This window comes from Flavobacterium reichenbachii, from assembly GCF_002217435.1.
Taxonomy (GTDB): domain Bacteria; phylum Bacteroidota; class Bacteroidia; order Flavobacteriales; family Flavobacteriaceae; genus Flavobacterium; species Flavobacterium reichenbachii.
Window position 1 is genome coordinate 1 of sequence record NZ_MUHF01000024.1, and the last position, 57,671, is coordinate 57,671.

Annotated in this window: 53 protein-coding genes and 1 tRNA gene (1 of these 54 running past the window's edge); 24 read left to right on the top strand and 30 right to left on the bottom strand. The window is 32.2% G+C overall.

Features of this window, described 5'->3' with window-relative positions:
• Positions 1-77: 77 nt before the first annotated feature.
• Positions 78-365, bottom strand: coding sequence for a GIY-YIG nuclease family protein (locus tag B0A68_RS19765; RefSeq protein WP_089069767.1), 288 nt, complete (start codon positions 363-365; stop codon positions 78-80).
• 45 nt (positions 366-410) lie between these two features.
• Positions 411-486, bottom strand: a tRNA-Phe gene (locus tag B0A68_RS19770).
• 99 nt (positions 487-585) lie between these two features.
• Between B0A68_RS19770 and B0A68_RS19775 the strand changes: the two genes are divergently transcribed.
• From B0A68_RS19775 to B0A68_RS19805, 7 genes are all read left to right on the top strand, one after another.
• A complete protein-coding gene (locus B0A68_RS19775; RefSeq protein WP_035688303.1) occupies positions 586-1,320 on the top strand; it encodes a type III pantothenate kinase in 735 nt (244 codons plus the stop codon).
• The gene (locus B0A68_RS19780; protein WP_035686256.1) at positions 1,313-2,548 is read left to right on the top strand and encodes a membrane protein; all 1,236 of its coding nucleotides are present in this window, start codon (positions 1,313-1,315) and stop codon (positions 2,546-2,548) included. The genes B0A68_RS19775 and B0A68_RS19780 overlap by 8 nt, the downstream gene beginning before the upstream one ends.
• A gap of 51 nt (positions 2,549-2,599) precedes the next feature.
• Complete coding sequence (gene lptC / locus B0A68_RS19785; protein WP_035686253.1) at positions 2,600-3,151, top strand: LPS export ABC transporter periplasmic protein LptC; 552 nt, start codon at positions 2,600-2,602, stop codon at positions 3,149-3,151.
• Between the two features lie 20 nt (positions 3,152-3,171).
• Positions 3,172-3,366, top strand: coding sequence for a hypothetical protein (locus tag B0A68_RS19790; RefSeq protein WP_035686250.1), 195 nt, complete (start codon positions 3,172-3,174; stop codon positions 3,364-3,366).
• Between the two features lie 2 nt (positions 3,367-3,368).
• Complete coding sequence (locus tag B0A68_RS19795) at positions 3,369-4,628, top strand: hemolysin family protein (RefSeq protein ID WP_035686248.1); 1,260 nt, start codon at positions 3,369-3,371, stop codon at positions 4,626-4,628.
• Between the two features lie 108 nt (positions 4,629-4,736).
• Positions 4,737-6,836, top strand: coding sequence for a peptidylprolyl isomerase (locus tag B0A68_RS19800; protein ID WP_035686246.1), 2,100 nt, complete (start codon positions 4,737-4,739; stop codon positions 6,834-6,836).
• A 280-nt stretch (positions 6,837-7,116) separates the two neighbouring features.
• Entirely contained in the window at positions 7,117-7,572 is a 456-nt protein-coding gene (locus B0A68_RS19805; RefSeq protein WP_035686243.1) for a hypothetical protein, read from the top strand.
• Positions 7,573-7,595: 23 nt separating this feature from the next.
• On the opposite strand, the gene B0A68_RS19810 is transcribed toward B0A68_RS19805, so the two are convergent.
• Positions 7,596-8,504, bottom strand: a complete 909-nt coding sequence (locus B0A68_RS19810; RefSeq protein WP_035686241.1) for a GYDIA family GHMP kinase — start codon at positions 8,502-8,504, stop codon at positions 7,596-7,598.
• A gap of 77 nt (positions 8,505-8,581) precedes the next feature.
• Positions 8,582-9,895 carry a hydroxymethylglutaryl-CoA reductase, degradative gene (locus B0A68_RS19815; protein ID WP_035686238.1) on the bottom strand — a complete coding sequence of 438 codons (1,314 nt, stop codon included), beginning with the start codon at positions 9,893-9,895 and terminating at the stop codon, positions 8,582-8,584.
• A gap of 182 nt (positions 9,896-10,077) precedes the next feature.
• Between B0A68_RS19815 and B0A68_RS19820 the strand changes: the two genes are divergently transcribed.
• The 6 genes from B0A68_RS19820 (at position 10,078) to B0A68_RS19845 (ending at position 17,368) form a co-directional block, all read left to right on the top strand.
• On the top strand, positions 10,078-12,249 hold the full coding sequence (locus tag B0A68_RS19820; RefSeq protein ID WP_035686236.1) for a S9 family peptidase: 2,172 nt from the start codon (positions 10,078-10,080) through the stop codon (positions 12,247-12,249).
• Between the two features lie 36 nt (positions 12,250-12,285).
• Positions 12,286-13,962 (top strand): peptide MFS transporter, encoded by a 1,677-nt coding sequence (locus tag B0A68_RS19825; RefSeq protein WP_035688299.1) that lies wholly within the window; start codon positions 12,286-12,288, stop codon positions 13,960-13,962.
• Positions 13,962-15,446 carry a peptide MFS transporter gene (locus B0A68_RS19830; protein ID WP_035686234.1) on the top strand — a complete coding sequence of 495 codons (1,485 nt, stop codon included), beginning with the start codon at positions 13,962-13,964 and terminating at the stop codon, positions 15,444-15,446. The genes B0A68_RS19825 and B0A68_RS19830 overlap by 1 nt, the downstream gene beginning before the upstream one ends.
• Before the next feature lie 52 nt (positions 15,447-15,498).
• Positions 15,499-15,966, top strand: a complete 468-nt coding sequence (locus B0A68_RS19835; RefSeq protein WP_035686232.1) for a thioredoxin family protein — start codon at positions 15,499-15,501, stop codon at positions 15,964-15,966.
• Positions 15,967-16,191: 225 nt separating this feature from the next.
• Complete coding sequence (locus B0A68_RS19840; protein ID WP_035686230.1) at positions 16,192-16,650, top strand: thioredoxin domain-containing protein; 459 nt, start codon at positions 16,192-16,194, stop codon at positions 16,648-16,650.
• Positions 16,651-16,918: 268 nt separating this feature from the next.
• Entirely contained in the window at positions 16,919-17,368 is a 450-nt protein-coding gene (locus tag B0A68_RS19845) for a thioredoxin domain-containing protein (RefSeq protein ID WP_035686228.1), read from the top strand.
• Positions 17,369-17,375: 7 nt separating this feature from the next.
• On the opposite strand, the gene B0A68_RS19850 is transcribed toward B0A68_RS19845, so the two are convergent.
• The 5 genes from B0A68_RS19850 to surE all read right to left on the bottom strand — a co-directional run bounded on the left by B0A68_RS19850 (position 17,376) and on the right by surE (position 22,182).
• Positions 17,376-19,406, bottom strand: coding sequence for a ComEC/Rec2 family competence protein (locus B0A68_RS19850; protein ID WP_035686226.1), 2,031 nt, complete (start codon positions 19,404-19,406; stop codon positions 17,376-17,378).
• A gap of 50 nt (positions 19,407-19,456) precedes the next feature.
• On the bottom strand, positions 19,457-19,942 hold the full coding sequence (locus tag B0A68_RS19855) for a C40 family peptidase (protein WP_035686223.1): 486 nt from the start codon (positions 19,940-19,942) through the stop codon (positions 19,457-19,459).
• A gap of 8 nt (positions 19,943-19,950) precedes the next feature.
• Positions 19,951-21,072, bottom strand: coding sequence for a lipid-A-disaccharide synthase (gene lpxB, locus B0A68_RS19860; protein ID WP_035686220.1), 1,122 nt, complete (start codon positions 21,070-21,072; stop codon positions 19,951-19,953).
• A gap of 65 nt (positions 21,073-21,137) precedes the next feature.
• Positions 21,138-21,410 (bottom strand): hypothetical protein, encoded by a 273-nt coding sequence (locus B0A68_RS19865; protein WP_035686217.1) that lies wholly within the window; start codon positions 21,408-21,410, stop codon positions 21,138-21,140.
• Positions 21,403-22,182: a 5'/3'-nucleotidase SurE gene (surE, locus tag B0A68_RS19870; protein ID WP_035686214.1), complete on the bottom strand. Its 780-nt coding sequence runs from the start codon at positions 22,180-22,182 to the stop codon at positions 21,403-21,405. Before surE ends, B0A68_RS19865 begins: the two co-directional genes overlap by 8 nt.
• A gap of 203 nt (positions 22,183-22,385) precedes the next feature.
• On the opposite strand from surE, the gene B0A68_RS19875 reads away from it, so the two are divergent.
• Positions 22,386-24,569: a carboxy terminal-processing peptidase gene (locus tag B0A68_RS19875; RefSeq protein ID WP_035686211.1), complete on the top strand. Its 2,184-nt coding sequence runs from the start codon at positions 22,386-22,388 to the stop codon at positions 24,567-24,569.
• A 94-nt stretch (positions 24,570-24,663) separates the two neighbouring features.
• Entirely contained in the window at positions 24,664-25,449 is a 786-nt protein-coding gene (locus tag B0A68_RS19880; RefSeq protein ID WP_035686208.1) for a DNA/RNA non-specific endonuclease, read from the top strand.
• On the opposite strand, the gene rpe is transcribed toward B0A68_RS19880, so the two are convergent.
• The 7 genes from rpe to B0A68_RS19915 all read right to left on the bottom strand — a co-directional run bounded on the left by rpe (position 25,426) and on the right by B0A68_RS19915 (position 34,958).
• Positions 25,426-26,088 carry a ribulose-phosphate 3-epimerase gene (gene rpe, locus B0A68_RS19885; RefSeq protein WP_035686205.1) on the bottom strand — a complete coding sequence of 221 codons (663 nt, stop codon included), beginning with the start codon at positions 26,086-26,088 and terminating at the stop codon, positions 25,426-25,428. The genes B0A68_RS19880 and rpe overlap by 24 nt on opposite strands.
• A 365-nt stretch (positions 26,089-26,453) precedes the next feature.
• On the bottom strand, positions 26,454-27,317 hold the full coding sequence (locus B0A68_RS19890; RefSeq protein WP_007804760.1) for a sigma-70 family RNA polymerase sigma factor: 864 nt from the start codon (positions 27,315-27,317) through the stop codon (positions 26,454-26,456).
• Positions 27,318-27,460: 143 nt separating this feature from the next.
• Positions 27,461-29,188, bottom strand: coding sequence for a hypothetical protein (locus B0A68_RS19895; protein WP_035686203.1), 1,728 nt, complete (start codon positions 29,186-29,188; stop codon positions 27,461-27,463).
• Positions 29,176-30,354, bottom strand: coding sequence for a DUF4249 domain-containing protein (locus B0A68_RS19900; protein ID WP_035686201.1), 1,179 nt, complete (start codon positions 30,352-30,354; stop codon positions 29,176-29,178). The genes B0A68_RS19895 and B0A68_RS19900 overlap by 13 nt, the downstream gene beginning before the upstream one ends.
• 5 nt (positions 30,355-30,359) lie before the next feature.
• Positions 30,360-33,059, bottom strand: coding sequence for a TonB-dependent receptor (locus tag B0A68_RS19905; RefSeq protein ID WP_240475261.1), 2,700 nt, complete (start codon positions 33,057-33,059; stop codon positions 30,360-30,362).
• Between the two features lie 58 nt (positions 33,060-33,117).
• Positions 33,118-33,843 carry a hypothetical protein gene (locus tag B0A68_RS19910; RefSeq protein ID WP_035688295.1) on the bottom strand — a complete coding sequence of 242 codons (726 nt, stop codon included), beginning with the start codon at positions 33,841-33,843 and terminating at the stop codon, positions 33,118-33,120.
• A gap of 152 nt (positions 33,844-33,995) precedes the next feature.
• Positions 33,996-34,958 carry a hypothetical protein gene (locus B0A68_RS19915; RefSeq protein WP_035686195.1) on the bottom strand — a complete coding sequence of 321 codons (963 nt, stop codon included), beginning with the start codon at positions 34,956-34,958 and terminating at the stop codon, positions 33,996-33,998.
• A 121-nt stretch (positions 34,959-35,079) separates the two neighbouring features.
• Between B0A68_RS19915 and B0A68_RS19920 the strand changes: the two genes are divergently transcribed.
• Positions 35,080-36,150, top strand: a complete 1,071-nt coding sequence (locus B0A68_RS19920) for a fatty acid desaturase family protein (protein ID WP_035686193.1) — start codon at positions 35,080-35,082, stop codon at positions 36,148-36,150.
• Between the two features lie 91 nt (positions 36,151-36,241).
• Complete coding sequence (locus B0A68_RS19925; protein ID WP_035688292.1) at positions 36,242-36,844, top strand: CDP-alcohol phosphatidyltransferase family protein; 603 nt, start codon at positions 36,242-36,244, stop codon at positions 36,842-36,844.
• A 115-nt stretch (positions 36,845-36,959) separates the two neighbouring features.
• On the opposite strand, the gene B0A68_RS19930 is transcribed toward B0A68_RS19925, so the two are convergent.
• From B0A68_RS19930 to B0A68_RS19945, 4 genes are all read right to left on the bottom strand, one after another.
• On the bottom strand, positions 36,960-39,095 hold the full coding sequence (locus B0A68_RS19930; RefSeq protein WP_035686190.1) for a polyribonucleotide nucleotidyltransferase: 2,136 nt from the start codon (positions 39,093-39,095) through the stop codon (positions 36,960-36,962).
• Positions 39,096-39,337: 242 nt separating this feature from the next.
• Complete coding sequence (gene rpsO / locus B0A68_RS19935) at positions 39,338-39,604, bottom strand: 30S ribosomal protein S15 (protein WP_029271792.1); 267 nt, start codon at positions 39,602-39,604, stop codon at positions 39,338-39,340.
• 179 nt (positions 39,605-39,783) lie between these two features.
• Positions 39,784-40,479 carry a toxin-antitoxin system YwqK family antitoxin gene (locus B0A68_RS19940; protein ID WP_035686187.1) on the bottom strand — a complete coding sequence of 232 codons (696 nt, stop codon included), beginning with the start codon at positions 40,477-40,479 and terminating at the stop codon, positions 39,784-39,786.
• Between the two features lie 17 nt (positions 40,480-40,496).
• Complete coding sequence (locus B0A68_RS19945) at positions 40,497-40,952, bottom strand: GAF domain-containing protein (RefSeq protein WP_035686182.1); 456 nt, start codon at positions 40,950-40,952, stop codon at positions 40,497-40,499.
• 71 nt (positions 40,953-41,023) lie between these two features.
• On the opposite strand from B0A68_RS19945, the gene xrtF reads away from it, so the two are divergent.
• The 6 genes from xrtF to B0A68_RS19975 all read left to right on the top strand — a co-directional run bounded on the left by xrtF (position 41,024) and on the right by B0A68_RS19975 (position 45,733).
• Entirely contained in the window at positions 41,024-41,560 is a 537-nt protein-coding gene (xrtF, locus tag B0A68_RS19950) for an exosortase family protein XrtF (RefSeq protein ID WP_035686180.1), read from the top strand.
• Positions 41,550-41,996 carry an exosortase F system-associated membrane protein gene (locus B0A68_RS19955; protein ID WP_035688289.1) on the top strand — a complete coding sequence of 149 codons (447 nt, stop codon included), beginning with the start codon at positions 41,550-41,552 and terminating at the stop codon, positions 41,994-41,996. The genes xrtF and B0A68_RS19955 overlap by 11 nt, the downstream gene beginning before the upstream one ends.
• A 47-nt stretch (positions 41,997-42,043) precedes the next feature.
• Positions 42,044-42,442 (top strand): HYC_CC_PP family protein, encoded by a 399-nt coding sequence (locus B0A68_RS19960; protein WP_035686178.1) that lies wholly within the window; start codon positions 42,044-42,046, stop codon positions 42,440-42,442.
• Between the two features lie 104 nt (positions 42,443-42,546).
• Entirely contained in the window at positions 42,547-44,553 is a 2,007-nt protein-coding gene (locus B0A68_RS19965) for a TonB-dependent receptor plug domain-containing protein (protein ID WP_035686176.1), read from the top strand.
• A 31-nt stretch (positions 44,554-44,584) separates the two neighbouring features.
• Entirely contained in the window at positions 44,585-44,926 is a 342-nt protein-coding gene (locus tag B0A68_RS19970) for a heavy-metal-associated domain-containing protein (protein WP_035686174.1), read from the top strand.
• Positions 44,927-45,052: 126 nt separating this feature from the next.
• Entirely contained in the window at positions 45,053-45,733 is a 681-nt protein-coding gene (locus B0A68_RS19975; RefSeq protein WP_035686172.1) for a DedA family protein, read from the top strand.
• A 221-nt stretch (positions 45,734-45,954) separates the two neighbouring features.
• Here the strand turns inward: B0A68_RS19975 and rodA are convergent, their stop codons facing one another.
• The 6 genes from rodA to purH form a co-directional block, all read right to left on the bottom strand.
• Positions 45,955-47,190 carry a rod shape-determining protein RodA gene (gene rodA, locus B0A68_RS19980; protein ID WP_035686169.1) on the bottom strand — a complete coding sequence of 412 codons (1,236 nt, stop codon included), beginning with the start codon at positions 47,188-47,190 and terminating at the stop codon, positions 45,955-45,957.
• Positions 47,191-47,205: 15 nt separating this feature from the next.
• On the bottom strand, positions 47,206-49,170 hold the full coding sequence (gene mrdA / locus B0A68_RS19985) for a penicillin-binding protein 2 (protein ID WP_035686166.1): 1,965 nt from the start codon (positions 49,168-49,170) through the stop codon (positions 47,206-47,208).
• The gene (locus B0A68_RS24740; RefSeq protein WP_035686163.1) at positions 49,167-49,673 is read right to left on the bottom strand and encodes a hypothetical protein; all 507 of its coding nucleotides are present in this window, start codon (positions 49,671-49,673) and stop codon (positions 49,167-49,169) included. The genes mrdA and B0A68_RS24740 overlap by 4 nt, the downstream gene beginning before the upstream one ends.
• The gene (gene mreC, locus B0A68_RS19995) at positions 49,666-50,490 is read right to left on the bottom strand and encodes a rod shape-determining protein MreC (RefSeq protein ID WP_035686160.1); all 825 of its coding nucleotides are present in this window, start codon (positions 50,488-50,490) and stop codon (positions 49,666-49,668) included. Before mreC ends, B0A68_RS24740 begins: the two co-directional genes overlap by 8 nt.
• A 112-nt stretch (positions 50,491-50,602) precedes the next feature.
• A complete protein-coding gene (locus B0A68_RS20000; RefSeq protein WP_007804822.1) occupies positions 50,603-51,631 on the bottom strand; it encodes a rod shape-determining protein in 1,029 nt (342 codons plus the stop codon).
• Positions 51,632-51,687: 56 nt separating this feature from the next.
• Positions 51,688-53,214, bottom strand: a complete 1,527-nt coding sequence (gene purH / locus B0A68_RS20005; protein WP_035686157.1) for a bifunctional phosphoribosylaminoimidazolecarboxamide formyltransferase/IMP cyclohydrolase — start codon at positions 53,212-53,214, stop codon at positions 51,688-51,690.
• 164 nt (positions 53,215-53,378) lie between these two features.
• On the opposite strand from purH, the gene B0A68_RS20010 reads away from it, so the two are divergent.
• A complete protein-coding gene (locus B0A68_RS20010) occupies positions 53,379-54,626 on the top strand; it encodes an ABC transporter permease (RefSeq protein WP_035686154.1) in 1,248 nt (415 codons plus the stop codon).
• A gap of 99 nt (positions 54,627-54,725) precedes the next feature.
• Here the strand turns inward: B0A68_RS20010 and B0A68_RS20015 are convergent, their stop codons facing one another.
• From B0A68_RS20015 to tamL, 4 genes are all read right to left on the bottom strand, one after another.
• Entirely contained in the window at positions 54,726-55,340 is a 615-nt protein-coding gene (locus B0A68_RS20015; RefSeq protein WP_035686151.1) for a hypothetical protein, read from the bottom strand.
• Positions 55,341-55,422: 82 nt separating this feature from the next.
• Entirely contained in the window at positions 55,423-56,277 is an 855-nt protein-coding gene (gene accD, locus B0A68_RS20020) for an acetyl-CoA carboxylase, carboxyltransferase subunit beta (protein WP_035686148.1), read from the bottom strand.
• Between the two features lie 67 nt (positions 56,278-56,344).
• Positions 56,345-57,412, bottom strand: a complete 1,068-nt coding sequence (gene fbaA / locus B0A68_RS20025) for a class II fructose-bisphosphate aldolase (protein WP_035686145.1) — start codon at positions 57,410-57,412, stop codon at positions 56,345-56,347.
• Positions 57,413-57,472: 60 nt separating this feature from the next.
• Positions 57,473-57,671, bottom strand: the final stretch of a protein-coding gene (gene tamL, locus B0A68_RS20030) for a translocation and assembly module lipoprotein TamL (protein WP_051892685.1). It continues 2,360 nt past the right edge of the window; the window shows 199 of its 2,559 coding nt (coding positions 2,361-2,559); the start codon falls outside the window, past its right edge; its stop codon occupies positions 57,473-57,475.

The window sequence follows — 57,671 nt, forward strand, 5'->3', positions numbered from 1 at the left end:
TTAAAAACAAAAAACCCACTCAGTTGAGTGGGTTTTGGTGGTGCCTCCAGTCCCGAGGCTTCGGGAGAACCAGGTTATTAGGATTTTCTCTTAGATAGAATATCCTTTAAAATAGAATGGTCTTCAATTATTTTATTATTGAAAGTTTTGCTTTTCATTCTTTTGATAAATCTTTCTAAATATAGAGCTTCATCTTTATTATTACAAATGAAAGATAATACTACTTTCCAATCGTTAGCAGTCTTTGTGAAAGAATTAGAGTAAAAATGAGCTTGATGTTTTAAAATTCTTTGGTCTATATTGTTTGTTTCTCCAATGTAGAATTTTTTGGTAGAATCTGAATAAAGAATGTATAAGTAATGCATATCAAAGGTGTTAAAAACAAAAAACCCACTCAGTTGAGTGGGTTTTGGTGGTGCCTCCAGGGATCGAACCAGGGACACATGGATTTTCAGTCCATTGCTCTACCATCTGAGCTAAGGCACCATGCTGATTGCGGGTGCAAAGATAGAATCATTTTTCGTTTATCCAAAACATTTTTTTAAAAAAATCAATTTGTATCTTCGCATTCATAAAAAAGCAAACATGATTTTAACGGTTGATGTTGGAAATACCCGAATTAAAGCAGCTGTATTTGAGGGAAATACTGCTCTGGAAAATTTTGTTTTTGAGAAAAATAAACTCGAAAAAAAAATTGAAAAAATTTTAAAAAAATTTCAAAACTGTACTGATTTGGTCGTTGCATCAGTAGGAAAAGTAGAAAAAGAGGCTTTTTTGAATTTTGAAAACCAGATTAAAATTCATTTTTTAACAAATGATGATATTTTTCCTTTTATAAATAAATATGCAACTCCCAAAACGCTGGGAATCGATCGTATGGTTTTGGCGGCGGGAGCAACATTACAATTTCCTAAACAAAACAGGTTAGTAATAGATGCAGGAACTTGTATTACCTACGATTTTATCGACGAAAACGATCATTATCTGGGCGGAGCAATTTCTCCAGGTCTTAGATTGAGATATGAATCCTTGCATCAATTCACGGCGAAGCTGCCTTTGCTGACATTAGAGATGCCCGAAGGTTATATAGGAAACTCGACTATACAGGCTATTCATTCTGGAGTTGTTAACAGTTTGGTCTATGAGATTGACGGTTTTATCGATGAATATCGTGCAAACTTTTTAAATTTTATAATAATTTTAACGGGAGGCGATGCAGATTTTTTGGCTAAACGATTAAAAAATACCATATTTGCCAATTCAAATTTCCTGTTGGAGAGTTTGAACCAAACATATCAATATAAAATCGACAATGATTAAAAAAATTATAATAAGTGCTTGTTTACTTATATCGTTCGTTTCATTCGCTCAGGAAGGTACTGCTTCGCCATATTCTTTTTACGGAATAGGTGAAAATAGATTCAAAGGAACTATTGAATATAGATCTATGGGGGGAGTTGCAATAGAACAAGACAGTATTCACTTGAATATTGAAAATCCTTCAAGTTATGCTAATTTGAAACAGACTGTTTTTACAGTTGGAGGTACTTTTGCCTCTACTACTTTAAAAAGCAGCGATGCATCTGAAAAAGCACAGCGATCTACTTTTGATTATTTAGCAGTTGGAATTCCGATGGGAAAATTTGGAGCTGCTTTTGGTTTGGTTCCTTTATCTTCAGTTGGATATAAGATTCAAGAAAATAATACTGCGACAGAAGGCGCAACAAGCACGCAGCTTAACGGAAAAGGCGGTGTAAATAAAGTGTTTTTTGGTTTAGGATATAAAATTAAACCAAACTGGAGTATTGGTGCAGATCTTCAATATAATTTTGGTAAAATTACCACAACAAGCATAGAAGGTGTTACAGGTGTTCAGAACGAAACTGCAGAGGTTAATACTTCAGAATTGTCTGGAGTTAACTTTAACATTGGTAGTATGTACCAAAGAAAGATTACTAAAAAAATGAGTTTGTTTACTAGTTTGAATTACACTTTTGCCAGCAGCTTAAATTCTAATAGTACAAGAGTGATTTCTGTAAACGGAGATCCGGAGCCATTTGAATATCCTGCACAGGAGACAAATTTAAAACTGCCAAATAAGGTGACTATTGGTGCAGGTGTAGGTGAAGCTAGAAAATGGTTAGTAGGTACAACACTTGCTTTTCAAGGAAACGGACGTTTAGCAAACTATTACAATACAATGGATAATGTGCAATATGAGAAATATGCAAAATATGCCATTGGAGGTTATTATATTCCAAATTATGCTTCTTTTAATAGTTATTTCAGCAGAATCACCTATAGAGCTGGTTTGAAATACGAAAAATTAGGTATTGTCGTGAATAACGAATCAATAAATGATGTAGGAATGAGCTTAGGAGCTGGAATTCCAATTTTAGGATCTGGATCTTTTTCTAATGTCAATGTTGGAATCGAGTTTGGAAAAAGAGGAACTGTAACTTCAGGATTAATTCAGGAAAATTATTTCAATTTTAACCTGAGTTTCTCTTTCAATGACAGATGGTTTGTAAAAAGTAAATTCAACTAGACTTAAGCGTAATGTTTTTTTAAGCTCATTACAATTTATTACATTTGGCGAATGAATTTACCAAAGAAAAATATAATAACAGTTGTCACAGTTTTTACTGTGGCATTGTTTTTTGGATGCGAAAGTAATTTTAAAGAAGTTCAGAAAATTAACTTTTCAGAATTTGTTCCGGGAAGTGATGCCGATACTGTTGATATAAAATATACTGATTCTGGACGCATATCCGGCGTTCTGATTAGTCCAAAAATGCTGGACTACTCCAATCTTGACTTTCCTTTTACAGAATTCCCTAAAGGAATTGATCTTACTATTTACGATAAAAAACAAAAACGTACTTTTATAAAATCAAATTATGCAGTTTCTTATAAAAATACAGGAATAATTGATCTGCAGGGAAAAGTAAAAATTACGTCTGAGGAAGGGCAGGTTATGGAAACAGAACAACTCTATTTTGATCAGAAAAATGAGTGGTTTTATACCGAAAGAAAATTTAAGCTTACAGATGCAAAAGGAGTATCTAATGGTCAGGGAGTTGATTTTAGTAAAGATTTTAAAGTTATTAATTCGCAGAGAGTAAGCGGCGATATTGAATCTGAAGAATAAAAATAAAGAATTATAAGATTATGGGTTATTTAAAATATACACAATACGTTTACATTTTGTTTGCAGCTTATTTTGTCTATGACGGATTTACAAAGCTGAGCGAAGGAAATGATACTTCAACTCTAAGTTTTATAATTGCCGGAATGGCAGTTTTTATGTTTTTCTTCAGGAGAAGATTTGTCAAAAAATTTGATGAGCGTAATAAAAAACAATAAAAATGGAAATTAGTATTATAATATCTTGTTTAATACTAGCAGCCTTTTTCTCGGGAATGGAAATTGCTTTTGTTTCCTCGAATAAAATTTATCTTGAAATCGAAAAAAAACAAGATAATTTTCTGTCCCGAATCCTGACTAAGCTTACCGAAAATCCATCAAAGTTTATTGCCGCAATGCTTATTGGAAACAATGTTGCAATGGTAGTTTATGGTTTTTTTATGGGTGACCTAATTCTAAAATGGATCACCAATTTATCCTTTCACTTTTCAATAGTTACTAATTTACTTCTTCAAACTCTAATTGCTGCAGTTGTCCTGCTTATAACATCGGAGTTTTTTCCTAAAGTTTTTTTTCAAATCTATGCCAATTCTTTAATTAAGATTTTGGCCGTTCCTGCATACTTGTTTTACAGATTGTTCTATTATATCTCTACTTTTTTTATTTGGATTGCAGATTTAGTTTTAATTAGATTCCTCAAAACTGAAGGAGACCCCGTTCATATGTATTTTAGTAAAATAGAACTCGGGAATTACATAACCGAACAGATGAATTCTGTAGAGGATGATGAAGAAGTAGATTCTGAGATACAAATTTTTCAGAATGCCTTAGAGTTTTCGGGTGTTAAAGCACGCGATATTATGACACCTCGAACAGAAATTGTTGCAATAGATTTATTCGACAGCATTGAAGATTTAAAAGCATTGTTTATCGAGACCGGATATTCTAAAATTGTTGTCAGTCAAAATTCATTAGATGATATAGTAGGTTATGTGCACTCTTTTGATTTGTTTAAAAAGCCAAAAACGATAAAATCAGTTCTTATGACTGTAGAGTTCGTTCCTCAAACTATATTAATAAAAGACGCTTTGAATCTTTTAATAAAAAAGCGAAAAAATGTTGCTGTTGTTTTAGATGAATATGGAGGAACTTCTGGAATTGTTACTATAGAAGATATTGTAGAAGAACTTTTTGGAGAAATCGAAGACGAACACGATTTGGACGAAGAATTAATCGAACAGGAATTGAGTGAAGGAAAGTATATTTTTTCTACTCGTTTAGATGTTGAATATCTTAATGAGACTTATAAGCTAATGATTCCCGAAGAAGATTCTTATGGAACTTTGGGTGGTTTTATTGTAAATACCACAAAAGAAATTCCCCAAAAAGGAGATAAAATCGAGATCGGTCAATTTCATTTTGTAATAGAAGAGGCGACAGATAAGAAAATTGAATTAGTCAAAATGACAATAAAAGACTGATTTTTTAAATTAATAAAAAAAAATGTGTAAAATAAAACTCTAGTTGTATTGTTATTAACTAGATAATTGTATTTTCGCAAACTGAATATAAAATTAACGATAATAAAAATGGCAGTTTTAGCAAAAATTAGACAGCGTTCCGCTTTATTGATAGGAGTTATTGCACTTGCATTATTTGCATTTATAATACAAGATCTAATCGGTAAAGGAACATTTAGTCAAAGTTCAAAAGATGTAGGAAGCATCGACGGGAAAGATATTTCATTTGAAGACTTTAGAGTTAAAGTTAGTAATGTTGAAAAAAGTGGGCAAGGAATTACTTCCACTGAAGCTGCAAACAGAGTTTGGGATGAAGAAGTTTCAATCGCATTATTATCAGCTCAATTTGATAAATTAGGATTGAGAGTTGGAGAAAAGCACTTAATTGAGGTTTTAAAATCTGATCCAAATATTGGAAAAAATCCTATGTTCTTAAATGCTGCAGGTATTTTTGACATTGCAAAATTTAAAGATTATTTTAAAACTAATCCTGAAGCAAAACAATATATTGCTGAAAAGGAAAAAGGTGCTGAATTAAACGCAAAATTTCAAATCTACAGTACATTAATAAAAGCTGGACTTTATACAACTGCTAGTGAAGGAAAGCTGAAGTATGAAATGGAAGCTAATAAAGTAAACTTTGCTTATGCTGCTGCATTATATTCTTCTATTAAAGATAGTGATGTGAAAATTTCTGATTCAGATATCGTAGATTATATGAAGAAAAACGAGAAGAAATTTAAAGCAGATGCAACTCGCGAAATTCAATACGTTTTAGTAGAAGATAAAGCTTCTAAAGAAGACGAAGCTGAAATTAGAACGAAACTGACTGGGCTTTTAAAAGGAAGTACAGTTTATAATAATGAAACAAAACAAACGGATTCTATTCCAGGTTTTAGAAATGCAAAAAACATTGCTGAATTTGTAAACTCAAACTCAGACGTTCCTTACGACTCTACTTACGTACCTAAAAACAGCCTTCCAGCTGTAGATGCTGATAAATTATTCAGTCTTCCAGCAGGTGCTATTTATGGACCTTATGTTTACGGAAAATACTTGTGTATATCTAAATCTTTAGGATTTAAAGCTGGTGTTAATGCAAAAGCAAGTCATATTTTAATTGGTTATGAAGGATCTCAGACTCCAAACCAAAAAGAAAAAAGAACTAAAGAAGAAGCTAAAGCTAAAGCTGAAGATATCTTAGCTCAGGTTCAGGCAAATCCAGATAGTTTTATGATGCTGGCTTTTACAAGTTCTGATGATTCATCTGCACAACAAGGTGGTGATTTAGGATATTTTGGTCAAAACCAAATGGTAAAACCATTTAATGATTTCGTGTTTTCTAACGGAATTGGAAAAGTTGGTCTTGTTGAAACTCCTTTCGGATTTCACATTATTAAAATTACAGATAAACAAGATGGAATTCGTTTAGCTACGATCGCTCAAAAAATTGAGCCTTCTGAAACTACTTCTGATAAAGTATTTACATTGGCAACTAAATTTGAAATGAATGCAGCTGACAAAGATTTTAATGCTGCAGCAAAAGAATTAGGGTTAAAAGTTGCTCCTGCTATTAGCGCAAAAGCTATGGATGAAGCTTTTGGTCCTTTAGGAAACCAACGTAGCATTGTTAGATGGGCATTTGATAAGGAAACTAACAAAGGAGATGTAAAACGTTTTGAAATAGCAAATATCGGTCACGTAATTGCACAATACAAAAGCGAAAACAAGTCAGGTTTAGTAGCAGTTAGTTTAGCTAGGCCTTATGTTGAATCAATCTTGAAAAACAAGAAAAAAGCAGAAATGCTAAAAGCTAAAATGACTGGTTCTACTATAGAAGCTATTGCTAAAAGTGCAGGTGTAACTGTACAGCAAGCAGCTGATGTTACTATGGAAAACCCAGTTTTACCTGGTGGTGTAGGACAAGAGCCTAAAGTTGTTGGTAATGCATTTGCTCTAACGCCAAATAAACTTTCTGCTCCAATTGAAGGAAATACAGGTGTATATGTTGTTAAAAACATCAGCACTATCAAAGCTCCTGCAATTGCTAATCATGCACCATATGTTGAAAAGTTAAAAGCTCAAAGTGCATCTGATGCAGGAAGAGTTTTACCAGCCTTAAAAAACAATGCTGATATTAAAGATAATAGATTACAGTTTAACTACTAATTTTAGTATTTAATAATCATAAAGAAGCCGAAATGTTCTAAAGAATATTTCGGCTTCTTCTTTTAATTAGTATTCGTTATTTTGCACATTGTAATACTTATCGTTCAAAAATTATGATGTTATATGGGAATAATAGAAATATAACGCTAAAAATTAGGGATATTAAAAATATTGCTGTTATTTTGGCAAAATTTTATTTTAACAATAAGTTTAATTCTTAAATTTTGTACAAAATAAAGCGAACGTATGGTGTATAACTACTTTAATATTCAAGAACTTAATGTTTTCAGTGTTTAAGTTCTTTAGAAAGAAGCCTAAAGTTTATTCTAAAATAGAAAATCATATTTTTGGAATAATTACTGAGTTGCTAAAAGTGAGCAGTACAGACATCAATTGTGATGAGCTGGGAGGTAAATACTATTTAAGTAATGAAGAACAGCACTTTAAAGTTACCATCTTGGGTAATGATAATGTGATTAGATTAACGAATACTCGTGATTCTGTTGCCGAAAAATACGATAAAATATTCGTAGAAGACGTTTTAAGAGCTGTTAAAGAAGAAAAACACCGCCGTATGGAACTCGTGTATGATTCTATTACGAATAGCATTGAGAAAATGGCAGAACGCCTGCACAATACTCTTATTGAATCTAATGAACAGAGTGAGCAGGAAAACCAAGTCGTAAGACGTCTTGAAACAAAAGAAATTAAAAATAAAAAAGTAAATTTAAACTAACTGCTGCGGTAGTTAATTTGAATTTATAAAATCATTTCATTGTAGCTAAGAATTGTTTCATATCCTTTAGAAGCAAAATAATCTTTAGGATTTTCTTTAGATACGGCCATAACAAAATCTCCACCCCAGGCACCAAGACTTTTTACAACACCAGTAAAATCTGGAAATGCTATTTCTTTAATAGTTTGCAGTTCGAGAATGTTACTAAGATGCACTTCGTGTTTTTCCAGTGCCAATGCAAATTCTTTGAGCGTTTTTGCATTTATTAAATCTTGAGTTATTCGATTGTTTTCGGAAATACTTTTTGTTAAATTTTGATTCTTATTATTGTTGTAAGCTTTTATTGCAGCTTTACTGCTTTGTTTTTTATTTAGATATACAAAATATATATTTTTGGTAAACTCAGGGTTAAAAACAACGGGCACTGCAGTGTTGTCCTCTATCTTGTATACTATAGGTGTGTTGTGTTGAGCGCAGGCAATATCATAACCGCTGCCTCCAAAACTATTTTTTAGTAAAGTAAAAGCATTAATATTTGCCCAGCTCGCAATATTATTAAGTAAAGTAGAAGATGTGCCAAGACCCCATTTTCTGGGAAACGTAAGATGTGTGCTTACAACATAACCTTCTGCCTGATCTATAAAATCTGAATTCAATAAATAAGACTCGTGCAAAATATTAATCAAAGTTGTTTTTACAGTTTCTACATCAGATTGTATATTATTTATAATTTCAGAAAACAAAATAACATCCTCAAACCAAATCTGGTTATCAAAATCATAACTAGTCCATTTAATTTCTTGATTAGAACCTTTTTCTACAACTAAATCCTGACCGAATTTTGTTGGGAGTGCAAAGGCGTCTGCTCCATCTAATACAAGATATTCTCCAGAAATTAAAAGTTTTCCGTTACTGTAAAAAGTTTTTTTCATTCTTTATTTTTAGCTCCGATTGTAATCCTGAAAGCTGTCAGGAACACCCAAAATATATTGGCGCTGAAGTATTTTAATTATTTTCGTAAATTTTCTATAAACTCAACTACAGCACTATGTGATATTGCATTTTTCTTAAAATGAGCTTTAATCAATTGGCGTTCCTGTTCGTCTGCCTCAAATTGATTGATAATATTATTAAGATGCATCTTCATGTGGCCTTGTTGGATTCCGGTAGTTGTGAGCGAACGTAAAGCAGCAAAATTTTGTGCTAAACCGGCTACTGCAACTACTTCCATTAGTTCTTTTGCAGATGGTTTCTGAAGTATTTCTAAACATAATTTTACTAAAGGATGCAGAGAAGTCAGTCCGCCTACAGTTCCTAAAGCAAGCGGGATTTCTAACCAAAATGTAAATATTCCGTTTTCTATTTTAGCATGTGATAAACTCGAATATTGTCCGTTTCTTGAGGCATATGCATGAATGCCTGCTTCTACAGCTCTAAAATCATTTCCAGTTGCCAAAATAACAGCATCAACACCATTCATAATCCCTTTATTGTGTGTTACAGCTCTAAAAGGTTCGATTTCTGCAATTTGAACAGCCTGAACAAAACGTTCTGCAAATTCTAATGGATTTGTAATGTGTTTTTCTGTTAGTTCTTCTACAGGGCATGAAACTTCTGCGCGAACAACACAATTAGGAACGTAATTAGACAAAATGCTCATGACCACTTTTATAGTTTCATTTTCTGAAAATAAATCAGAATTGTGAGCCTCTTCTTTTAGTGTTGCAGCAAATTGTTCCAGACAGGAATTAATAAAATTAGCTCCCATACTATCCTTAGTTTCAAAAGTAGCATGAAGCTGGAAATAATTCTCAAGTAAATTTCTTTTATCTTTTAATTGAATATCCAAAATACCGCCGCCACGCTGCTGCATATTTTTGGTAATACTTTGGGTTTCAGAGAAAAATTTTGGTTTAATCTGATTGAAAAAAGAATTTAGTTTTTCAGCATCTCCATTAAAAATAAAATGAACCTGGCCAATTTTTTCGGTATCAATAACAGTTGCTTTAAAACCGCCTCTGGTCGACCAATATTTTGCTGCTTTTGAAGCTGCGGCTACAACTGAGCTTTCTTCAATAGCCATCGGAATGGTTTTGTACTTTCCGTTGATTAAAAAATTAGGAGCAACACCAAGTGGAATATATAAATTGGTAATTGTGTTTTCTATAAATTCATCATGCAGTTGTTGAAGCTTGTCGTCTGAATTCCAGTAATTTCTTATAATGCTGACCGCTTCTTCAGGGTTTGAAAAATAGGAATCAGCAATCCAGTTAATTTTTTCTTTTTTGGATAATTTAGAAAATCCAGCAACAGCGTTGTTCATTCTCAATATATTAAATAATAATGTTGGTACAAATATACCATTTTAAGAGTTTTATTTAAAATGTATTTCAAAGCTTAAATTTTCCTGCTGTTATTTTTTTTAACATTTAACACTTAAAATGTGTATTATGTTTATTTTTTTCACTAAAATTGGGCTCTTTTTTATGTTTAAAATAAATTATAATGAATACAAGTAAAATTACTCTTGTTCTTTTATTTTTGGTTGCCACCGTTTTCGGACAGCAGAAGATCACTATTGAAGATATTTACGGCGGCACTTTTCGTGCTAAAGGTATGGACGAATTACAATCGTTAAAAAATACTAACCAATACACCGTTTTAAATATTGACCAAGCCAGCAGAAGCATGCAGATCGATTTGTACGATTTTGCAACGCTTAAAAAAGTATCTAACTTAATAGATACTAAAAATCATGCGGCACTAGCAGACGGAATTGACAGTTATACTTTTGATTCTTCTGAAAAGAAAATTTTAATTGCCTGTAATACTAATAAGATTTTCCGCCACTCTTTTACGGCAGATTATTTTTTATATGATATAGCATCTAAATCATTGACGAAACTTTTTGATTTTCAGGTTCAGGAACCTACATTCTCGCCAGACGGAAGTAAAATCGCTTATGCTAAGGAGAATAATTTATATGTTTACGATGTAACTTCAAAAAAATCTATAGCCATTACTACTGATGGAAAGAAAAATGCAGTTATAAATGGTATCACAGACTGGGTTTACGAAGAAGAGTTTGCTTTTGTGAGAGCTTTTGACTGGAGTAAAGACAGTAAAAAATTAGCTTATATTCGTTTTGACGAAAGCGCGGTGCCGGAATTTTCAATGTCAATATTTAAGAAAGATTTATATCCTACAATTGAAACGTTTAAATATCCTAAAGCAGGAGAAAAAAACTCTGTAGTTTCCTTGCATATTTATGATGCTGCAGGAAATTCGACCAAAAAAGTTGATTTAGGAAATTACAATGATTTTTACATTGCAAGACTACAATGGACAAATGACAATAATATTTTGTCTGCACAGGTTTTAAACCGTCACCAAGACAATCTTGATTTATTATTTGTAGATGGAACAACAGCAGCTCCAAAAGTTGTTTTAAATGAAAAAGATAAAGCTTATGTTGATGTAACAGATAATTTAACTTTTTTAAAAGATAACAGCTTTATCTGGACAAGCGAAAAAGACGGTTTTAATCATATTTATGTTTATGATAAAACAGGAAAACTTAAAAATCAGGTTACAAAAGGAAACTGGGAAGTAACTTCATACTATGGTTTCGACGAAAAAACAAAAACTATTTTCTATCAATCTACAGAAAATGGTTCAATTAACAGAGCGATATACCGTATTTCATTAGACGGAAAAAATAAACTTGCTCTTGCAAAAAATACAGGAACAAACGCGGCTACCTTTAGTCCTAATTTTCAATACTTCATTAATACGTATTCAAACGCAGTTCAGCCTACGACTTATACTTTAAACGAAGCAAAAACAGGGAAAGAAGTTCAGGTTATTGAAAATAACAAACAATTGTCTTCTACACTAGAGGCGTATAAATTGCCGTCAAAAGAATTTTTTGTTTTAAAAACGGCCAAAGGAAATGAATTGAACGCCTGGATTATGAAGCCAAAAGATTTTGATCCTTCAAAAAAATATCCGGTTTTTATGATTCAGTATTCTGGTCCGGGATCGCAGCAAGTCGTAAATGCTTGGGGCAGTTCTAATGAATATTGGTTTATGATGCTAACACAGCAAGGATATATTGTTGCTTGTGTTGACGGTAGAGGTACTGGTTTTAAAGGTGCAGCATTTAAAAAAGTAACACAGCTGCAATTAGGTAAATATGAAGTCGAAGATCAAATCGATGCGGCAAAAGTAATTGGGGCTTATCCTTATGTTGATGCTTCAAGAATAGGAATATGGGGTTGGAGTTATGGCGGATTTATGGCTTCAAACTGTATTTTTCAAGGAAATGACGTATTTAAAATGGCAATTGCTGTTGCTCCGGTTACAAACTGGAGATTTTATGACAGCGTTTATACAGAAAGATACATGAAAACGCCTCAGGAAAATGCAGATGGATACGATCAAAATTCTCCAATAAATCATGTGGAGAAATTAAAAGGGAAATTTTTATTGATTCACGGTTCTGGAGATGATAACGTTCATGTTCAAAATTCAATGCAGATGATGGAAGCATTAATTCAGGCAAATAAACAATTTGATTCTCAAATATATCCAGATAAAAACCATGGTATTTATGGCGGAGCAACGAGAATTCAGCTTTTCAATAAAATGACTAACTTTATCAAAGAAAATTTATAAAATAACTGTAATAACCTTAAATAAAAAATGAATAATATGGGAGAAACTCAAGTAAAATCAGCGCATCCAAAAGGACTTTGGGTATTGTTTGGAACGGAGATGTGGGAGAGGTTCAATTTTTATGGAATGCGTGCTTTATTGACGTTGTTTCTTGTAAACTCATTATTAATGAAAGAAGAAGAAGCTTCTTTGATTTATGGAGGTTTTCTAGGGCTTTGTTATTTGACACCAATGTTGGGAGGTTTTGTAGCTGACCGTTTTTTAGGTAACAGAAATTGTATTTTATTAGGTGGATTATTGATGGCAATTGGCCAAATGTTATTGTTTACCAGCGGAAGTGTTTTTGAAGCAAATTTGCCTCTGGCTAAAACAATTATGTATTCTGCATTAGGAGTTATTGTTTTTGGTAACGGATTCTTTAAACCAAACATTTCTAGTATGGTTGGAAGTTTGTATCCTAAACAGGAAAAAACAAAATTAGATAGTGCTTTTACTATTTTTTATATGGGAATCAATATCGGAGCATTTTTAGGACAATCTATTTGCCCTTTATTAGGCGATGTTAAAGATGCTGGCGGAATTAGAGATATTCATGCTTTTAGATGGGGATTCATGGCAGCTTCTGTTGCAATGCTTTTAGGAACAATTCTTTTTTACTTCTTAAAAAATAAATATGTGGTATCTCCAGAAGGAAGACCATTAGGAGGTTTACCATCAAAAAATGAAGCTTCGGATTTTGAAGAAGGAGAAGCACAAAAAGCTAATTTTTCTGATAGAGCTTTAGTGACTGCCGGAGTAGCATTTTTAGTTTTAGGTTTATTCTTTCACTACGTACTGGGGCAGAACTTAATTTATACCTTAATCTATTCGAGCGGTTTGTCTTTGGCTGGATTAATCATTTCAGATTCTTCGTTAACAAAAGTAGAAAGAGATAGAATTATAGTAATTTATATCGTTTCGTTCTTTATCATCTTCTTTTGGGCAGCGTTTGAGCAGGCAGGTTCTTCTCTAACTTTTATTGCAGATAATCAGACCGACAGAAACTTCTTTGGTTTTCAAATGCCGGCATCAATGGTGCAGATTTTCAACGGACTATTTGTTGTGCTGTTGGCCGTTCCTTTTAGTATATTGTGGGATACCTTAAGAGCAAAAGGAAAAGAACCAATTTCTCCTGTAAAATTAGCAGTTGGTTTAGTTGTGATTTCGGTTAGTTTCTTTATGATTGCAACTCAGGTATCGTATATCGGAACTTCTGGTTTGTTATTAGTAAAATGGTTGATTTTATTGTATTTCCTAAATACTTGTGCAGAGTTATGTTTGTCTCCAATTGGTTTGTCATTGGTTGGTAAATTATCTCCAAAACGTTTTGCATCTTTATTATACGGAGTATTCTTTTTATCTAATGCATCTGGTTATGCTTTAGGAGGAACTTTAGGTTCTATCTTGCCTGCAACAGGTGATAAATTTGCAAAAGCAAAAGAATTAGGAATCGATCTTCAGGCAATTTTAGATAAAACAGTTACGCCTACTGCAGAGCAATTGGCACTTCTGGATAAGCACCAAATTAGTGCTGCTAACCATTTCTTTGCAGGATTTGAAATTCATAACTTATATGAATTCTTCATGGTTTTTGTAGTTCTTACAGGTATCGCAGCGATTGTGTTATTTGCTTTGACTCCATTCTTGAAAAAAATGATGCACGGAGTTAGATAATGGAAAATAATATTACGTTAGAAGAAATTCAAAATTTTAAAGGCAAGTACCCAAAACAATTGTGGTACTTGTTTTTAGTTGAAATGTGGGAACGTTTTTGTTTCTACGGAATGAGAGGGGTTTTAGCTTTTTTTATGGTAGATCAACTAGGTCTGCTGGATGGACAAGCAAGTCTTCAATATGGAGCCATTCAGGCTTTTGTTTACGCTTTTACTTTTATTGGCGGTATCTTTGCAGACAAGATTTTAGGATTCAAAAAATCACTTCTTTTTGGAGGTGTCGTAATGATCTTGGGAAATTTACTAATTGCTGCAAATCCGCATGATTTCTTTTATTACGGAATCACGCTTTCTATTATTGGAACAGGTTTTTTTAAGCCAAACGTTTCTTCAATGGTCGGTGAATTGTATCATGAAAATGACGGACGCCGTGATGCGGGTTATGGTTTATTTTACGCCGGAATTAATATAGGAGGAATGCTTGGAGGTGCAATTCCTATTTATTTGGGTAAAAATTATTCTTGGAGTTTATGTTTTCTTTCTGCGGCAATAGTAATGATTATTGGTGTAGTTACTTTTCTTTTAACGAAAAAACATTTAGCGCCAATAGGAAACTCTCCTTTAGAAAATCATACACCTAAAAAGCGTACCACTTACGAAACAGCTGTATATGTAGGCTCGTTTTTAGTTATACCATTGGTATACATAATGGTGATAAACTCAGATTTTACAGAGTACTTTATGTATACAATTGGGGTTTTGGCAATTGGATATTTTTTGTTTGAATTGATACAGCTAAAAGACAGAAAACAGCAATCTAAGCTTTTGGCAGCATTTGTATTTATTTTTGGATACTTTATGTTTATGGCAATTTCTGAGCAGTCTGGCGGTTCATTGTCATTATTTGCAAAAGATAATTTATCCAGTAAATTATTGTTTTTCAATATCGATCCAAACGTAGTAAATAATAGCATCAATTCATTGTACGTTATTATCTTCAGTCCCTTGGTTGGTTTGTTGTGGATCTATCTTTACAAACGAAAAATTGAACCTAACACAGTAATTAAATTTGGTTTGTCATTTATTTTGCTGGCAGCAGGTTTCTTTATTTTTTACAGCGCGAGATTTTTTATAGATGAAAAAGGACTTAGTTCTTTAGATGTTTTTGCCTTAGGATATTTGTTGTATACAATTGGGGAACTATGTATTGGTCCAATTGGAATGTCTGTAATTACTAAATTGTCTCCTAAACGATTGTTTGGAATGATGATGGGATTATGGTTTTTGTCAAGTGCTTTCGGGCAGTTTGCAGCAGGAAAATTAGGTGCAGAAATGTCTGATGCAAACACAGGAACTACCCTAATGTCTAAGTTGATTGCTTACACAGATGGGTATTATCTATTAGCAATTTATTCTCTTGTTGCGGGTGTTGTTTTAATAGTTACAACTCCGTTAATTAAAAAATTAATGCAAGAAGTAAAATAACTACTATTTTTTGAATTTGTTTTTTGTTTAAATTTGTCGAAAATAACACATTATGAAAAAAATATTTTTAATCGCTTTTTTTCTGATCGGAGCATTTGCAAGTCAGGCACAAGAGTTAAAGTGGTATACGGATGTTAGAGAAGCTATTACTGTAAGTAATAATAAGCAGAAACCAATGTTAATGTTTTTTACAGGAAGCGACTGGTGCGGATGGTGTATTAGGTTGCAGAATGAAGTTTTGAAAACAGCTGAATTTAAAAAATGGGCTGCAGATAATGTTATTTTAGTCGAATTGGATTATCCTAGAAGTGTGCCTCAAACTCCTGAAATTAAAAATCAGAATGTTGAGTTACAGCAAGCTTTTGGAATTCAGGGATTTCCGACAGTGTTTTTTACAAGTGCCGAATCTAAAGATGGAAAAATAAATTTCAAAGGATTAGGAAAAACAGGCTATGTTGCAGGAGGTCCTGCTGCTTGGCTTACCGTTGCAGAAGAAATTGTTCATCCAAAAAAATCTTAATGTAGTTTAGAATATACTTACAATATTTAAAAAACTCCTTACAAACTTGTAAGGAGTTTTTTTGTTTCGTAAGATTTTTTTTTCAATCGATTATATGTGAATTATTGTTTTGATATTTTATTTGTAATAAAAAAACGGATAATGTATTTTTTGTTGCAATAAAAATTGGAAAATTAAAATATTATGTTAATTTCGTCATGCTATACTAACCTAACCAAATATACCATGATTAAAAAATTACCTATCCTACTATTTTTTCTGGGTTCTTTTTTTATGCAGTCACAGACTCTAGCTTGGAGAACAAGCATGACGGATGCAATTGCCATAAGTAATGAAGAAAAGAAACCAATGTTAATCTTATTCACAGCATCAGGCGTTCCTGATAATCTTCAAAACGAAGTTTTTAAAACCCCTGATTTTGCTGTTTGGTCTCGTGACAATGTGATTTTAGTAAAACTTGATTTGTCTGACGCCTCTGCATCTGACGGAGATAAAGAACAGAATCTTAGATTAAAAAGTGCATTTGGCGTAGAAGATCTGCCAGAGGTCTGTTATGCTCTCGCTTCTACCAAAAAGAACAAAACGACTTTTAGCTCTTTAGGGAAACTTGCCTATAAGCCAGGCGGAGCAAAAGCTTGGATCGCCGAAGCAAATGCAATTTTGCACCCGGTTGAGACAGAATAAAAAATTTATATTAAGAACTTTCTTGTTTTAATGTTGAAGATCTCCTTTTTACGTGGTTCTAAAGGAGATTTTTTTAACTATTAAAAGATATGTTATACTATGTATTGATATTTAAAACGATTTTTTTTGGTTTATTGATAAAATTTGACGATTTTATTAATAAGTTTCATTTTTTAAAAATATTTTTAATTTTTCAATAGTATATAGTCTTGTTTTATAAGGATATTATGTTAATTTAGTCGCATTAATGTAATAAACCCCTAATGATATGACAAGAAAACTACTCATCCCACTGTTTTTTATAACTTCGTTTTTTGCGGAGGCGCAAAATATTGTTTGGAAAACGAATTTTAATGATGCTATTACTGTCAGTAATGATGAAAAAAAACCAATGTTGATTTATTTCACTATTGATGGAGCACCAAAAAATATTGAAACAGAGATATTTAAAACGCCTGACTTTGCTGTATGGTCACGTGATAATGTTGTTTTAGTAAAACTAGATCTATCTGATCAAAGTGTTTCTGAAGCCGTTAGAGATCAGAATATTAAAATAAAAAATGCTTTTGGTGTTGAAGAATTACCACAAGTGTGTTTTGCGATGGCTTCTGTGAGAAAAGGTAAAACTACTTTTAATGCACTTGGAAAAGTTGCTTACAAGCCAGGTGGAGCTAAATCATGGATAAATGATTGTAATTTATTATTACGTCCAGAATAAATTAAATCTAATTTATTTTAAAATATCCCTTTTCACTTATGGAGTGAAAAGGGATATTTTTTTTAAAACAGCTTTTCTTCCAGCATTTTTGAACGGCATATGAATTTGATGCATCTGCTACAATTGTTTTTGGGTGAATCTCCGTTAATATCCGGTCAAGATTTATTTTTGGAGATTGTATTAGAAGAATAATATCTGGCTGTATTTTAGTTTCAAAAATTGCGGTACTGTCAATTATTAAAATTTTTTGTCCATTAAAGAAAATTGTATTTTTAAGTTTGTCTGTTTTCTTTATAATGGCAAAATTGCCAGTTAAATACGAAGTTAAAACTTGATTCTGTTTGTTCTTTGCAAAAAGTGTATCAGAAGCAAATAATCGAATTGTGTTTCCTTTTCTTTCAGAAATTAAACTTTGCTGCTTAGTATTATAAATAATTAATTCTTGTTGGCCTGCTATTTCCTTTTTGGTATAAATGGCAGAAAGCTGGATTAGAATCAAACTGCCTAAAACAAATACAAGTTTGTTATATTTCGGAGTTTTGAGCCATAGGACGACCGCGATGATAAAAAAATAAAAACTAAAAAGATAATAAGTATTAAAGCTTATATCTCGAATTACAAATGATTCAAATGATGCTACAACGTGTGTCATTTTGTTTAAAATGAAAATGCTTTTTTCAAATATTTCAACCAGAAACAACGGCGGACTCGTAAAAATTGCAATTATCATTACAATTATTCCAGCGATCATAATAAAAGATAAAACAGGAAGTATAATAATATTGGTTACAAAAAATAACCCTGGAAATTGATGAAAATAATATAAACACAAAGGCAGTGTTCCTATTTGTGCAGCAAAAGAAACAGTTAAAGTATCCCAAATATATAGAATTAATTTGTTCTTTGGAGACCAGATTTTTTTTAGCAAAGGCTGCAGCCAAACAATAAAGAATAATGCTAAGTAACTCAATTGAAACCCAACATCAAATAAGAAATAAGGCTCAAAAAGTAAGATTAATAAAATTGAGACTAATAAAGTATGGTAAATATTGCCTCCTCTGCGCAAATAACTGCCGATTGCAACAAAAGAAAACATGACAACAGATCTTAGGACAGAAGGTGATAATCCTGAAATAACAGCAAAAGAGGCAAGAGAAAATAGAACACAGGCAAGTTTTAGAGCAGATCCTTTTCTGGTGTTTGGAATTGGTCTAAGAATAAAATTAATAAATAACATTATAAAACCAACATGAAGGCCTGAAACTGAAAGCACATGTGTGGCTCCGGAAAACTGATAATCTTGTATAATATCTGGAGATATTTCTTGCTGCTGGCCTAAAATAAGTGCTAGCGCAACATTCATTTCTTCTTTATGAAAATGGGCTTTTTCAAGGTTTTTGACAATTGAAGCATGAAGACGCCCGCAATAATACCAGATGTCTTTTTCTAGTGTTTTATTAATTTGTATTTCTGATTTTTGTAAATAAACCTGTGCATAAATTTGTTTATCTGCCAAATATCTGCCGTAATCAAATTGGTTTGGATTTTTGATGGGTTTGCTATATTGTAAAATCGTTTTGGCTCTAATTACACTTCCTAAAATAAGAGAATTTACAGTACTGTCTTTTCTGACATTAACAATTATTTTTCCAGAGTAATTTTTATTTTCAATATTATTTATAATGCCAATATAGCGATCATTATAGTCATTGCTTTTTAGTTTTTCTCTCAAAGTAAAATTTATAAGCAGTGGCTGACCTGTCTTTAAATGGCTGTAATTTGTGTTTTGATTAGATTCTGTATGTAAAAAAAGAATAATTACACCTGCAAAAAAGGATAGGAAAGAAGTGCTTATTCCAAAAAAGAGATTTAATTTATTTTTGCTGTTGGTTAAAAAATAAAGAGCGCCAAAAAGTATAAAGAAACAGCAAAACATAATTAGAGACATAATAATAGCGGGTCTCCAATAATACGAAGCAAGAATGCCAATAATGAAACTAATGGTAATTTTGACTAAAGGAAAATCTAATACTTTCATGGCTTAAAAGTATTAAAAAATTGTAAGAAAAATAATATATAAATTATTTTTTACTGAATTATGCGGTTCACCTGTTCAAAAGAATTTTTATAATAAGGCTCTTTTGTTGATGATATAATTACGCCTTTTGAAGTAGAAGAATGAATAAATTTTACTTCATCAGAATTAGTTTCGGTTATTAGGCCAACGTGATTAATTTTACTGCTTTTATTGGTTTTAAAAAAAATTAAATCACCTTTTTGGGCATCATTTAAAGGAATTACTTTTCCAATTTTCGCTTGTTCATAAGAACTTCTGGGAAGGTTTATATTTTCACTTTCAAAAGTTGTGTAAACTAAGCCGGAACAATCAAATCCATCTTTTGTTGTGCCCGCGGCTTTATATCTTACGCCAATATTTTCTGTCGCTTTTTTGATTAAATTATTTACTAAAGATCTATTTTCTGTTTTAGATTCTTTTTTGTTTACAGTTGTAGAAGTTGATTTACAAGAAGTAAAAGCGATTGCTAAAAGCAGAAAAATGATAAGTTTTTTCAAAATCAGGATTATTTAACTTGTTTTAAATCGGCAACAATAAGTTTTGCAGTTTTTTTGCTGGCTCCGGCACCGCCTAGTTTTTGTTCTAGTAAATTGTAATTTGTCAGTAGATTTTCGCGGTAAGCGGGTTCTAATAATTTTTGCAATTCCTCTTTAATTCGTTTTGTATTGCATTCACTTTGAATCAATTCGGTTACAACTTCTTGATCCATAATTAAATTTACAAGCGAAATGTATTTTAAGGTAATAATGCGTTTTGCAATTTGATACGAAATAGTACTTCCTTTATAACATACCACTTCGGGAACTTTAAAAAGAGCGGTTTCTAAAGTGGCAGTTCCAGAAGTTACCAATGCAGCAGTAGACGAACGCAGTAAATCGTAGGTTTTGTTCGATACAAATTTGATGTTTTTGTTACTGATAAATTGCTGGTAAAACTCAAAATCCTGACTTGGTGCGCCGGCAATTACAAATTCGTAATCCTGAAAATCATTCACAACACTTAGCATAACACTCAGCATTTTTGTAATTTCCTGCTTACGGCTTCCAGGCAAAATGGCGATTATTGGTTTTTCTCCCAGCTGATTCTCTTTTCTAAACAAAGTTTCGTCAAATGGCGGTTGATTTTGAATCGCATCAATTAATGGATGCCCGACAAAATCTACAGGGAAATGATGTTTGTCCTCGTAAAAACTTTTTTCGAAAGGCAGAATTACAAACATCTTGTCCACATCCTGTTTAATAGCTTTGATTCTGTTTTCTTTCCAAGCCCAGATTTGTGGAGAAATATAATAATGTGTTTTATAATGTAGTGCCTTTGCCCATTTTGCAATACGCATATTAAAGCCTGGGTAATCGATAAATATTAAAACATCCGGCTGGAATTCCAAAATATCTTTTTTACAGATTTTAATATTGTTCAAAATGGTTTTTAAGTTAAAAATAACTTCAATAAAACCCATAAAAGCAAGATCTCGGTAATGTTTTACTAAAGTGCCGCCTGCTTTTTGCATCAAATCACCGCCCCAGAATCTGATATCGGCTTGAGGATCTTCTTCATATATTGCTTTCATTAAGTTTGAACCGTGTAGATCTCCAGAGGCTTCGCCAGCAATTATATAGTATTTCATATCAATTTTTTTGAAAAGGGATTTCAGTTGTCAGCAGACAATATTTTGAATTACAAAGATAGGATTTAAATAAATAAAGTAGAAATTGCGAGAACAATCACTGCCAAAATCACTCCTCTTGCCATAAATTCTTTATTTCTTTTTAAAAGTATTATAAAAACAGGCAAGTCTAATATAGTGCCCAAAGTAACAATTTTTCCTAAATATCCGTGATCCTTTATAATTTGTAATCCCGTCGAAATATCGAAATTGGTAAAAAAAGTGATGAACAGATAGCTTCCTAGAAGTGAAGTAAAAATTCCAATAACAAAGCCAATTAATAAGTCTTTTTTATCCATTTAATTCCCAAGTATTAAGTTGTTGTATAGTGTGATGTGCTGTTAAATCAAATTGTACCGGAACGACAGAAATATATCCGTTTTCTAGAGCCCATTCATCGGTATCTTCGCCATTGTCTTCATTAGTAAATTTACCGGTAAGCCAGTAATAATCCTTTCCGTGAGGTGTTTGTCTCTTGTCAAATTTCTGGGCATAATAGGCTTTCGCCTGACGGCAGACTTTAATTCCTTTAATTTCGTTTTCTTTTAATTTTGGGAAATTAACGTTTAAAACTACTCCCGGCGGAAGTTTATTTTTGAGTGTTTCCAAGGTTATTTTTTTGACAAATGATTTAATTTGTTCAAAATCTGCATTCCAATCAAAGTCTAATAATGAAAATCCTATTGCCTGAATTCCTTCTATTCCTGCCTCAACAGCTGCACTCATAGTTCCGGAATATATTACATTTATAGACGAGTTTGATCCATGGTTAATTCCAGAAACGCAGAGATCCGGTTTTCGTTTTAAAATCTCATTTACTGCCAATTTTACACAATCAACAGGTGTTCCGGAACAGCTGTATTCTGTGATTAAATCTTCTTCTTTAGAAATTTTATCTAAAAATAAGGTGTTGTTAATAGTAATTGCATGTCCCATGGCACTTTGAGGTTTGTCCGGGGCAACAACAATTACTTCGCCTATAGTTTCCATTACACTTATTAATGCTCGTATTCCGGGAGCCAGAATGCCATCGTCGTTAGTAACTAATATAAGTGGTTTTTCTTTTTTCATTATTTTGAATTTTTAATGATTACAGCATTTAAAAAGCAAATGTAATAACAGATTTAGCTTGATTAATTACAAATAAAATAAAAATTGTTAACTAATTCTAAGAAGATTTTAGAGCATGAAACATTTTTATATCTTTAACAAAAAATTATAGTAGACTTGGCTGTTGTGGCATAGTTTTTACCGTAACTTAGATAAAAAAATTGATGAATGCTATTATTAAATTTATGAAAAGAAATTATAAAATACTTATAGCCGTATTATGCTTATCTCTAACATTATTTGCTTTTAAAATAAATGCAAATAAGTTTGATGATCCGGATCCAAATAAAGATAAAACACTTTTAGAATTGCTTGCATTTGTTATCGAAAAAGGTCATTACAGTCCTGCAGAAGTGAATGATGAATTTTCTAAAGGTATTTTTAAAGATTACATTGAAGCTTTGGATCCCTCTAAAAGATTTTTTCTGCAGTCTGATATAGATGAGTTTAAGCAGTATGAATTAATGCTTGATGATCAGTTTTTGAATAAAGATATTACTTTTTTCAACCTGACATATACCAGGCTGATGAAACGTATGGAAGAAAGTAAAAAACGTTATAAAACGATTTTAGCTCAGCCATTTAACTACAATGTTGATGAAACTTTTAATGCAGATTACGAGCATATTCCTTATCCGAAAAATTTAGCTGAAATAAATGAAAGATGGAGAAAACAGATTAAATTATCTACGCTTTCATCTCTTGTAACTAAACAGAAAATTGAAGAAGAAAAGAAGAAAAAAGATCCAGCTTACAAAGAAAAAACTTTTGAAGCTTTAGAAAAAGAAACGCGCGAAAGTTCTTTAAAATCTTTAGATGATAATTTTAGTATCATTAAAGATCTGAACAGAGAATATTGGTTTTCAATTTATTTGAATTCTATTATGACTCGTTTTGATCCTCATACAAGTTATTTTGCTCCAGAAGAAAAAGACCGTTTTGATGTTAATATCAGTGGTAAATTAGAAGGTATTGGAGCAAGATTAACAAAGAAAAATGACTTTACTCAAATAGACGAATTGATTTCTGGCGGACCGGCTTGGAAAGGAAAACAACTTGAAGCTGGTGATTTGATTTTGAAAGTAGCACAAGGAAACGAAGAACCTGTAGATGTTGTAGGTATGCGTTTGGATGATGTTGTGAAAAAAATTAAAGGTCATAAAGGAACTGAAGTTAAGCTTACAGTAAAAAAAGTAGACGGAAGCATCAAAGTTATTTCTATTATCAGAGATGTTGTTGAGATTGAAGAAACATACGCAAAATCTAGTATTGTAGAGAAAAATGGTTTAAAGTATGGTGTAATTTATCTGCCTAAATTCTATATTGATTTTGAAAACAAAGACGGTCGTGATGCCGGGAAAGATATTGCTCTTGAAGTTGAAAGACTGAAAAAAGAAAACATAAACGGAATTGTTCTAGACGTACGTGATGACGGTGGTGGATCTCTTTCTACTGTAGTTGACATAGCTGGTTTATTTATTGAAGAAGGACCAATTGTTCAGGTTAAATCTGCCGGAAAGAAAAAAGAAGTTCTGTACGATAAAGACAAAAAAATAGAGTGGGACGGACCATTGGTTATTATGGTAAACAGTTTCTCTGCTTCTGCATCTGAGATTTTGGCTGCCGCAATTCAGGATTATAAACGTGGTGTAATTATCGGAAGTAAACAAACTTACGGTAAGGGAACTGTGCAAAATGTATTAGATTTAAATCAGTTTGTTCGTAATGCAAATTTTGGAGATTTAGGTGCTTTGAAAATTACAGGACAAAAGTTTTATAGAATTAACGGAGGTTCAACTCAGTTAGAAGGTGTTCATAGTGACGTTGTAATGCCAGATCGTTATGCTTACCTAAAAATGGGAGAACGCGATATTGATAATGCAATGCCTTGGGATAAAATTGATCCTGCAGATTACAGCACTTGGACATCTAATGAGAATTTTACCAGAGCGATTATTAACAGTAAAAACAGAATTGCACTAAACGATCAGTTTAAATTGATTGAAGATAATGCAAAATGGATTGATGTTAAGAACAAAGAAAATACCTATAGCTTGAATATCAATAGCTTTAAAGCTACTCAGGAACAAGTTGAGAATGAAGGAAAAAAATATAAACCAATCTCTGATTATAAAAACAGCTTAATTTTTAAATCACTTCCTTACGAGGATGCAGAGATGAAAGCAGATGCTGCATTAAAAGAAAAAAGAGATTCTTGGCATCAAGCTTTGGCTAAAGACGTATATGTAGAAGAAGCATTAAATGTTTTGGATGATCTACAGCCTAAAGGAATTGTAAAAAATACAGTTTCTCCTAAAATGAAAAAAGAAAAACTGGTAAAATCATAAAAACCAGTAGACATTAATTTTATAAAAACGCTCTGTAAATTTATTTTTATGGAGCGTTTTTTTGTACGTTTATCCCAAGAAAAGATTATTGTATATGAAAAAGGCGGTTGTTTTTGGTTTAATGATTATGGTGTTTTTGTCCTGTAAAAAAGAAGAGATTAAAACAGATAAAGAAGAAATTCCTACAGAAGCAGTTTCTCTTGTTTCAAATCAAAAAAGGTCAGATTCATTATATTCTTATAAATATCTCCCAACGTCAACGACTAAGCAGATTGTAAAACATCAATATTATACACTTTCATATAATGAAAAGTTTGAGCAGGCCGAGTGGGTTGCATATGAATTGAAGAAAGAGAATCTGAAGAACAGAAATTATCGACGTCCTTATTTTGTAGAAGACCCTAAAGTGACCACGGGTTCTGCAGATTGGAGGAATTATAAAAATTCTGGTTATGACAAAGGACATCTTTGCCCTGCAGCCGATATGGAGTTTGATGAAGATGCCTATAATGATACTTTTTACACATCAAATATTTCTCCTCAAAAACATGATTTTAACTCGGGTATTTGGAATAGATTAGAACAAAAAACACGCTATTGGGCAGAAAAGCATAACGATATTTATATTGTAACAGGCGGAATTTTGAAAGATTCAGACAAAAAAATAGGAACAGAAAATGTTTCTGTTCCTAAGTATTTTTATAAAATTGTTTTAGCTAAATCGGGAAACGAACATAAAGCAATTGCTTTTTTGGTTCCAAACGAAGACAGTAACAAACCTATCTATGATTTTATAGTTCCAATTGAGACTTTAGAAAAAATGACTGGAATTGATTTCTTCCCGAATTTAAAAAACTTAAAAAGTAGTCAAAGCTTTTAGATCAGCAATAGTTTCAATGGAATTTTCAGCTTTAAAAACAAAGCTTCCTGCTACTAAAACATCAGCGCCGGCTTCTACTAATTGTTTCGCATTTTTATTGGTTACACCGCCGTCAATTTCAATAATTGTTGAAGCATTTTTACGAGTAATTAGTGCTTTTAATTTTTTAACCTTATCGTAAGTATTTTCTATAAACGACTGTCCTCCAAAACCTGGATTTACACTCATAATACATACTAAATCAATATCGTTAATAACATCTTCTAAAAGATCAATATTAGTATGCGGGTTTATTGCTACACCAGCTTTCATTCCTTCGGACTTAATTGCTTGAAGTGTTCGGTGTAAGTGTGTGCAGGCTTCATAATGTACTGTTAAGCCATTGGCTCCTAAATCTGCAAAAGTTTTGATGTATCGATCTGGATCTATAATCATTAAATGAACATCAATATATTTTTTTGCATGTTTTGAAATTGCCTCTAAGACCGGCATTCCAAAAGAGATATTCGGAACAAAAACTCCGTCCATAATATCGATATGAAACCAATCAGCCTGACTGTTATTAATCATTTCTAGATCTCGCTGTAAATTAGCAAAATCAGCAGCAAGGACTGAAGGAGCAATAAGTGTATTTTTCATTTTGTAGTAGTGTGTTGTTTTTTTACAAAGATAAAATTTTTATGATTTAGATTGAAATTTAAGCACAAAGTGCGCAAAGAATTACGCAAAGTACACAAAGTTTTTATGCCGAATGTTAGTTGATTTAAAGTTCACAAAGCTTTGGAACTTTGAGTTTTTTGTGAATCTTTCAGGGCGAAAAAAACTTTGCGTGCTTTGCGGTAAAATTTTTAAATAAAAAACTCCGGTAATCAGCCGGAGTTTCAATCATCAATCAAAAAACGAACAGTCAATCAAACTGTTGTTTACTGTTTAGTCGAAAGTCAAATGTCTTAAAGTCAAAAGAGACTTTTGGACTTTATAAACTTTCGAACTTTAAGACTAAATTAGCCTAAGTAAGTTTTAAGTATTTTACTTCTAGAAGTATGTTTTAATCTGCGGATTGCTTTTTCTTTAATCTGACGCACACGCTCACGAGTTAAGTCAAAAGTTTCTCCAATTTCTTCAAGAGTCATTGGATGTTGATCTCCAAGACCAAAATACAAACGAACAACATCGGCCTCTCTTGGAGTTAATGTTTCTAAAGAACGTTCAATTTCAGTACGTAAAGATTCGTGGATTAATTCTCTGTCCGGGTTTGGAGATTCTCCAGAACGTAAAACGTCATAAAGGTTAGAATCTTCACCTTCAACAAGAGGTGCATCCATAGATAAGTGACGACCAGAGTTTTTCATAGACTCTTTTACATCATTTACAGTCATGTCAAGTTCTTTTGCAATTTCTTCAGCAGAAGGTGGACGCTCGTTAGATTGCTCTAATAACGCATACATTTTGTTGATTTTATTGATAGAACCAATTTTGTTTAATGGTAAACGTACAATACGTGATTGCTCAGCTAAAGCTTGAAGAATCGATTGACGAATCCACCATACAGCATAAGAAATGAATTTGAAACCACGAGTTTCATCAAAACGCTGTGCTGCTTTAATTAAACCTAAGTTTCCTTCATTAATTAAATCGGGAAGAGTTAATCCTTGATTTTGATATTGTTTAGCCACAGATACTACGAAACGTAGGTTGGCTTTGGTTAATTTTTCTAAAGCTCTTTGATCACCAGCCTTTATTCTTTGTGCTAATTCTACCTCTTCATCAGCGGTAATTAGGTCAACTTTTCCAATTTCTTGTAGATATTTGTCTAACGATGCAGTTTCACGATTAGTTACCTGCTTGGTAATTTTAAGTTGTCTCATGTTGTTGTCTCCCTATTTTTTAAAGTGTACAAATAGTTATACGTAAGAAGTGGTGAAAAAGTTACAATTAAAATAAAATATTTTTAAAATTGTAATTATTGAAGTAAAAATCCCAGCACACAATGAACCGGGATATTTTTAATTTAATTAGAAATAGTGTCTTGCACCTCTATTATTTCTTTTATGTAAACTGGTTTGCCACTGAAAGAAAAGCCTTCTAATGTCACTTCAAATTTGCCAGATACATCAGAAGTATAAAATGAAATTGAAGAACTTATAATAGGAGTATTTGGAATCCACAAAAGCTGATGTCTGTAGTCTGGAATTCTGTCATTTTTACTGTTTGAATAATCAGGATGAAAATATTCTTTTCTTGCCTGTGGTCTTATGAGCTCTGGTTTTAGTATAAAATCACCTTTTAGGGATGTTTCATAATCTCCCTTTTTTGTTGAAAAAAAGATTAATCCGTTGAATGTTTTTGCTCCATAATAGTACAGTCCTTTAACCACATTTACCTTGTCGATATTTTTAGAATTATAGCTGAAAAATTCTTTTAAATCTTCAATTATTAATCCGTCAACCGCAACTAATGGCGGTAAAGGTGATTCGTAATTTTCATCAAAATCAAAAATTTGTATCGAGTAATTATTGTTCTCTTTTTTATAAATAACACCATTTAAAATTTCTGTAATTGTTTCTGCTACTGTTTGAAATCGTGTAAATTCATCTAACCTGAACTCGGTAGATTTTGACCCATAAAAAGGAACAAAATTACCCGAAGCAACTAAACTATCCTTTTTTATATTATAATAAGCATTTTCTACTTGACTTGAAATCAATCTTTCAGTTATATTTTTGCTGGATTCCGAATTAAGTTGAAAGTTAGAATAGGTAAGACTTGAGAAATCAATTTTCTTTGGTTTATCTAATTCTATAACATATTTTTCTTTATTTTCTTCTAATAATTGAATTACAATATTTGGATTCGGATTTGATTTTTCTAAATTAAAAATAAATCTTCCCTGCTGATCTGTCATCGCTATTTTTAAATCATAATCTTTTCCAATAAGCGACAGCGCTACTTTCTTGTTTTTAATTTCTGCTGTTGTGGAACTTATGCGGCCAGAAATTATTTCTCCTCGTAATTCAGGTAATGTAAAATTTAGGGTAGTAATTTCGTTAAGATCTTTATTTTGATTTTCTGCTTGATATTCTTTAACACTTTTTTTCTTTTGAGCAGAAAAACCGTCGGACTTTCTAACGGACACTGTATAATTTCCATTTAAAAAATCATCAGAAGAAGTGTTGATTTTTAGATCAATTTTACTTCTATTATTAAATGTTTTATTTTTAAAATCAAAAGATATATTTTCGTCAGCTATTGGTTCTAATGAAGCTGTTTCTTTTTGATCTCCCGTCAAAGCCAGTTTTTCTTTATAAGGATTTATAATAAAAATATCAGTGCTGAAATACTCTTCTATGTTTTTATTCAGCATCCAGTTTGTGTATCCTACTATTTTATAAGTTCCAGTCTCGAATGTAGTAGGAATAAAAAAATCGCCGTTTCCTGCTCCGTTTTCAAGGAATATTTTCTGGCTTACAACAGTTTTTTTCTCGCTGTTGATCAATTCAAAATAAACTACTTTACTATGTTTGGATAAAGCTTTAGTGATTTTATCTGTACAAAATATGTTGTAAAGTAAAGTTTCTCCAGTTAAATAGGAATTGGCGTTTGTTGTGATAAAAACTGATTCACGTAAATTTTGATCAATTTTATTCAGTTCAGCAATAGAATTGTTGTTTTGGCCGAATACAATCTGCTGATAACTTAATAGTAAAGTCAGGACTAATATATGTTTTAATCTATCCAAAATGATGGTTTTATATTTGATGAAAAAGAAGTACAGTCGCCGCATTGAATATCATAAAGTATGAAATCGGGCGTTTCCGTCGGATAATAAACTCTAGTTCCTGATTTTAGTAACTCTACTGCGACATTTGATGAAAAAGAAAAAACATATTGGTCAACTGAGGCTTCTGGTATAGGATAAGGACAGTCGTACTGATATTCAGGAGTAAATTCTTTTGGAAATAGATCTCTAAAATTAAAAAATATTCGTTTTTCAGAATAAGTAGAAACATTAAAAAAACCAATTATTTTTTCTCCCGGATTATCTACAGATTTTAGGTTTCCGGAAAAAAAACCTGGCTGGGTTTGTGAGAGTATGTTGCCAGAATTAGATATTTGTTTTAAGGTTTCATAAAAAGTCTGCGCAGCTAAATTTTGTACATATTGTTTTACCAAAATACTGTATCTATTTCTAATAATTTTATTTTTGCTGTCTATGAACCTAACAGGAAAATTAACTACTTTATCTTCACTGAGTTTACTTGTATTTGTTAGAAGTAATTCGTTTGAAGTTTGATATGAGTAGCACGTTCTTGCTTCTTCTACTCGATCAACCAATTGAATTTTTCCATTTACAACGACAGCTTTTTTTGCGTACCATTTTGAAGCGATTACTTGATATGTTTCTTCATATTCATATCTGTAATATTTTGACATATTAGTGGGATCACTGCTGTTTACGGTAATTTCTACTCCCAGTTCATCATTTTTAGTAATTGCAGTTGCTTCCAAATGATCAATTTGAGTTTGTTGAGGCAGTTTTTCTGCAGTTGATATATAGGTTTTACCATCTTTGGTCAATACATGCAGTTGATACGCTCTTCCTGAACTTGCCTGAAACTGATTTAAAGATACATATGTGCCGTTCTTTTCTTGAAAATCATATCTGTCGCCTAAATTATCTGTTATATATACAGCTGCACCAGTTTCAACTTTTGGAGTACTTTCTTCAAGAGTATAAGTTCTCGAAATTTTAATTTCCTGAAATTTTAATTGATTTGTTATAGTAGCTTCTACAACGAGGAGGTCTTCAAATTCTTGTGTTTGATAATTATAAGGAGTTGTACAGCCAAAAGCCAATACAGCAAATATTATTGAAAGGAATTTATATAGGAAGATTTTTTTCATAATCTTTAAAATTTAAAATTATAAGTAATTGTAGGTATCGGCATTGCAAAGATTGATGTTTTGTAGGCTTTTATCTGTCCTTCTTTTGTCACAAAAAAGATAGAATAAGGATTGTTTCTCCCCAGCACATTATATATGGAAATATTCCAGAAACTATGCGCTAGTTTTTTAATTTTATGATTCCCTTCAATGTTTAACCCAATATCTAATCTGTAATAATCAGGAATTCTAAATTTATTACGATCGCTGTAAAGTGTATATTCAGCACCATTTAAGACATATTTACCAATCGGATATGTAACAGGTCTTCCGGTTTGATAAACAAAATTAGAAGAAAAACTGTATCGTTTCGTAAATTTGTAATTCATTACAATACTGACGTCGTGAGGCTTGTCAAAATTCGTAGGAAAAAAATCTCCATTGTTTACTTTCTCATCATTAAATTGGCTGTCGAGTTTTATAAAAGATCTTGAATAAGTATAGCCAATCCATCCGTTAAGTCTTCCATATGGTTTTTTTAATAAAAATTCTACTCCGTATGCTTTTCCTTCACCTTGCAGTAATTCAGTTTCTATATTTTGATTCAAAATTGTAGTAGCTCCTACTTTGTAATCTACAAGATTTTTAGACGTTTTATAATACCCTTCTAAACTTAACTCAATATCTTTATAATCGAGTTTCTTAAAAAGACCTAGCGAATACTGTAAACCGCTTTCTGGTTTTACATTTAAATCCGATAACTTCCAAGTATCAGTCGGTGCCTGCGTTGTATTATTAGATAATAAATGAATGTATTGAAAATTCTTGTCAAAACCTGCTTTTATAAAAAAGCTGTCGTCAAAAATATATCTTAAGCCAATTCTAGGCTCAAAACCGCCAGAAGTATTGATTACTTCATTGTTAGTATAATTTTTTTCTTCAATTACTGTTGAGTTAGTCAGCGGAACTCCTTCTTGATAAATCTTTTGAGTGGATGGTCCTAAAGCGGCATACAGCGAATATCTCGCTCCAACATCAAGCAGTAATTTTTCTGTAATTTCAAATTTATCAGATAAAAATGCAGCTGACTCCAAACCTTTTTCATTATCTATTTTTATCGGATCAACAATTGAATTTGATCCATTGGGTGTCATTTCCCCAGGATTAACTTTGTATAATTTGCTTGATATTCCGTAAGTAAACTTATGTTTTGCTTTGAATGCAGTATTGAATTTTAAACTTACCTGAGTTTCATCTATTTTGTATTTATAAATAAAAGACTCCGGATTTGGTGAATCATAGTTAATGCTGAATTTATATTCGCTGTTTGTAACGTTAAATTCGCTGTTTGTTTTTTCGCTAAAAGCATGTTTCCATTTCAAAGAAACAAGTCTGTTGCTGTATTGATATAGAGAATCTGGAGTTATGCTGTATCGGTCTTTGCTGTAATATCCAGTTCCTTCAATAGAATTGTTTTTATTTATTTTATGATTGTATTTTGCAAATAAATCGTAAAAAGAGGCTTCACTGTTTTTTAAATTTTCATCGTCTAACGATTTTAAAATCCAGTCAGAATAAGTTGCTCTTCCTCCAACTAATAAGCTTGCTTTTCCTTTTACAACAGGAATAGAAGCTGTTAAATTACTCGTTACAGGTCCAATTCCTCCTTCGCCGGAAAATTTTTCAGTATTTCCATTTTTAGAAATAATATCAAAAACAGATGATAATCTTCCTCCAAATTCTGATGGAATTCCACCCTTATAAATATCTACTTTGTTAATGGTGTAAGGGTTTACCGAAGAGAAAAATCCAAAAAGATGTGCAGGATTGTATAATGTCGCATTATCTAATAATACTAAATTTTGATCTTCTTTTCCGCCGCGCACGCTAAATCCAGATGAACCTTCTCCTGCTGTTTTTACTCCCGGAATTGTTAAGGCTACTTTTAGGATATCTCGTTCACCCAATATTAACGGAATAGTTTTAACGCCTTCTGCTTCAATTGTTGTTACACCTGTGATTGCAGTTCTAATATTTTGATTGCTTTTTCCTTTTACGACAACTTCATCCAATTGATTTATTTTTTCAACTACAGAAAAATCCAATGTTCCGTTGCTGTAAATCATTATTTTTCTGGCCGTATTTCTGTAAACTAAAGATTGTACTTCGATAGTGCTTATTCCAGTAGGAAGTTTCAAACTATAAAACCCAGATGCATCAGTTGTCGTGCTGATCGTTGTGTTTTTTGCTTTTACAGTTATGTCGGCTAACGGTTTGTTGTCTTTTAAATCTGTTATGTGCCCCGAAAGAATATAAAAATCAATTTCTGAATCGATTTCTTCTTTACCAATTAAAGCAATCGGATTTTCTGTTTCTGGTTTGTTTTTCCCAACTGAATCGTACTGCTGAAAGAATATTGGAGTTTTTGTATTTAAATCTTTTGTGCCCTTAATTGGATATTTATCGTAAATGACACTGTTTTTGGTTAGGATAATTTTATTTTTATCAATAAAGAAATTTATATCTGTATCCTTAAAAAGTTTAGGCAGTATTTCTTCAATAGTTTTGTTAGAATAATCCCCAGATATTAATACAGTTTTATCAAACCATTCTTCTTGAAAATAAAATTTGAAATTTGTAGAAGCTTCAATTTTTTTTAAAACTTCGACCTGATTAATATTGCTAAAATTAATGCTGATAGTAGACTTTTGATCTTGTGAATACATTAATTGATTTAAACCAAAAAATAATAAAATAATAGTAAAAATTCTCATTTGGATGATGCTATAGATTTATATTGTTAATGTATTTCATTAGATTTTTCATAAATAATCCAGGATCATCCTTTTTTAAATCTCTATTCATAAAATAGAAATCATTTATTTTTCTTTTTTTGTCGGGATATAATTTTATGATTTCTTTTTTATCATTGATCAATGTAAATGTGTTTTCTTTTAATAGTAAAAACTCATATTTCAGTCTATATTCTATTAAAAAAACGTTGTCTTTTAAGGTGTTGTTTTTTTCTTTAAAATATTTTATATACAAAATAGATTTGTCACCATTTAAAGTTTCATCATAATATCCGCCTTTAAAAGTGGAGCTGAGATTTTTTAGATTGACGAATTTTTGATTTCCTAATTTAAAAGAGCCAACGTTATCCTTAATAAGATTGATTTGCATATTATTTGAATCGGTATAGGGTCTTAAAATAAGTTCATCTGCGTAGATATCATATTTTAAGTATAAGTCGTAGTAATTCTGATTATTATAAGTAATACTCCCGTTTCTAAAATCATTTGAGATATAATAGCGGTTTTGATTATCTACAGTTCTGTCAAAATTAAAATGTGCTGGACCGTTTCTAAAATCTAAAGATTCAACTCCAAGATTTCTGTCAAGCCAATTGTAGGTTGCAGCTTCGCTATTGTTTTGACTGTGGATGCTAAAGATGTTTAGGAATAATCCAAATAAAATTATAAAATAAGGTTTTTTTTGAATTTTTTTCAAAGGATTGTTGGTTTTAATGTTTTTGGATGTTGTTGCCAAAAGTATTAAAAAAATGTTATAAAACTAATCAAGATTGTTAAAATGTAACTTATATTTTACATTTCACAGTCAAAAGCCATGATTCGTCAATCCAACAAAGGCTCTGTGTTGAATTAGAAATGTAAATCTAATTCAGAATTTATTTTTTCTTGATAATGGTCTATCTTTCTTATGGCACGATTAAAAAAGAGGTTTTGTTCTTTTATACCAGATTGCTTTAAGGGTTTAGAGTTCTGAATTTGCTGTTTAAAAAACTGATGAACATTTTTACAGCTTTCCTCATTGTCAGTTATAAAATATCCCAACAGCGTATAAGGCACAAACATGGTTAGTTTATCTTCAGTTTCAATAAGCATGTTGTTATTCAGTAAAATAAGTTCGTTGTAATAAACTGCAAAATCGACAGCAGTTGTATTGCATTTGTCTTGTATTAAATTTATGATTCTTTTTAGATCCTTACACAATGCATTTGCGCTGTTTAGGTTTAACAGCCCAGCTTCATAAAAATATAAAATTTGTTGTAAACTGCTATTTATCGTCGTGTCGTTCCAAATTTCTTTGACATTTGTTTTTTCATAGATCTGTTTTAATTTCTGCATGTATTCAGAAAAAGACTCTTCAATAACGAAATTTTCAAATGAAACTTTCTTTTGTTTGTTATTCAAAAGATTGAGCCACACAAATGCTTTAAACTTTGAAAGAATGGTTCCGTCCATAAAATAAAATAGCGGAATATCCTTAGCAGAATAGAAAAGGGTTGTTTTTGGATTTTTTGTTAATATTTCAATTTGCTGCGAAGATGATCTGAAATATTCCAGCATGTCTTTCATTGTTGTAATTTCAATAGTTTTTTCAACAATGACTTTTTCGCTTTTTGAGAATAATTTATCTAAAGAAATAGTATAATAATCTGCTAGCTTGACAGTCTCGTCAATCGAAAATTTACTCTTTTGAGAGATTCTTCGATGTGATGCATCATAACTGATTTCTAAAACAGAAGCAATTTCATCTATTAAAGAAACTGACTTGGGAATCTTATTTCTGATAGCTTTTAAAAATAATTCTTGCGATTTCATAATTTGCGATAATCACAAATATATAAATTATTTTTATTGATTTGAACAAATTCGTGTGTGATAATTGCAATAGGTTTGCTTAATAATTTTAAAAGAAAATAATTTTAAAAGAAAATAATTTATGAAAGCAAAATATTTTAAAAAGTCAGAAGAAGAGAAAATATTTTTTTCTGCTTTAAAAACAAGAGTTAATGATAAACTTAAGCATAAAGCCATTTCTTATGGAGACTCCAGATTTTGGTTTAAAGGTCTTTTTTGGACGCTTATTTGCTCTTTATCCTACTCTTTCCTTTTTCTGGATTCTCTAGGCAAAATAAAATTTTGGCTGATGTATGTGGTTTTTCAATTGTCAGGATTATTAATAGGATTTAGTTTTGGTCATGATGCATCTCACAATACAGCATTCAAAAATAAAAGAGCAAATTCAGTGCTTCATTTTTTTAGTTTTCTTACTGTTGGAATTGATCCGTTGCTTTGGGGATTAAGGCACATTCGCTCGCATCATTTATATGCAAATGTAGAAGGCAGTGATGTAGATATTGATAAAAACCCTTTTTTAAGGTTAAGTCCAACACATCCATGGAAACCAAAACATAAATATCAAGCTTATTATGCGCCGTTTGTTTATATGTTTACTTTATTGCATTCTGTTTTTATGAGTGATTGGGTATATTTATTTTCAAATGAATATGATTGGATGAAAAGAGGTGTTCCTAAAGCAGAGCTGTATTTTAGATTCATCGTATATAAGATATTTTATTTTTCTTTAGTATTAGTTTTTCCTTTGCTATATGCTGATTTTTCATGGAGTTTCATTGTGCTAAGTTATCTTACTGCGAGTGCTTTTACTTCTATGGTGTTTATTATTATGCTTGTAGGAACACACTTTTTTGACGGTGCCGACTATCCTCAGCCAGAAGGTGAGTTTTTAGAACATACCTGGGCAGTTCATCAGCTTCATACCAGCTGCGATTGGAATGCGAATAAAGGCTGGGCAAGGTTTTTAAGCGGTGGGTCCAATTGCCATGCGGCGCATCATCTTTTTCCGAATATCTGTCATACAAATTATAGTGAAATAAATGAAATTATTGAAGAAACTACAAAAGAATACAAACAGCCGTATCATCATAAAACATTAGTAGAAATGATGTTTTCTCATTTTAAACATTTGCATAAAATGGGAAATCCTTGATTTTGGCAATTCTTATAATATAAAAATAAAAATAGTTTTATTGATTTGTGCAAATCGCAAATGGTATGTTTATTTAGTAAATTTAAAAAAAATGAAAAAAATTCCTTTATTACTTATTGGTATTAGGTTAGTGTTAGGTTTTGTAATGATTTTAATAGCAAATAATAATTTTGCCTATGCAAGAATAATTTTAGTTTTATTAATGATCTTCGGATTGTTGACAGATATCTTTGATGGTATTATTGCCCGTAAAGCTGGTGTATCATCAGAAAAATTACGTAGAATGGACAGTCAAGTCGATTTGATTTTTTGGCTTTGTGTTGGGTGGTGTGCTTGGCTGTTAAATCCTGAAATAATTATTGAATATAAATATGCTATTATTTCAATTTTTGTGATGGAAGGTTTAACGTATGCATTTAGTATTCTAAAATTTGGAAAAGAAACATGTACTCACGCTCTTTTGTCTAAATTATGGGGCTTAACATTGCTGAGTGCGTTTATTTTCATAATAGGTTTTGGTTATGCTGGAATCCCTTTCTTTCTTGCAGTATTTTTTGGAATAGTAGGTCATATTGATGTTTACCTTATAATTTATTTTTTACCAAAATGGACACATGATGTTCCTAGTTCGTATCATGCTTATTTAATTCGAGAAGGAAAAACAATTAAGAGACATAAATGGTTTAATGGATAGTTGAAAAACGACAGGAGCGGCTTTGTTGTAAAAAGAGATAAAAAACGAAAAACCCCAATTCAAATAAATGAATTGGGGTTTTCTATGAATAAACCTTTAGTAAACTAAGATCTGATTACTCTTTTTTCTCCTCACGCGGAGGTCTTTGTAAAAGTGCTTTTCTTGACACTTTTTCTTTTTTAGTTTTAGGATCAACACCTAAATATTTCACTTGGAATACATCACCCATGTTTACAACATCAGTAACGTTTTCAGTACGTTCCCAAGCTAATTCTGAAACGTGTAATAAAACTTCATTTCCTGGCGCAGCAGTATATTCTACAACAGCTCCAAAATCTAACATTTTAATTACTTTTACTTCATAAGCTTCTCCCATTTGTGGTTTGAAAGTGATTGACTTAATTTTAGCCAATACTGCTTCAATTCCAGCAGGATCTGTACCCAAGATTTCGATAACACCTTGCTCGTCAACTTCGTTAATAACGATAGTTGTTCCGGTAGCTTTTTGTAATTCCTGAATTACTTTTCCACCAGGTCCGATTAATGCTCCAATAAAGTTTCCAGGAATAGTTCTGGTAATGATTTTTGGTGCGTGTGCTTTTACGTCAGCTCTAGGTGCAGCGATAGTTTCAGTTAATTTTCCTAAAATATGTAAACGTCCATCACGAGCTTGAGCTAAAGCCTGCTCCATAATGTCATAACGTAAACCATCAATCTTAATGTCCATTTGACAAGCTGTAATACCATCAGCAGTTCCAGTTACTTTAAAGTCCATATCTCCTAAATGATCTTCATCACCTAAAATATCAGACAGTACAGCAAATTTTTCTCCATCAGTAATCAATCCCATAGCAATTCCAGAAACTGGTTTTACCATTTGAACTCCAGCATCCATCAAAGCCATTGTTCCAGCACAAACTGTTGCCATAGAAGAAGAACCATTAGATTCTAAAACTTCAGAAACAACACGAATTGTGTAAGGGCAATCTGCAGGAATCATATTTTTTAAAGCTCTTTGAGCTAAGTTACCATGACCAACTTCTCTTCTTGAAGTTCCTCTTAGTGGTTTTGCTTCACCAGTTGAGAAAGGAGGGAAGTTATAGTGTAAGTAGAATTTCTCTTCACCTTGTTCAGATGGAGAATCAATTTGGTTAGCCTCTCTAGAAGTTCCTAAAGTTACTGTTGCCAAAGCTTGAGTTTCTCCACGAGTAAATAAAGAAGAACCGTGAACTCTTGGTAAATAATCAGTTTCACACCAAATTGGTCTGATATCTGTAGTTTTTCTACCATCTAAACGAACACCTAATTCTAGGACTACGTTACGAACAGCTTCTTTATTTGTTTTGTAAAAATATTTAGAAACTAAATCACCATCTGCTGCTAATTCTTCTTCTGTAAATAAAGCTTTAACTTCATCTTTTATTTCAGCAAATGAAGCAGTTCTTTCGTGTTTAGCTGAACCAACTTTTGCAATAGCATAAATCTTGTCATATGCTGCAGCTTTTACTTTTTTGTAAATTTCTTCGTTTTCTTTCTCACCTTCGTAAGTACGAATTTCTTTTTTACCAAAAGCAGCCTGCAAACGCAATTGCGCCTGAATTTGAACTTTGATAGCTTCGTGAGCAAATTTAATTGCTTCGATCATTTCAGCTTCTGAAATTTCTTTCATCTCACCTTCAACCATCGCTACAGAATCCATAGAAGCACCAATCATCATGTCGATGTCAGATTTTTCTAATTCTTCTCTGCTTGGGTTGATTACTAATTTTCCGTCGATACGTGCAACACGAACTTCAGAAATTAAGTTGTAAAATGGAATATCTGAAACTGCTAATGCTGCAGATGCTGCTAAACCAGCTAAAGCATCAGGCATAACGTTTTCGTCATGAGACATTAATTGAATCATAACTTGTGTTTCAGCATGGTAATCGTCTGGGAAAAGCGGACGCAATACACGGTCTACTAATCTCATTGTTAATACTTCGCTGTCGCTTGGACGTGCTTCTCTTTTAAAGAAACCTCCAGGAAAACGACCTGCTGCTGCAAATTTTTCGCGGTAATCTACCGTTAACGGTAAAAAATCAACTGCTGGGTTGCTGGTGCGAGCTGAAACTGCTGTTGCAAGAATCATGGTGTCGCCCATTCTTACTACTACAGAACCGTCTGCTTGTTTTGCTAAACGTCCTGTCTCGATTGTGATGCTTCTGCCATCACCTAAATCGATCTTTTCTACAAATAATTGTGGAATCATAAATTTTTTCCTTATTGATTATACAATGGGTTTTAGTTGTGTTGTAGTGTTGTTGTGTAGTTGTTGTTATCTAAAACCCAATGAAAAACCAAACTTTTTTTAATTTCAATATCAATTTCAAAAATCAATATTAATGCGTTTGTAAATTTAAAAATTAAAATCTGTATCGTTCCGAAGTTCGGGATCTGGACTAAAATTTTAAATAAAAAAAGAGGCACTTTCGCACCTCTTTCCTATATTGATTATTTTCTGATATTCAATACTTTGATAATCTCACGATATCTGTTGATCTCTTTCTTTTTCAAGTAATCCAACAAAGCTCTTCTTTTACCTACTAATAGTACAAGAGAACGCTCAGTGTTGTAATCGTGACGATTTTTTTTCAAGTGTTCAGTTAAGTGTGAAATTCTGTAAGTGAACAATGCAATTTGACCTTCTGCACTTCCAGTGTTTGTAGCACTACCATGTTGTGCGAAAATCTCTTCTTTCTTTTCTTTAGTTAAATACATTCCAATATTATTTAATGATTTTTATGTATGTCATACATCTTTTGTAAGACGGGTGCAAAATTAGATTAAAAAAACAGAAAAATCAAAAAAAATTAAAAGAATCTAAAAATAAGGCAGTAAGAAATTCTTTTTTAATGATTTGGCAGTAACTTTTTCGATGAAAATTAATCTACAACTGATTATTTTAATTTTGAAATTTTTTTACCAGCCTGTTTTTCATTTAAGGACGAGTAAGAATGTTTTATATTGTTTTCATCAACGCTTACCCCTGAGATTAAAACTCCTTTGTCGTAATTCTCAATAAAACTAATTTTTCTTAAAATATCATTACCCTCCCAGACACCTTGCCTTAAGCCATCTTTAACAGCTCCTTTTTCTGTTATGTATCTATCAGTGTCTTCGTATTCTCCGTTTTTGTCTATTACGGTTTGATTGTTATTTTCATCCCAAAAATTAATAATTAAAGTTTGAGTTTTTTTTGTTTTCGGATCCCAAAAATTCTGTTTTTCAGATTTTTTGCTCTGGTTTTCATACCAGTTAAGTTCTTTTCCTTCTTTGTGATCTTGAGAATAATTTATAACAGATTCTTTTGCTCCATTTTTATAATAACAAATAAATTCTCCGTCCTTTTTTAAAATATCTTTATCTAAAGTTGCTCCAGTCATTTTCTTTCTTCCGTTTTTATAGAAATCTGTTACAACATAGCGAACACTCTTTTGATAATAATTGGTAATTACTCTTGTATAAATATAGTTTTCGGGCGTAGTTTCACGATTTAGCGAGTCAAGAAAGATTTTTTTCGAGACCATGCTGATTTGTGCAAATAGATTTGCTGAAATTATAAGATGGAATAATATAAAAATGCCTTTTTTCATTCAGATCTATTGCTGTCTTAAAATAATTTAGCAGCTTCTTGATTTACAAACTCCAAAAATCTTTCGTCAGCTTCTGTAAAAGGATCTATTAGGTGGCTGTCAATATCAATTTGCCCTATGTTTTTTCCGTCAACAAATAACGGAACAACGATTTCAGATTTTACAGTAAAACTGCACGCAATATAATTATCTTGTGCCTTAACGTCTGGCACTACAAAATTGGCATTGCTTTCTGCAACCTGACCGCAGATTCCTTTTCCAAACGGAATCACCGTATGGTCTGTTTCAGCGCCTACATAAGGCCCTAAATGTAAAGTTTTGGTTTCGTGATTGGCAAAATAAAAACCTACCCAATTATAATATTCTACATTTGCATTTAATAATTGACAGATAGCCAATAATTTTTCGTCTCTAACAATAGTTGTGTCAGCAACAATAGCACTTATTTTTGGTTGTAATTCTTGAAATGTCATGATATAAAAATTTTATACAAAAGTATTTAAAGCTCAAGTCAAAAAATACATAAATTTGAAAAAAAAATCTCTTGAAAAAATATTTAATACAATTTAAACCTTTCTTGATTTTTGTAAGCACTTTTTTTGCAGTCTACATTGCGCTTACAATGGCTTATAAATTTTATCTCGATTCGTATAATGATAACCGAGCAGATGGGATAACTGCTATGGTCAGCCATAATGTAGAACAGTTGATGTTATTTTTTAACAGTGATATTAATATACAGGAAAATCTAAATAATTCTCGGTTTGATGTTACCTATAATGGTGTTTCGCTCATTAGTATAGTTGAAGGGTGTAATGCAGTAAGTGTAATTATCTTATTTATTTCTTTTGTGCTGGCTTTTTCTGGGAAATTTAAGAAAACGCTTCTTTTTATTTTGTTCGGAATTTTGTCAGTCTACATTCTAAATGTAGTTAGAATTGCGCTGCTTACACTTCTGTTTTTTCATTTTCCTAAATACAATCATTTGTGGCACGGTGTTGTTTTTCCTCTTCTTATCTATGGTTATGTTTTTGTTTTATGGATTATTTGGATTAATAAATTTTCAAAATATGCTAAATAAAATCAAGGAAAATAAATATAAAGTTCTGATTGCAGTTCTAATTGTTGCATGTTTTGGTGTAATCAGAGCATTTGAAAACCAATTGTTTTATGATCCTTTTTTGGTGTATTTTGAATCTAATTTCAAAAACAAACCTTTTCCTGATGTAAATAATTTAAGTCTTTTCTGCGGACTTTTACTGCGATATGTTTTAAATTCAGTTTTATCACTAATCTTGATTTATGTCTTATTTGCAGATCGGGAAATGCTTAAATTTAGTGCTTATTTGTATGTATTCTTTTTTATACTGCTTTTCAGCATGTTTTTTACTATTCTTAAATTTTTCCCAGACGCCGGATGGCTTCTGTTTTATGTTAGGCGATTTATAATTCAGCCCATATTTGTATTGCTGTTTATTCCTGCATTTTATTATCAGCTCCAAAATTCAAAAAAATAACAATTTATTTAATGTTTTTCTCAAGACTTTTAGATAATTTTGCACTTATGAATTTAAAGAAGTGCACAGGATTATTTTTAGCATTCCTATTATTGGTTTCCAATATAGGGTTTGCATTCGATGTGCATTATTGTGGAGGTAAAATAGCTTCCATTTCTTTAAATACATCAGTAAAAGCTGCTCCAGAGAAAAAGTGCTGCGGTTCAATTGAAAAGAAAAATTCATGCTGCAAAGATAAAGTGGTGCATTTCGAAAAGAAATCAGATGATGCTACTTTCAAGTTTTTCTTTTTTCAGCTTGCTTTTCCTGCAGTAATTCAGGAATATCAGCCCATTGCTTTTTTATCAATTCCAAATTTTAAAAGCAGTCAGATCATTTCGTATTATTCTGATGCGAATGCGCCCCCCTTATTCAAATTATATAATCAATATATTTTTTACTCCTGATTTTAATGTTTAGAATCGAGTCATTTTGACTTGAAAATATTCTGTTGCCTTTTTCAAAAATGAAGAAGGATTAAAACAGTTCTAATAACATTAAAATCATTTTTATGCACAAAAATATCATGTTTTTGGGTATGGTTTTACTATCTGTTACTGCTTTTTCGCAAGAAGATCTGCAGGAAGTTAAAATCACCAAAAAGCAAAAAGGAATTAAAAAATCCTATACACTTACCACCAACACATCTGTCATTACGAGTAAAGAACTGCTAAAAGCAGCTTGTTGTAATTTGGCCGAAAGTTTTGAAACCAACCCTTCAATAGATGTCAATTTCTCGGATGCCTTAACAGGAACCAAGCAAATAAAAATGCTCGGTTTGACTAGTCCGTATTTAATGATTACAGAAGAAAATATTCCCTCGGTTCGTGGCGCTTCACAGGCTTACGGTTTATCTTTTACTCCTGGAACCTGGATAGAAAGTGTTCAGATTACAAAAGGAGCGGGGAGTGTCATTAACGGTTACGAAAGCATTTCTGGACAAATAAATACAGAACTTTTAAAGCCTTTAAACGATATCCCATTTTTCTTAAATGCTTATGGTTCTACAGATGCCCGTTTTGAGTTGAATACACATTTTAATAAAAAATTATCAGATAAATGGGCTACAAGTTTGTTTGTTCATGGGAACACACGTGTAGCAAAAAACGACATGAATGATGACGGTTTTCTGGATAATCCGTTAGGAAAACAAATCAATGTTTTAAATCGTTATCAATATTATGATCCTGAAAGCGGTTTGGTAAGTTTTATCAATTTCAGATATATGAATGATAAAAAGCAAACCGGAGAAGTTGATTTTGATAAAGACAGAGATCGTGGTACAACTAATTATTGGGGTTCAGAAATCAATACAGAACGTTTTGATGTATCAACAAAAATTGGTTATGTTTTTCCAGACATGCCTTATCAGAGTATTGGTTTTCAAAATGCTTTTAACAGTCATAAACAAGATTCGTATTATGGTTTAAATCAGTATGATATTAAACAAAATAGTTTTTATTCGAATTTAATTTTCAATTCGATTATTGATAATACGATGAATAAATTCACAACAGGATTAAATTTTACTTACGATCAATATCAGGAATTTGTCAATGTAAATGATTACAGCCGAATCGATAATTCCGTTGGGGCATTCTTTGAGTATACATATGATAATACAGATAATTTTAGTGTGATTCTAGGTGGAAGAGTAGACAATCATAACCGTTTAGGTTTTTTTGTAACGCCTCGTCTTCATGTAAGATATAATCCGTGGAAAGATGCAGTAATTCGTTTTTCTGCCGGAAGAGGAAAACGTTCGGCAAATATTTTTGCAGAAAACCAACAGCTTTTCGCAAGTTCAAGAACGTTTTCGATTTTAGATAATAACGGAAAAATTTACGGATTAAATCCGGAAATTGCCTGGAATTACGGTGTGAGTTTTTCTCAGAAATTCAAAATTTTTGGTAAAAATGCCGATGCAGGTTTTGATTTTTATCGCACCGATTTTCAGAATCAGGCCGTTGTAGATTTAATGCAGAGTCCGCAAGAAGTTTTATTTTACAATTTAAAAGGAAATTCATTTGCAAACAGCCTGCAGGTTGAATTCAATTACGAATTGATTCATAATTTGAATCTTCGAACAGCTTATAAATATTACGACATTCAAACCGATTATTTAAGAGGAACTTTTCAGCGTCCGCTGCAGGCAAAACATCGTTTTCTTGGAAATTTGGAATATGAAACGCAGCTGAATGATGATAAGCAATGGAAATTTGATTATACATTTAATTGGTCTGGAAAACAGCAGCTGCCTTATACGGCATCAAATCCTGAAGCAGATCAATTTTCAGATTTTTCACCCTCTTATGCTGTTATGAATCTTCAGATCACAAGAGTTTTCTCTTCTGTTTTTGAAGTATATATAGGAGGAGAAAATATTGGAAACTATAAACAAAAGAAAGCAATTTTAGGTGCAGATGATCCTTTTGGTCCTAATTTTGATGCATCCATAGCATATGCACCAATTTTTGGACAGATGTACTATGCCGGACTTCGATTTAAAATAAAATAAAGCAATTCAATAATATTAAATAGAACATAAAATGAAAAAATTAGTTTTAATAGCACTAGTTACTTTTTTAGGATTTTCTGCTCAGGCTCAAACTAAAAAAAATAAGAATTTAAAATATACTACCGAAGTAAACGGTAATTGCGAACAATGTAAAAAGCGCATCGAAAAAGCTGCTTTTAGTGTTCCTGGTGTAAAAACTGCTTCTTGGGATGTTAGTTCCCATCAGCTTTCGGTGATTTTAAATGAAGAAAAATCATCTCCGGCAGATCTGAATAAAGCAATTGCAAAAGTAGGCCATGATACTAAAGAAATAAAAGCCGAAACAGCTGATTATGAGAATTTGCATACATGCTGCAAATATGTTAGAGAATAATAGTTCAGAGCCCAAGTTAATGCTTGGGCTTTTTAATAGTTAATTTATCTTTAAAATACTGCATTTAATTGTGGTTGAAGCAAATTATTGTTAATTTCACGACTTATAAATAACCAAACTCATTTTATGAATAATTTTGATTGGACGCAATTAATAAACCCCGAATTTTATATAACATTAAGCATTGGTGGTTTCCAAATTGGTTTATTTATTGTTTTATTTATTGTTTTTGCTGAAACAGGACTTTTTGCAGGTTTTTTTCTGCCAGGAGACAGTTTACTGTTTTTGGCAGGTATTTACAGCCGTGATTTAATTCAGAACGTGGTTTCTATTCCAAGCGATTTTATAAACGTCTTTTTACTTTCTACTTTAGTAGCGATAATGGGAGTTTTGGGTAATATGACCGGTTATTGGTTTGGTGCAAAAAGCGGTTATTATTTATTTAAAAAAGAAGATAGTTTTTGGTTTAAAAAGAAATACTTATTGCAGTCAAAAGATTTCTTTGAAAAGTATGGCGGAAAAGCAATTATTTACGCTCGTTTCCTTCCAATCTTCAGAACTTTTGCTCCAATTATTGCAGGAATTGTGTCTATGGACAAAAAGAAATTCATGTTCTTTAATGTTTTAAGTTCTTTTTTATGGTCATTTATATTGATTTTCTCCGGGCATTATTTATATGGAGTGTTTTTAAAGCAGGGTATCGATTTAAAACATCACATTGAATACATCATTATAATTATTGTTTTAATATCTACATTTCCAGTTTTAGTAAAACTTTTAAAAAAGAGACCAAGCGAGAAAGTTTAGTTAGATAAAGAGGTAACAAAGTTGCAAAAGCTCAAAGGTTTGAGCTTTCTGATAAACATACGAATACAAAAAAGTCCNNGGACTTTTTTGTATTCGTATATTTTTGTTTGTATTTAATTAAATCCAGTTTTAAGGATGTAAGTAAGTTGAAATTAAGAAAGCCAAAGAGAATTCTATTTCCTTTTTATTGGAATTTGAAATTTAAAACTTTGAATTTATTGCTACCATTCATTTACTTTATTGGCATCCATTTTTAAGAAGATAAAAAGTAAAATAGTGAAACCCCAGAGTCCAGATCCTCCATAAGAAAAGAAAGGAAGAGGGACACCAATTGTTGGAAATATTCCGATGACCATGGCGATATTTACAAAAAAGTGTATGAATAAAATTCCAGCTACACAATAACCATATACTCTGCTGAATTTAGTTTTTTGTCTTTCGGCCAAATAGATTACTCTTAAAAGCAGTCCCACAAAAAGAAGAATTACAACTAAAGAACCTGCAAATCCCCATTCTTCGCCTACAGTTGTAAAGATATAATCTGTATGCTGCTCGGGAACAAATCCTCCTTTAGTCTGTGTTCCTTCCAAGAAACCTTTTCCGATCCATCCTCCAGATCCAATTGCAATTTCAGACTGGTTTGTATTGTACCCAATACCTTTCATGTCAACCGTTTTTCCTAATAAAATATTGAAACGATCTCTATGATGCTGCTTGAATATATTATCAAATACATAATCAACGGATAATACAAAAGCTGAGATAATAGCCAGCAATATTGTGCTTAAAAGAACATTTCGGTCAACAGCCCGTCCTTTAAAATGAATAATAGTTAATACCCCAAGAGCAATTAAAATTACGGCATAAGGCTCTAAAATCAGTGTCAGAACAAATAAAAGGATAGTAATAAAACCTGTCCAGACGTACCACGAAGGCAGTCCTTCTCTATATAAAACAACAATAAAAATACTGTAGATCAGCGCGCTTCCAGGATCGGGCTGTGGTAAAATGAGTATTACGGGCAAAAAGACAATTGCAAGTGCCTGAATCTGCCTGTTTACATCTTTTAGATTGATTTGTGAATCACTGAGATACTTAGCCAGTGCTAATGCAGTTGCTGCTTTTGCAAACTCAGAAGGCTGTATAGTAAAACTTCCTATGGCATACCAGCATCTTTGGCCTGCAATTGTTTTTCCAAAAAGGAACAAACCTGCCAAAGATAATAGCGCTACACCAAAAATAATACTGGCATATTTTTCGTAAAACTTTCCATCCACAAAAAGCACAACAAATATCAATGGAATAGTACAACCAATAAAAATCAATTGTTTTTGATATGTTCCTTCTGTAGATAGTAACGAAGATGAATAAATGTTCAGCCACCCCAATGTTACCAATGCGATGTAGATAAAGACACTTATCCAGTCAATGTTATTTTTTACACTTTGATTTTTCATTTGAAATAATCTTTCTTAGTTCTTTTTAGTAGTGTCTAATGCTGTTTTTTTAACTTCTGTCTTAGGAGTTACTGGTTTTGGAACAATAATTTTTGCTTTTAGTACAGAGTCTTTTGGTGTAGATTCTATAATACTTGCAGGATTAACACCTCCTACTTTTGCATATTCGCTTAGCAAACTCTTGTTTAAAACCCGAACTTCCAAATCAGTTCTTGTGATTTTTTTTCTTAAATATTTCTCAATCATTAAACTGGCAATTGGTCCCGCAACTGTCGCTCCAAAACCTCCGTTTTCAATCATGATGGCTATTGCAATTTTTGGATTGTCCTTTGGTGCAAATGCTACAAATATCGAGTGATCTTTAAGTTGTGTTCTTTTTCCGTCAATCTTAGCAAAGTTCTCTGCTGTTCCTGTTTTTCCGCAGATATCAATACCTTCAACTCTCAATGCGTAAGCGGTACCTTTGTTGTATACATCAAATAAACCGCTGATAACTGGCGGGAAATATTTTTTGTCAATGGTAGTTAAATGCTTAGTTGTAAATTTAGAGTCTATTTTCTTTCCTTCTATCTTTTTAATGATATGAGGAGTGTAATAAAATCCTTGATTTGCCACCGTGGCCATCATATTAGCCAGCTGGATTGGTGTCATTAAAACCTCTCCCTGACCAATAGCGTTAGATACAATTGTTGTACTTCTCCAGCCGCCATTCGGATATATTTTTTTATACGTTTTAGAAGTTGGAATATTTCCTTTTTTACCTGTAGGTAAATCGTAACCCATAAACTGCCCTAATCCAAAACTTTTAACGTGGCCACTCCACACATCCACAGCTTGACCGGGATTTTTATATTTGTTAATTGTCAGCATATAGGACTGAGCAAAATAAGTATTACAAGAATTGTAAATACCATTATGAAGCTGATGAGGACCAAAACCGTGGCATTTCATAAAACGGCCCCTTCCGTAGCTAAAACCGTGGTGGCACATAAAAGTAGTCTGCTCATTGATAACTCCTTCTTGAAGGGCAACCAATCCAGTTAAGATTTTAAAAGGAGATCCTGGAGGATATTCTGCAAGAAGACCTCTGTCGTATAATGGTTTTGCAATAGAGTCATGATACAGGAGTGTGTAGTTTTTAGATCTCTGTCTTCCTACTAAAATTCCCGGATCGTATGATGGTGCAGTTACTAATGCCAGAATTTCACCAGAATTAGGTTCAATTGCTACAATCCCGCCTCTTTTGTTAATCATTAACTCTTCGCCATATTTCTGAAGTTCAGCGTCGATAGTTAAATTAATATCTTCTCCTGCAACAGCAATCGTATCGTATTTACCGTCTTTGTATGGACCGATCTCTCTGTTGTATTTGTCTTTTTGAATGTATTTTACACCTTTAATTCCTCGTAAAATGTCTTCATAGCTTTCTTCAACACCTTGTTTACCAATTAAATCTCCACTATTATAATATGGATTTTTGGCAATTAATCTTTCATTAACCTGAGTGATAAAACCAAAAATATTAGCACCATAGTCTACTTCATAGTCACGAAGAGATCTTTTCTGAAAATAAAATCCTTCGTATTTTCTGATTTTTTCCTGAAAAGCAGCAAACTCATTTTTATTCAGCTGTGATAAAAAAACCGACGGCAGGCGAGGGCTGTAAACCTTAGCTTTTGCAATTCTTTTGTCGTATTCTTGTCTGGTAATGTTCAATAATGCACAAAATTCATCGATATTAAGGTCTTTCTTAACTTCTCTGGGAATAACCATAATATCATAAGAAGCTTGATTAGCAACTAATAATTTACCAGTTCTATCATAAATATAACCTCTCTCAGGATAGTCATATTTTTTTTTGATTGCATTATTTTCTGATTTTAATTTGAATGAATCATCAACAATCTGTAGATAGAATATCCGAATCAACAGCAAAGATCCTGCAATAATAATTAAAGTGGGCAGCAGGACTTTTCTCATCGTTTATTAGGCTTAATAAGATATATAATAATGATTGAAGTGATTATTGTAAATATTGAACTAAATAATGTTCGCAGTAAAATATCCCAAATAAATTTAAACTCAAAAGCTTCAAGTACAAATAATACAATATGATGCAGTATAACTGATACTAAAATAAAAGAAAATCGTTCAGGAGTTAGTGATTCATTCAGTTTTATTGTTTGATATTCATAACTCAAACCAAATGAAAATTTAAAAATGTAAGGCCTGTAGTAAGCTAATATAAGGCATGATGTTGCATGAATACCGCCTGAGTTACAGAACATATCCATTGTTAAACCTAATAGAAAGCTGGAAATAATTAACCCTGCTTTGTTGCTGTTTACTGGATATAAAATAATATATAAGATGTATGGGAAGGGACTTATGTACCCTAAAAAATTCATATTATTGAAAATAACAACCTGAATTGTTAGCAGCATAATAAAACGAAAAATATTGACTAACAAAGCGCTATTCATTTTTTTCTTTGTTTTCTAAATTAATAAGTTCTTCTCTGTCCTTACTCTTAATAATGTATACATGTCCTAAGTTTGTCATATCGTTAAATAGCTTAACCTTGATAACATAAAAACTTGTTTTTTCTTCTACGTAAACTACATCTACAGTACCAATATTGATTCCTTCGGGGAATATTACGGACTGTCCTCCAGTTACAATAGTATCACCTTTTCTAACTGATGCTAATCTTGGAACGTCTCTTAATTGAACAAATCCAGTGCTTTTTCCGTCCCAGGTCAAAGATCCAAAGTGATTTGATTTTTTAAGTTTAGCGTTAATTTGGGATTTCATATTCAGAATACTTACTACAGTCGAATATCGAGGTGAAGTATCGTCAATAATCCCTATAATTCCTAAACTATTTATTACACCCATATCTGGTTTTACACCATCATTTGAACCTGAATTTAGAGTAATAAAGTTCTCATGTGTGCTATATGAGTTGTGAATTACTTTTGAAACAATAATGTCAGCAGGTTTTACTCCTTTTATGCTGTCCGCCAACGGTAATTTTGTGGTGTCTTCTTTATTAAATAGTAAACTTTTTAATCTTGCGTTTTCAAGGACAAGTTCGTCATTTTGTGTTCTTAAATTCAAATATTCGTTTACGCGATTGATTCTTTCATAAACACCTCCGCTTAAAAAGTTAGCCGAGCTGATCATTTTGCTTCTATGGTAGGAATGTGATTGAATTGTAAGAGACAACGAAATACCTAAAAGCAGCAAAAACAGCAATCGATTACTGTTTCTTAGAATGAAATTAAAAATTTGCTGCATTTCTTGTTTGGTTATTTTGTTTCAGGATATGCTTATAGTTTCAATTTTTTTAGAGTTGAATCATTTTATAATTCAACTCTAAAAATAAATATTTTGATTACAGTTTAAAATCTTATTTGATTAAGATACTTTTAAATTTTGCAATGTTTTTAAGTGCCATTCCAGTTCCGCGAACAACTGCTCTTAATGGATCTTCTGCAATATAAACGGGCAAATCTGTTTTTTGTGAGATACGTTTGTCAAGACCTCTTAACATTGATCCTCCACCAGCTAAATAAATACCTGTGTTGTAGATATCTGCAGCTAATTCTGGAGGAGTCTGAGACAAGGTTTCCATTACTGCATCTTCAATACGCTGAATCGATTTGTCTAATGCTTTTGCAATCTCACGGTAAGACACATCTACTTGTTTTGGTTTTCCGGTAAGTAAATCTCTACCCTGAACAGACATATCTTCTGGAGGTCCGTCTAGATCTTCAATAGCGGCTCCAATTTGGATTTTTATTTTCTCTGCAGTACTTTCTCCAACAAAAAGGTTGTGTTGTGTACGCATGTAATACACGATATCATTTGTAAAAACGTCACCTGCAATTTTTACAGATTTGTCACATACAATTCCGCCTAATGCAATAACTGCAATTTCAGTTGTACCACCTCCAATATCAACAATCATGTTTCCTTTTGGCTGCATGATATCGATACCAATACCAATTGCTGCTGCCATTGGCTCATGAATCAAATACACTTCTTTACCGTTTACTCTTTCACAAGATTCTTTTACGGCGCGCATTTCAACCTCAGTAATTCCAGAAGGAATACAAACAACCATTCTTAAGGCTGGAGTAAACATTCTTTTTTTCAATGCAGGAATACTTTTGATGAACATGTTGATCATTTTTTCCGAAGCATCGAAATCGGCTATTACACCATCTTTCAAAGGCCTTATGGTCTTAATGTTTTCATGCGTCTTACCTTGCATCATGTTGGCTTCTTTACCAACAGCAATGATTTTGCCTGATATTCTATCACGTGCTACGATCGAAGGACTATCAATAACAACTTTGTCATTATGAATGATTAAAGTGTTTGCGGTACCAAGGTCTATCGCAATATCCTCGGTCATGAAATCAAAAAATCCCATAAGTTTTTTAGGGGTTTAAAATGTTATAAATTATTTATCGAACAAAGTTAAACAAATTAATGTTTAAAATGACGCGTTCCAGTAAATACCATTGCAAGATTATTTTCGTTGCAATAATTTATGCTTAATTCGTCTTTAATAGAACCTCCCGGCTGAATTACAGCGGTTATTCCTGCTTTTTTTGCTAATTCTACACAATCCGGAAATGGGAAAAATGCATCGCTTGCCATCGAAGCTCCGGTTAAATCAAATCCAAAAGCTTTTGCTTTGTCTACAGCCTGTATTAAAGCGTCAACTCTTGAGGTCTGACCTGTTCCTGATGAGATTAATGTCCCGTTTTTTGCAAAAACAATCGTGTTCGATTTTGTATTTTTACAAATTTTAGAAGCAAAAATTAAATCTTCTATCTCTTGAGCAGTAGGTTCTGTTGTTGTAACGGTTTTTAAATGCTCTTTATTATCTGTAATATTATTTCTATCCTGAATTAACAAACCATTAAGACAAGTTCTTACTTGGCGATATGGCAATTCGACATCATTCTGAACTAATATAATTCTGTTTTTCTTTTCTTGTAAAACTGCAATTGCTTCATTATCATACTCTGGAGCAATTACTACTTCGCAGAATAACTTATTGATTTCCTGAGCAGTCTCTACATCAATTTTTGTGTTTGAAATCAACACTCCGCCAAATGCTGACGTTGGATCGCAAGCCAAAGCAGCTAAATAAGCCTCACTTATTGTTTTTCTTGATGCTAATCCACATGCATTGTTGTGTTTTAGAATCGCAAATGTCGGTCCGTCTGTTTTAAATTCAGCAATTAAATTTACAGCAGCATCAACATCCAATAAGTTATTGTAAGATAACTCTTTTCCGTGAACCTTTTTGAACATCGCATCAAAATCTCCAAAAAAGAATCCTTTTTGATGTGGGTTTTCACCATATCTTAAAACTTGACCATCTGCAATACTTTCTTTGTAGATTGTTTCGTCTGTATTAAAATAATTAAAAATTGCTCCATCGTAGTGAGAGGAAACATGAAATGCTTTTGTAGCAAACAATCTTCTGTTTTCAAGAGTTGTTGCTCCGTTTTGTTCTGTAATTAAATCTAATAAAAGACTATATTCGTTAACCGAAGCTACAATTACAGTGTCTTTGAAGTTTTTTGCACCAGCACGAATTAATGAAATACCGCCAATATCAATTTTTTCAATAATATCTTGTTCACTTGCGCCAGAAGCAACAGTTTTTTCAAAAGGGTATAAATCAACAATTACTAAATCAATCTGAGGGATATCAAATTCCTTCATTTGCTGAACATCACTTTCGTTATCCTGACGATTTAAAATACCGCCAAAGATTTTTGGGTGTAATGTTTTTACTCTTCCGCCAAGAATCTCAGGAAAAGAAGTAATATCTTCAACAGGAACTACAGGAATTCCTAAGTTTTTAATAAATTCTTCTGTTCCTCCAGTAGAGTAAAGTGTTACATTTTGTTCGTGTAATTTCTTAACAATTGGCTCAAGTCCATCTTTAGAAAAAACAGATATTAATGCAGATTGTATTGTTTTAGTTGTGCTCATTGTGTAGTTATAATTTTCAGACTGCAAAAGTAGTTTTTTTATATATGAATTTAAAGAATTTAGTGTAACATTATGCTAAAAAAATCTACTCATCAGTAAGTTAACTTTTGTTAGGTTTTTGAATTTAAATTATTGAATTTTACTTTATTGAAAAATACGAAAATATGATTGTTTATCTAAGGTTATTAAAAGAAAGTTTAGGTTTTGCAATAAATGCACTGCGAAATAATAAACTCCGTACTTTATTGTCACTTCTTGGTGTTACAATTGGTATTTTTTCGATAATTGCGGTGCTTGCGGCTGTCGATTCTTTAGATAGAAAAATTTCTAAAGATTTGAGCAGTTTAGATAAAAATACGATTTATTTAATGAAATTTTGCTTTGGACCTTCAGAAATTCCACAATGGAAAAGAGAACAATTTCCAAATGTGAAATATGATGAGTATATCGGTCTTAAAAATTCACTTAATAATACCGATCAGATAGGTTACCAGCTTTTTGTTAATAGAGAAACTTTAAAATACGACTCTAAAACAGTAGCCGATGTAAATATTGTGCCCTCATCATTTGAGATGGTTGATATAGATGGATTAAGTTTTGATAAAGGAAGATTTTACAATGAATCTGAATCCAACTCAGGAACAGCCGTAATTGTTTTAGGCTACGATATTGCAGACGGACTTTTTGGATCTAGTGACCCAATTGGTAAAAATATCAGACTTTACGGCCAGCGTTTTACTGTAATTGGTGTTATAGAAAAGCAAGGTGCAGGTTTTTTTGGAGACAGTAATGACACCTCAGTTTACCTGCCGGCCAATTTTTTAAGACGTATGTACGGCGATAGTGATGCAATGACGCCCGTAATTGTTTTAAAGCCTGTAAAAGGAATCGATATGGATGCGTATAAGGCAGAAGTTGCTCAAAAACTTAGAGCTATTCGAGGCATGAAAGCGGGAGAAATGGATAATTTCTTCATCAACGTTCTTTCTGGTTTTACCGATTTTATAGATGGAATTTTAGGGCAAATGAATGTTGTGGGATGGATCATCAGCGGATTTTCTCTTTTAGTGGGTGGTTTTGGAATTGCTAATATTATGTTTGTTTCTGTAAAGGAAAGAACGAATCTTATCGGAATTCAGAAATCGTTGGGAGCTAAAAACAAATTTATATTATTTCAGTTTTTGTTTGAAGCCGTAATTTTATCTGTAATAGGTGGAATTGTTGGGTTGTTGATGGTTTGGGGAATTTCAGTATTGCTTACCAAATTACTAGATTTTGAATTTGTTCTAGGTTTAGGAAATGTACTTTTAGGAACTGGATTAGCAGCGCTTATTGGATTAATTTCTGGAATCCTCCCTGCAATTTCTGCAGCGAATCTTGACCCTGTGGAAGCTATTAGAACAGGAATGTAGTTTTGAAGGTTCAAAGGGTCAGAGTTACAAAGGCTCAAAGGTTTTTTTAGAAATTGCCTCCAGCTTTAATAAAGATTTATTTAAAAGCAGAAAGATACTTTAGTTGATTTTTTTTATAAGTTTAATTTTAGTTTTGTTCCATTTGATCGAGTCGGGATAATAGTAAACATGCTTATTATTATTGTTTTTATATTTCAAAACAGTATCTTCTTCTTGAGTAGTTCTCCTGATAATATACGTGCCAATATTTTTTGTGTTTAAAAACTCAAAAAAAGATGTGTTTTTGATAGTGTCATTTTGAGAAGCAACGATTAAAATTTGTCTGTCTTTTTCTTTAGCTAAAATATTCTCAGAAAGAAAATTAGTTAAGTTTTTTTGAGGGACTTTAATAATATCTTTTGGTTCTAAACGCAAAAAATGTGGAAGAGTATCATTTTCGCTTCCATAACTGCACGTTTTCATAAAGTATTCTTTTTGATAAAAATAAAGATTTCCGTTTTTATCAATAAGTAACTGATGTTCTCCGTAAAATCCTTTTCGTGGATATGCTGCAAAATTACTTTTGCTTTTTTTTAATGAATCAATATAATTTTTAAGTTTCCTATCTTCATAAGAAATAATATATGGTTTGTTTTTTTCAACAATCTTTTCTCCTTTCTTGCCACAATTCAAGAGAAGAAAACAAATCATATAACCAAGAAAAATTTTAGCCATAGAAAACAGATTTAAAATAAAGATATAAAAAAATCCCACCAGCCGAAGCGAATGGGATTTTATATGTTTAGAAGTTCGAAAACTATCTGATATTGTTATTCTGAATCAAATCAATATACAAATTGATTTTGTCTTTTAAATCTTTTCTAGGCGTGATAAAATCTAAGAAACCGTGCTCTAAAAGAAACTCAGCAGTTTGAAAACCTTCTGGTAAATCTTTTCCTGTAGTATCACGAACAACACGAGGACCAGCAAAACCAATCAAAGCGCCTGGCTCAGAGATATTAATGTCTCCCAGCATAGCGTAAGATGCAGTAGTTCCTCCTGTAGTTGGGTCTGTACATAAAGAAATGTAAGGTAGTCCAGCTTCTGCAAGCTGTGCAAGTTTTACAGATGTTTTAGCTAATTGCATCAAAGAATAAGCAGCTTCCATCATACGAGCTCCACCAGATTTAGAAATCATTACAAAAGGCATTTTGTTTTTGATCGCGTGATCAATTCCTCTTGCGATTTTTTCACCCACAACTGCACCCATAGATCCGCCAATGAAGGCAAAATCCATACAGCAGATAACAAGCTCTTTTCCTTTAGATTTTCCCACTCCTGTACGCACGGCGTCTTTAAGGTGGGTTTTTTCCATTACATCTTTTAATCGTTCTGCATATTTTTTTGTATCCACAAAATGCAGAGGATCTTTAGAAGTCATGTTTTTGTCTAATTCAACAAACTCATTGTTGTCGAATAAAATCTCAAAATAGGTTGCGCTTCCAATTCTAACGTGAAAATCATCTTCAGGGCTAACAAATAAGTTTCTCGCTAATTCGTCTGCATCAATAATTTTTCCTGTTGGAGATTTGTACCACAATCCTTTCGGAACGTCCATCTTATCTTCTGTCGCGGTCGTAATCCCTTTTTCTTGTCTTTTAAACCAAGCCATATTTATTAATTGATAATTGACAATTGATAAATAATAGCATTATCAATTGTCAATTGTTAATTCTTAATTACAAAGTATTCACATTATTTAAATCAGCAAAAGCTTGCTCAAGTCTTGTGTTGAATGTTACTTCACTTTCACGTACCCATTTTCTTGGGTCATAATATTTTTTGTTAGGAGCATCAGCACCTTCTGGGTTACCAATTTGAGTTTTTAAATAGTCAATATTTTTAACCATATAATCACGAATTCCTTCAGTAAATGCAAATTGTAAATCAGTATCAATATTCATTTTGATAACTCCGTAGCTAATTCCTTCTCTGATTTCTTCAAGTGTAGAACCTGAACCTCCGTGGAAAACGAAATCTACCGGGTTATGACCAGTGTTGAATTTGTTTTGTACGAAATCCTGAGAATTTTTTAAGATTTTTGGAGTTAATTTTACGTTTCCTGGTTTGTAAACACCATGAACGTTTCCAAAAGCAGCAGCAATTGTAAATTTAGGACTTACTTTAGATAATTCTTCGTAAGCATAAGCTACTTCTTCTGGCTGTGTATATAATTTTGAGCTGTCTACATCAGAGTTATCAACACCATCTTCTTCTCCACCTGTAATACCAAGCTCGATTTCTAATGTCATACCCATTTTGCTCATTCTAGCTAAATATTCTTTACAGATCTCAATATTTTCTTCGATTGGCTCCTCAGACAAATCGATCATATGAGAACTGAATAATGGTTTTCCTGTTTCTGCAAAATGTTTTTCAGATGCATCAAGCAAACCATCGATCCAAGGTAATAATTTTTTTGCGCAGTGGTCTGTATGTAGAATTACAGTTGCACCGTAAGCTTCTGCCAAAGTGTGAATATGTTTTGCTCCTGCGATTCCTCCTGCAATTGCTGCTTTTTCACCTGCATTAGACAAACCTTTACCAGCGTTGAATTGTGCTCCTCCGTTAGAAAACTGAATGATTACCGGCGCATTTAGTTTCGCTGCAGTTTCAAGAACTCCGTTGATTGTGCTAGACCCAGTAACGTTTACTGCTGGTAATGCAAAACCTTTTTCTTTCGCATAATTAAAAATCTCCTGTACTTGATCTCCTGTAGCTACTCCGGGTTTAATGTTGTGTGCCATTGTAATTTTTTTTATAGTTGTTTTTAGTTTTTAGGTTGCAAAAATAAGAATTAATTAGCATTAGAACGGATAATTTATTCCAAAATTTAAAACCGAGTGCCCAAAATTGTATTCTTTAAACCATCGATCGCCCTTCTCATGCGCCGGATTATAAGTCTTAAAGCCTAAATCTAAACGAATAACAAAAAAGCTTAAATCGTAACGTAAACCAAATCCGGAACCCAAAGCAATTTCATCTAAATCGTTTAAGTTGTCAAAT

What these genes read in the sequence shown, in the direction of transcription:
- B0A68_RS19765 (WP_089069767.1), bottom strand. Translation starts at nt 365, where the DNA reads ATGCATTACTTATACATTCTTTATTCAGATTCTACCAAAAAATTCTAC.
- B0A68_RS19775 (WP_035688303.1), top strand. Translation starts at nt 586, where the DNA reads ATGATTTTAACGGTTGATGTTGGAAATACCCGAATTAAAGCAGCTGTA.
- B0A68_RS19780 (WP_035686256.1), top strand. Translation starts at nt 1,313, where the DNA reads ATGATTAAAAAAATTATAATAAGTGCTTGTTTACTTATATCGTTCGTT.
- lptC (WP_035686253.1), top strand. Translation starts at nt 2,600, where the DNA reads ATGAATTTACCAAAGAAAAATATAATAACAGTTGTCACAGTTTTTACT.
- B0A68_RS19790 (WP_035686250.1), top strand. Translation starts at nt 3,172, where the DNA reads ATGGGTTATTTAAAATATACACAATACGTTTACATTTTGTTTGCAGCT.
- B0A68_RS19795 (WP_035686248.1), top strand. Translation starts at nt 3,369, where the DNA reads ATGGAAATTAGTATTATAATATCTTGTTTAATACTAGCAGCCTTTTTC.
- B0A68_RS19800 (WP_035686246.1), top strand. Translation starts at nt 4,737, where the DNA reads ATGGCAGTTTTAGCAAAAATTAGACAGCGTTCCGCTTTATTGATAGGA.
- B0A68_RS19805 (WP_035686243.1), top strand. Translation starts at nt 7,117, where the DNA reads ATGTTTTCAGTGTTTAAGTTCTTTAGAAAGAAGCCTAAAGTTTATTCT.
- B0A68_RS19810 (WP_035686241.1), bottom strand. Translation starts at nt 8,504, where the DNA reads ATGAAAAAAACTTTTTACAGTAACGGAAAACTTTTAATTTCTGGAGAA.
- B0A68_RS19815 (WP_035686238.1), bottom strand. Translation starts at nt 9,895, where the DNA reads ATGAACAACGCTGTTGCTGGATTTTCTAAATTATCCAAAAAAGAAAAA.
- B0A68_RS19820 (WP_035686236.1), top strand. Translation starts at nt 10,078, where the DNA reads ATGAATACAAGTAAAATTACTCTTGTTCTTTTATTTTTGGTTGCCACC.
- B0A68_RS19825 (WP_035688299.1), top strand. Translation starts at nt 12,286, where the DNA reads ATGGGAGAAACTCAAGTAAAATCAGCGCATCCAAAAGGACTTTGGGTA.
- B0A68_RS19830 (WP_035686234.1), top strand. Translation starts at nt 13,962, where the DNA reads ATGGAAAATAATATTACGTTAGAAGAAATTCAAAATTTTAAAGGCAAG.
- B0A68_RS19835 (WP_035686232.1), top strand. Translation starts at nt 15,499, where the DNA reads ATGAAAAAAATATTTTTAATCGCTTTTTTTCTGATCGGAGCATTTGCA.
- B0A68_RS19840 (WP_035686230.1), top strand. Translation starts at nt 16,192, where the DNA reads ATGATTAAAAAATTACCTATCCTACTATTTTTTCTGGGTTCTTTTTTT.
- B0A68_RS19845 (WP_035686228.1), top strand. Translation starts at nt 16,919, where the DNA reads ATGACAAGAAAACTACTCATCCCACTGTTTTTTATAACTTCGTTTTTT.
- B0A68_RS19850 (WP_035686226.1), bottom strand. Translation starts at nt 19,406, where the DNA reads ATGAAAGTATTAGATTTTCCTTTAGTCAAAATTACCATTAGTTTCATT.
- lpxB (WP_035686220.1), bottom strand. Translation starts at nt 21,072, where the DNA reads ATGAAATACTATATAATTGCTGGCGAAGCCTCTGGAGATCTACACGGT.
- B0A68_RS19865 (WP_035686217.1), bottom strand. Translation starts at nt 21,410, where the DNA reads ATGGATAAAAAAGACTTATTAATTGGCTTTGTTATTGGAATTTTTACT.
- surE (WP_035686214.1), bottom strand. Translation starts at nt 22,182, where the DNA reads ATGAAAAAAGAAAAACCACTTATATTAGTTACTAACGACGATGGCATT.
- B0A68_RS19875 (WP_035686211.1), top strand. Translation starts at nt 22,386, where the DNA reads ATGAATGCTATTATTAAATTTATGAAAAGAAATTATAAAATACTTATA.
- B0A68_RS19880 (WP_035686208.1), top strand. Translation starts at nt 24,664, where the DNA reads ATGAAAAAGGCGGTTGTTTTTGGTTTAATGATTATGGTGTTTTTGTCC.
- rpe (WP_035686205.1), bottom strand. Translation starts at nt 26,088, where the DNA reads ATGAAAAATACACTTATTGCTCCTTCAGTCCTTGCTGCTGATTTTGCT.
- B0A68_RS19890 (WP_007804760.1), bottom strand. Translation starts at nt 27,317, where the DNA reads ATGAGACAACTTAAAATTACCAAGCAGGTAACTAATCGTGAAACTGCA.
- B0A68_RS19900 (WP_035686201.1), bottom strand. Translation starts at nt 30,354, where the DNA reads ATGAAAAAAATCTTCCTATATAAATTCCTTTCAATAATATTTGCTGTA.
- B0A68_RS19905 (WP_240475261.1), bottom strand. Translation starts at nt 33,059, where the DNA reads ATGTATTCACAAGATCAAAAGTCTACTATCAGCATTAATTTTAGCAAT.
- B0A68_RS19915 (WP_035686195.1), bottom strand. Translation starts at nt 34,958, where the DNA reads ATGAAATCGCAAGAATTATTTTTAAAAGCTATCAGAAATAAGATTCCC.
- B0A68_RS19920 (WP_035686193.1), top strand. Translation starts at nt 35,080, where the DNA reads ATGAAAGCAAAATATTTTAAAAAGTCAGAAGAAGAGAAAATATTTTTT.
- B0A68_RS19925 (WP_035688292.1), top strand. Translation starts at nt 36,242, where the DNA reads ATGAAAAAAATTCCTTTATTACTTATTGGTATTAGGTTAGTGTTAGGT.
- B0A68_RS19930 (WP_035686190.1), bottom strand. Translation starts at nt 39,095, where the DNA reads ATGATTCCACAATTATTTGTAGAAAAGATCGATTTAGGTGATGGCAGA.
- rpsO (WP_029271792.1), bottom strand. Translation starts at nt 39,604, where the DNA reads ATGTATTTAACTAAAGAAAAGAAAGAAGAGATTTTCGCACAACATGGT.
- B0A68_RS19940 (WP_035686187.1), bottom strand. Translation starts at nt 40,479, where the DNA reads ATGAAAAAAGGCATTTTTATATTATTCCATCTTATAATTTCAGCAAAT.
- B0A68_RS19945 (WP_035686182.1), bottom strand. Translation starts at nt 40,952, where the DNA reads ATGACATTTCAAGAATTACAACCAAAAATAAGTGCTATTGTTGCTGAC.
- B0A68_RS19955 (WP_035688289.1), top strand. Translation starts at nt 41,550, where the DNA reads ATGCTAAATAAAATCAAGGAAAATAAATATAAAGTTCTGATTGCAGTT.
- B0A68_RS19960 (WP_035686178.1), top strand. Translation starts at nt 42,044, where the DNA reads ATGAATTTAAAGAAGTGCACAGGATTATTTTTAGCATTCCTATTATTG.
- B0A68_RS19965 (WP_035686176.1), top strand. Translation starts at nt 42,547, where the DNA reads ATGCACAAAAATATCATGTTTTTGGGTATGGTTTTACTATCTGTTACT.
- B0A68_RS19970 (WP_035686174.1), top strand. Translation starts at nt 44,585, where the DNA reads ATGAAAAAATTAGTTTTAATAGCACTAGTTACTTTTTTAGGATTTTCT.
- B0A68_RS19975 (WP_035686172.1), top strand. Translation starts at nt 45,053, where the DNA reads ATGAATAATTTTGATTGGACGCAATTAATAAACCCCGAATTTTATATA.
- rodA (WP_035686169.1), bottom strand. Translation starts at nt 47,190, where the DNA reads ATGAAAAATCAAAGTGTAAAAAATAACATTGACTGGATAAGTGTCTTT.
- mrdA (WP_035686166.1), bottom strand. Translation starts at nt 49,170, where the DNA reads ATGAGAAAAGTCCTGCTGCCCACTTTAATTATTATTGCAGGATCTTTG.
- B0A68_RS24740 (WP_035686163.1), bottom strand. Translation starts at nt 49,673, where the DNA reads ATGAATAGCGCTTTGTTAGTCAATATTTTTCGTTTTATTATGCTGCTA.
- mreC (WP_035686160.1), bottom strand. Translation starts at nt 50,490, where the DNA reads ATGCAGCAAATTTTTAATTTCATTCTAAGAAACAGTAATCGATTGCTG.
- B0A68_RS20000 (WP_007804822.1), bottom strand. Translation starts at nt 51,631, where the DNA reads ATGGGATTTTTTGATTTCATGACCGAGGATATTGCGATAGACCTTGGT.
- purH (WP_035686157.1), bottom strand. Translation starts at nt 53,214, where the DNA reads ATGAGCACAACTAAAACAATACAATCTGCATTAATATCTGTTTTTTCT.
- B0A68_RS20010 (WP_035686154.1), top strand. Translation starts at nt 53,379, where the DNA reads ATGATTGTTTATCTAAGGTTATTAAAAGAAAGTTTAGGTTTTGCAATA.
- B0A68_RS20015 (WP_035686151.1), bottom strand. Translation starts at nt 55,340, where the DNA reads ATGGCTAAAATTTTTCTTGGTTATATGATTTGTTTTCTTCTCTTGAAT.
- accD (WP_035686148.1), bottom strand. Translation starts at nt 56,277, where the DNA reads ATGGCTTGGTTTAAAAGACAAGAAAAAGGGATTACGACCGCGACAGAA.
- fbaA (WP_035686145.1), bottom strand. Translation starts at nt 57,412, where the DNA reads ATGGCACACAACATTAAACCCGGAGTAGCTACAGGAGATCAAGTACAG.